This window comes from Nocardia sichangensis (assembly GCF_047200615.1).
In the GTDB taxonomy this organism is placed as follows: domain Bacteria; phylum Actinomycetota; class Actinomycetes; order Mycobacteriales; family Mycobacteriaceae; genus Nocardia; species Nocardia sichangensis.
This window is the reverse complement of record NZ_JBJZOK010000014.1, coordinates 1-57,671: the sequence shown is the minus strand read 5'-3', so window position 1 is coordinate 57,671 and position 57,671 is coordinate 1. Positions and strand designations below refer to the sequence as shown.

19 protein-coding genes, 1 tRNA gene and 1 pseudogene (1 of these 21 running past the window's edge) are annotated in these 57,671 nt (G+C 66.8%); 13 read left to right on the top strand and 8 right to left on the bottom strand.

The features are described 5' to 3' along the window. The 3 genes from ACL03I_RS20295 to ACL03I_RS20285 all read right to left on the bottom strand — a co-directional run. Positions 1 to 3,725, bottom strand: the start of a protein-coding gene (locus ACL03I_RS20295) for a thioester reductase domain-containing protein (RefSeq protein ID WP_412806694.1). The gene continues 8,188 nt to the left of window position 1, outside the view; the window shows 3,725 of its 11,913 coding nt (coding positions 1–3,725); its start codon is at positions 3,723 to 3,725; its stop codon lies off the left edge, out of view. Continuing rightward, positions 3,722 to 25,474, bottom strand: a complete 21,753-nt coding sequence (locus ACL03I_RS20290; RefSeq protein ID WP_412806693.1) for an SDR family NAD(P)-dependent oxidoreductase — start codon at positions 25,472 to 25,474, stop codon at positions 3,722 to 3,724. The genes ACL03I_RS20295 and ACL03I_RS20290 overlap by 4 nt, the downstream gene beginning before the upstream one ends. Positions 25,475 to 25,652: 178 nt before the next feature. Continuing rightward, a complete protein-coding gene (locus ACL03I_RS20285; protein WP_355077950.1) occupies positions 25,653 to 26,003 on the bottom strand; it encodes a winged helix-turn-helix transcriptional regulator in 351 nt (116 codons plus the stop codon). Between the two features lie 144 nt (positions 26,004 to 26,147). On the opposite strand from ACL03I_RS20285, the gene ACL03I_RS20280 reads away from it, so the two are divergent. Both ACL03I_RS20280 and ACL03I_RS20275 read left to right on the top strand, forming a co-directional pair. Continuing rightward, positions 26,148 to 27,017: an NAD(P)-dependent oxidoreductase gene (locus tag ACL03I_RS20280; protein WP_412806692.1), complete on the top strand. Its 870-nt coding sequence runs from the start codon at positions 26,148 to 26,150 to the stop codon at positions 27,015 to 27,017. Positions 27,018 to 27,150: 133 nt separating this feature from the next. After that, positions 27,151 to 27,235, top strand: a tRNA-Leu gene (locus ACL03I_RS20275). Between the two features lie 694 nt (positions 27,236 to 27,929). Here the strand turns inward: ACL03I_RS20275 and ACL03I_RS20270 are convergent. Beyond that, positions 27,930 to 28,877, bottom strand: a pseudogene (locus ACL03I_RS20270) (recombinase family protein); the annotation flags it as partial. Between the two features lie 733 nt (positions 28,878 to 29,610). Further along, positions 29,611 to 31,023, bottom strand: a complete 1,413-nt coding sequence (locus tag ACL03I_RS20265) for a hypothetical protein (protein ID WP_412806691.1) — start codon at positions 31,021 to 31,023, stop codon at positions 29,611 to 29,613. A 442-nt stretch (positions 31,024 to 31,465) separates the two neighbouring features. On the opposite strand from ACL03I_RS20265, the gene mobF reads away from it, so the two are divergent. Beyond that, positions 31,466 to 36,223, top strand: coding sequence for a MobF family relaxase (mobF, locus tag ACL03I_RS20260; RefSeq protein ID WP_412806774.1), 4,758 nt, complete (start codon positions 31,466 to 31,468; stop codon positions 36,221 to 36,223). Between the two features lie 84 nt (positions 36,224 to 36,307). Here mobF and ACL03I_RS20255 read toward each other — a convergent pair whose 3' ends face one another. Both ACL03I_RS20255 and ACL03I_RS20250 read right to left on the bottom strand, forming a co-directional pair. Next, complete coding sequence (locus ACL03I_RS20255; protein ID WP_412806690.1) at positions 36,308 to 37,204, bottom strand: aminoglycoside phosphotransferase family protein; 897 nt, start codon at positions 37,202 to 37,204, stop codon at positions 36,308 to 36,310. Beyond that, positions 37,201 to 38,661 carry a helix-turn-helix domain-containing protein gene (locus ACL03I_RS20250; protein ID WP_412806689.1) on the bottom strand — a complete coding sequence of 487 codons (1,461 nt, stop codon included), beginning with the start codon at positions 38,659 to 38,661 and terminating at the stop codon, positions 37,201 to 37,203. Before ACL03I_RS20250 ends, ACL03I_RS20255 begins: the two co-directional genes overlap by 4 nt. 315 nt (positions 38,662 to 38,976) lie before the next feature. Here ACL03I_RS20250 and ACL03I_RS20245 point away from each other — a divergent pair, with 315 nt between their 5' ends. From ACL03I_RS20245 to drmC, 10 genes are all read left to right on the top strand, one after another. Continuing rightward, positions 38,977 to 39,156, top strand: a complete 180-nt coding sequence (locus ACL03I_RS20245) for a hypothetical protein (RefSeq protein ID WP_195140879.1) — start codon at positions 38,977 to 38,979, stop codon at positions 39,154 to 39,156. Between the two features lie 151 nt (positions 39,157 to 39,307). Next, positions 39,308 to 39,706, top strand: a complete 399-nt coding sequence (locus ACL03I_RS20240; RefSeq protein ID WP_412806688.1) for a hypothetical protein — start codon at positions 39,308 to 39,310, stop codon at positions 39,704 to 39,706. Between the two features lie 16 nt (positions 39,707 to 39,722). Then, positions 39,723 to 41,051: a phosphomethylpyrimidine synthase ThiC gene (locus tag ACL03I_RS20235; RefSeq protein ID WP_412806687.1), complete on the top strand. Its 1,329-nt coding sequence runs from the start codon at positions 39,723 to 39,725 to the stop codon at positions 41,049 to 41,051. Between the two features lies 1 nt (position 41,052). Further along, positions 41,053 to 42,081, top strand: a complete 1,029-nt coding sequence (locus ACL03I_RS20230) for a nucleotidyltransferase family protein (RefSeq protein WP_412806686.1) — start codon at positions 41,053 to 41,055, stop codon at positions 42,079 to 42,081. Continuing rightward, on the top strand, positions 42,078 to 43,058 hold the full coding sequence (gene galE, locus ACL03I_RS20225) for a UDP-glucose 4-epimerase GalE (protein ID WP_412806685.1): 981 nt from the start codon (positions 42,078 to 42,080) through the stop codon (positions 43,056 to 43,058). Before ACL03I_RS20230 ends, galE begins: the two co-directional genes overlap by 4 nt. Positions 43,059 to 43,607: 549 nt before the next feature. Further along, complete coding sequence (gene drmD, locus ACL03I_RS20220) at positions 43,608 to 46,718, top strand: DISARM system SNF2-like helicase DrmD (protein ID WP_412806684.1); 3,111 nt, start codon at positions 43,608 to 43,610, stop codon at positions 46,716 to 46,718. Next, positions 46,715 to 50,701: an Eco57I restriction-modification methylase domain-containing protein gene (locus tag ACL03I_RS20215; RefSeq protein ID WP_412806683.1), complete on the top strand. Its 3,987-nt coding sequence runs from the start codon at positions 46,715 to 46,717 to the stop codon at positions 50,699 to 50,701. The genes drmD and ACL03I_RS20215 overlap by 4 nt, the downstream gene beginning before the upstream one ends. A gap of 126 nt (positions 50,702 to 50,827) precedes the next feature. Then, a complete protein-coding gene (drmA, locus tag ACL03I_RS20210) occupies positions 50,828 to 54,418 on the top strand; it encodes a DISARM system helicase DrmA (RefSeq protein WP_412806682.1) in 3,591 nt (1,196 codons plus the stop codon). Then, positions 54,415 to 56,265, top strand: a complete 1,851-nt coding sequence (gene drmB / locus ACL03I_RS20205) for a DrmB family protein (protein WP_412806681.1) — start codon at positions 54,415 to 54,417, stop codon at positions 56,263 to 56,265. Before drmA ends, drmB begins: the two co-directional genes overlap by 4 nt. Continuing rightward, positions 56,262 to 56,999 carry a DISARM system phospholipase D-like protein DrmC gene (gene drmC, locus ACL03I_RS20200; protein WP_412806680.1) on the top strand — a complete coding sequence of 246 codons (738 nt, stop codon included), beginning with the start codon at positions 56,262 to 56,264 and terminating at the stop codon, positions 56,997 to 56,999. The genes drmB and drmC overlap by 4 nt, the downstream gene beginning before the upstream one ends. A gap of 203 nt (positions 57,000 to 57,202) precedes the next feature. On the opposite strand, the gene ACL03I_RS20195 is transcribed toward drmC, so the two are convergent. Further along, positions 57,203 to 57,490 (bottom strand): RNaseH domain-containing protein, encoded by a 288-nt coding sequence (locus ACL03I_RS20195; protein WP_412806773.1) that lies wholly within the window; start codon positions 57,488 to 57,490, stop codon positions 57,203 to 57,205. Positions 57,491 to 57,671: the final 181 nt, after the last annotated feature.

Genomic DNA, 57,671 nt, shown 5'->3' with positions numbered 1-57,671 from the left:
GACCCGAGTGCGCGGGAGCGGCCGCCGCCCGCCTTGCCGAAAGCGGCGGCCAGCCCGGCTATTTCGATCGGATCACCGAGCGGTGTCCCGGTTCCGTGCGCCTCGAGGTAGTCGATCGCGGCGGGGTCGACCCCGGCGGCGCGCAGGGCCTCGCCGATCACGTCGGCTTGCGCCCCTGGATGCGGCACGCTGTACCCGGAGGTCTGCCCGCCGTGATTCACCGCGCTGCCGAGGATCAGGCCGTGGATGGTGTCGCCGTCGGCGCGGGCGGCCGACAGCGGCTTCAGATACAGCGCCCCGACGCCTTCGCCGGGCACATAGCCGTCGGCGCTCGCGGCGAAGGGCCTGCACCGGCCACTCTCGGACATCATGCCCAGGCTGTGCAGCAGCAGGAATTTGTCCTCGTGCAGCAACAGGTTCACCCCGCCGACGAGCGCCGCGTCGCATTCGCCGTCGAGCAGGCTGCGCCGCGCCAGATGCAGTGCGGTCAGCGACGCCGAACACGCGGTGTCCACGGTGAGGCTCGGTCCACGCAGACCGAGGGTGTAGGAGGTGCGGTTCGCGATCGACGACGGGATCGAGGCCACCGCGACCGGATCGCCGTCGCGGCTGGCCGCCACTCCGAGCAGCCGGTAGTCGCTCCAGGTGGCGCCTACGAACACACCCACCCGGCGGTCGCGCACGGCCGGGTCGGTGTGGTGGTAGCCGGCGTGCTCGAGCGCCGCGTACGCCTGCTGCAGGAACAATCGCTCCTGCGGGTCAAGCAGCGGCGCCTGAACCGGCGGGATGCGGAAGAACTGGGGGTCGAAACCACCCACGTCACGCAGGAATCCGCCGGTCATCGGTGGCGCGCCGGGCGTGCCTCGGACGGAGGTGAGCCACCAGCGTTCGGCGGGGACCGGGCCGACCGCGTCGTGTCCGTCGCGCAGATTGCGCCAGAACTCCTCGATGTCCTCCGCGTCGGGGTAGCGGCCGCTGATTCCGACGATCGCGATGGGCTCCTCGACGGACTTGCGATGCTCGTCGACCGGCACGGTCGCGTGAGGCGCATCGCCCTGCGCGGATGGCGCGGCAGACGGTGCGGTTGCCGGTTGTAGTCGTGCTCGCAGGATGTCGCTGTGGCCCCATACCGCGGCCAGTTGTGCGCGGTGGAGCGTCGCGCAGGACAGCAGCAGGTCCAGTCCGGTCGCGGTGGGCAGCAGTCCCACACCGGCGCGCCGCAGCGCGGCGATCTGCTCGGCGGGCGGACGCATGCCGCCTTCGGCCCACAGCGGCCAGCCGATGCTGATCGTCCTGCTTCCGGCTCGGTCGCGTTGTTCGGCGAAGACGTCGAGATAGCGGTTGGCCGCCGCGTAATCGGCTTGCCCCGGGTTGCCCAGCACCGCGGAGACCGAGGAGAACAACACGGTCAGGCGGGTCTCCGGCAGCGCCCGCGTCAAGTGCTCGACGCCGTAGATCTTCGGTGCGAGAACGGTTCTCGCGTCGTCGCGGCTGCTGCCGGACAGCAGTCCGTCGCGCAACTGACCCGCACCGTGGTAGAGCACGTCGACCGGCCCGAAGGTGGCGTGGGCGATCGCGGCGACGCGTTCGGCGTCGGCCGCGACCGACACGTCGGCGCGCACGTGTACGGCTTCCGCGCCGAGTTCGCCGAGCTCGGCCAGCAGTCCCGCGGCCGACGCGTCGAGCGGACGGCGCGATACCAGCACCAGCCGTGCGCTGTACTCGGCGGCGAGGCGGCGGGCCAGGTGACGGGCGATCCCACCGAATCCGCCGGTGACGACGACCACCGATCCCGTGCGCAGCACCGCGTCGCCGGAACTCGGCGTGGCATCGGTGAGCGGGCGGGTCCGGCGGATCCGGCGTTCTGCGCCGTGGTAGCGGATCTCGGTGGCGGGGTCGCGTTCGTCGATGCCCAGCTCCGTGGCCACGATGTCGTCGATCGGACGGGCGGGGTCGCGTTGGATGGCCCGCAGCAACGGTTGCGGCTGCTCGAGCCGCAGTGTGCGGGCCGCACCGCCCAGGAGGGCGCAACTCGATTCACCCGCGGGTGTCGCCGGTGTGAGAGCCAGCACCAGGCGCACCGGCGGTTCGGACACTCCCGCGACCGCGCGCAGCAGATCGCGCAGCGGCAGGTACACCCGTTCGATCAGCGCCTGCGGGTCACTGTCTGTCGTCGTTTCGGGCCACAGGTACACCGCGGCGTCGAAGCGCAGCCGCCGGGCCGTCAGCTGGTCGACCAGCAACTCCATGTGCCGTGCGTCCGCCGGGTCGACGACGAAAGCGTCTGTACCGGAGACGAACTCGCCACCGGGACGGACCCGGATGACAGTCGCGGCCGCGCCGTGCGGGTAAGGGTGCTCGGCGGTATCGAAGACGAGCAGGCTGGTGGGTTCCCGACGCGTATGCGCGGTGGTGTCGGGCTCCCAGTCGAACCCGAAAACGACGAGGTCGTCTGCCACTACGGATTCCGGCGACGCGACCTGGTCAACTGTCGGCGGGCCCGCCACCTCGGCGACCACGGTGGATTCAACGGGCACGGTGTCCGGGGCCGACGTGGCGGGGCGATACTTCGCGCCGACGGTGTCGGCGAGATGTCCGGCGAGCGCGTCGATGGTCTGGTACTCGAACAGCAGCGTCGGATACAGCGGCTCGCCGACCCTCGCCTCCAACTCGGCGGTCAGCCGCAGTAGACGACCGGAATCCAATCCGAGCTCGTAGAACCCGACGTCGGTGGCGATCCCCGCGGCGTCGGCGCCGAGTTCACCGGCCACGAGAGCGGCCAGATCGGCGGTGATCACCGCACGCGGATCACCTGAGGCCACCGGCACAGTCGTCGGTCGCGGCGTGGCTTGTCCCGTGGGTGCTGCCTGCGGCCGCGTCAGCAACCGCTGGATATCAGCGCTGCCACGCACACGCTTGGACGTCAGCCGATACCGCGCCACCGGCGCTCCGTCTTGGTCGTAGAGCGCCACATCGGCTTCGAGCAGGTCCCCGCCGTGCCCGCCACCGCGGACCGCCGCTCGCACGAGCACCTCCTCGGGCGTCGCGCGCCAGGCGCGGACGTCGCCGAAGAAGATGGGGATGAACGCGCTGTCGTCGTCCACGCCGAGCCGCTGCGGATCGATGAACGGCACGATCGTGGAGGCGTCGAGGAACGTGGGGTGCAGCAGGAAGCCGGGCAGATGCGCCGCGGCCTCCGCACCGAGACCAAGCGTCGCGGTGACCACATCGTCGCGGCGGGCGAAATGTCCGGTGGCGCGCATGAATTCGCGATGATCGATACCGCGGCCGCCGGTCTGGGCGTACAGCTCCGCCATGCCGCGCGCACGCGACGCCGCCCGGAACTCGGCCGCATCGATCCCCGGCGGCTGATCGGAGGAAGCAGACCGCACCACAACGCATTCCGCGACAGGCTCGATCGCGCCGACCGGCACGCCTTTCGCGTCCAGGCTCTGGACGTCGATGGCGATCCGGCCGGTCGGACGATCCACGCGGAACGCGATGCGCACCGCGCCGTCGTCGGCGAGGGCGACCGGACGCTGGAACAACGCCTCTCGGATCGTCAGCTCGCCGGGCCGGTACCCCGCCGCCATCGCCGCGCGCAGGATCATGTCGAGATACACCACGCCCGGCAGGATCCGCACACCGTGCACGCGATGGTCGCGCACCACCGGGTCCTCGGCGCGCAGGGTGGTGGCGAAGCTGTCCAATTCGATCCCGCTCATCGCAGCGGCTCCACCTGGAGGAACGACGGTGCGGGCGCGCTGATCGGCACCACGATCCGCGGCGCGGGCTCCGTCGATGTGCTGGGAACCGTTTTCGGCAGCATGAAGCTCCTCTTGCGGAAGGCGGGTGGATCCAGGGGGTGGCGTGTCGGACGGTGCCCATCGGGCGCCTGCTCGACGAGGAGGTGGGCATTGGTGCCGCCGAAGCCGAACGAGCTGACGCCCGCCGCGCGGGGCCTGCCGTCGGCCGGCTGCCACGGGCGCAGTTCTCGGTTGACCTGCAGCGGCGATCCGGCGAACTGGAATCGCGGATTGAGGTTGTCGCAGTGCAGCGACGGCGGCAGCGCCGCGTGGTGCACGGCCAGGATCGTCTTGACCGCCCCGGCGATGCCCGCCGCGGACAGCAGGTGCCCGATATTGGTTTTCACGCTGCCGACCGCGCACGGCTCCGGGCCGCGCGACCGGTCGCCCAGCACGGTCGCCAACCCCTTCAGTTCGATGGGGTCGCCGATCATGGTGCCGGTGCCGTGCGCCTCCAGATACGACAGCGCGTCCGGGGACATGCCCGCCACTTCGAGCGCCGCGGTGACCACCTCGATCTGCGCCCGCATGTTGGGTGTGGTGATGCCCATCGTGTGCCCGTCGTTGCCGATCGCCGAGCCGCGCAGCACCGCGTAGACCCGATCGCCGTCGGCGAGCGCGTCGTCCAGCCGCTTGAGCATCAGCAGCGCCGCGCCCTCGCCCGGCACGAAACCGTCGGCGTCCTCGGAGAACGTCGCGCACCGCCCGTTCGGCGAGAGCACACCCGCCGCCGACAACGTGACGAACAGCATCTCGTCGAGCAGCACTTCCACCCCACCGGCCAGCGCCGCGTCGACCTCGCCCGCCCGCAACGCCTGGCAGGCCAGATGCACCGACAGCAACGACGACGAGCACGCGCTGTCGAGCACGACATTGCCCGCGTGCCAGTCGAAGAAGTCCGAGATGCGCGCGGCGATGAAGTTCTGCCCGATGCCGATGATGGTGTGCCGGTCGGCGACCGGGATGCGGTTGAAGTAATTCGCCGCCCTGCTGCCGGCGTAGACGCCGACTCGCTTGCCCGCCAACTCTTCGCGCCGGTATCCGGCGTCGGTGGTGGCCAGCACCGACGTCTCGAGCAGCAGCCGCTGCAACGGGTCCATCTGCCAAGCGAGCTCGTCGGTGACCCCGAAATACTGCGGATCGAACAGATCGACACCGTCGACGAACCCGCCCCATTTGCTGTTGGTCAGACCGGGCCCGCCGCCAGGGCGGTAGAACCGGGCGGGATCCCAGCGAGCCGGGTCCACCTCCCGGATGCCGGAGGCGCCCGTGGCGAGCAAGCGCCAGAACGCGTCCGGAGTGTCGCCGCCCGGAAGGCGGCAACCGATGCCGACCACGGCGATGGGCTCGGCTGCCCGGCCACGGCGGGCGTCGGCCGCCCAGGTGGCCGCACCGGGACGGTATGTCCCGCTGTCGGGTGTGCGTTGATGATCAGCCGATGGCCGCTGCGGATCGGCCGGTGGATCCGGCGGCGCTTCGGGCGCGAAACGTTCCGGGAACTGCTCGGTCAACAGGCCCGCCAAGTCGTTCAGGGTCGGGAACTCCAGTACCAGCGCCGGGTCGAAGGGCGCGTCGACGACCTGCTCGATCCGGCGCACCGCCGAGGCGATCAAGACCGAATCCGCGCCGTACTCCTCGAACCGTTTGTCGCCCTCGAAGCGGGCGGGGGCCAATTTCAGTTCGTCGGAGAAGATGCGCAGCAATTCCTGATACGCCGCCGCGGAGCCGTTCGCCGCCGTGGGCCGCGCGGTCGGCACGGGCGCCGACTCTGCTGCAGGTCGATTCGTCTGTGTCGAAAGATGAAGTGCCGCACCGTGGTAGGGCAAGACTACCGGGGCGGATAGACCCAGTGCCGCGTCGAGTAGTTCGAATCCTTCTGCGGCGCTGAGGGTGGGCAGGCCGGTGGCGCGGTAGGCCGCGCTGGTCACCTCGCCGAACCCGGTGTCACGGAACGACGGCCAATTGATCGACCGGAACCAGTGTCGTCCCAGGGCGTGCTGGGCCTCGGCGAAGCGGTCGAGGTGCGCGTTGGCCATCGCGTAGTCCGACAGGCCCACCGACAAGCCGGGCAGCACGGCCGACACCGAGGAGAACAAGACGAAGAAGTCGGGACGGTCGGCGGCCAAGACGTCGGCGAGGACCGCGGTGCCCGCCAATTTGGGCGCGAGCACGGTCGCGACGGCGTCGCCGGTCTTGCGCACGAACGCCGGGCTCTCCGCGGATACGCTTCCCGCGCAGTGCAGCACGCCCCCGATCGGGCCCAGCTCGTTGCGCACTCGATCGAAGAAGCCGGACAACCCCGCCTCGTCGGTGAGGCTGCCGAAGTAGGTGCGCACGGCGACGCCGCGGTCACGCAACTGCACCAGCCGCCGAACCTTCTCCGCCTCGGGGCCGGTTCCGGCAGCGACCCGGTCCCATTCCGTCTGCGGCGGTAGCGGTTCCCGGCCGAGGACGGCCAAGCGGCGCGCTCCGCGTTCGACCAATGCCGCCGCGAACGCCGCACCCAGTCCGCGCGTGCCGCCGGTCACCACATAGGTGCGGGCGGGATCCACCACCAGACCGTCGCGTGCTGTCGCGTCGGTGAGTTCGACGGCTTCGCGTATTCCACCGCGATACCGCACCCGCGGCGCGCTGTCCTCGGTGGCCGCGCTCTCCGCGCCCAGTATCGCCAGCAATCGCGCGGGATCGGCGCACACCGCGTCGCGCTCGTCACCTATATGGACGCTCCGTGTGCGCACGTCGCGGATCTCCTCGGCGAGCGCGGCGACCAGGCCGCCCAGCGGCGCGGACTCCGGGCCGTCCGCGCCGGGGTGTCCGGCGGCGATGTGCAGCAGCGCGAGCGAACCGGCGCGCGCCTCGATCACGCCTTGGTAGAACCCCATTCGGCCGAGGTCGCCGGTGGGTCGTCCGGTCGCCGCGGGTACGAGATCGCACACATCGAGGACGCAGTCGGTGTCGGGGTAGCGGGCCGCGAGCGCCCGGCCGAGCGCAGCGCCCGCGTCGAAGTCGTCGCGGTGCAGGTCGCCCGGTAGTTCGGAGAGCCGCACCAGGCGGCCCGGATCACCGGTAGCGGCGGTCAGCGCCTCCACCAGGTGGTGCGGGGTTCGCGCGTCGTATACCAGCAGGGCGCGGCGGGAACGCAGGTCACCGCCGGGCAGCGCGGCTTCTCGCCAGACCGGGACCAGCAACCGTTGCGCTGCTGCCCGGCGGGTCGGCGCGGACTCCCGCATCCCGGCCTCCGTCTCGAATCCGCCCGTCGAAAGCTCCGACAACGGCTCGAGTGCGAGCCATTGCGCTGATACGGGTTGCGGTGCTCCCGCTTGGAGCGTGGCCTGCCCATTCAGCGCGGGTTGCGCGACCGGAACAGGTCCCGAAGTCGACGTGGGCTGCGGCAGCGAGGTGTTGTCCGGCGTGAATGTGGACTGGTCACTGTGCCCGGCACCCGGTTCGACGCTGGACGCGACGTCCGGAATCCAGTACCGCTCACGGGCGAACGGGTACGTGGGCGCGGGAATCCGGCGTCGTGGTCCCGGATCACGGACGGTGGCCCAATCGAGGTCCTTACCGCCGAGCCAACGCGCGATCCGGGAATCCTCCGCCGCGTCCCGGCACGACCTGGCGCCCGGCACGTCCTCGACCCAGGCGCGGACCGCGGCGCGCAACTGGCCGATGTCGCGCGCGACGAACGCGGCGCGCGCGCTGCCCGCCTGCCGACCCACCTGCATGGTGAAGGCCAGATCGGCGAGGTTCGGCTGCTGCCCGGAGAGGAAACGGTCCAGCGCGGTGACGTACTCCGTGAGCCGCTCGCCGTCGCGCGCGGAGACCGGGACGACCTGACCGCCGCTGAATCGCGTCTGCGGCCTGCGATCCACGTACTCCTCGATCACCACGTTTGCGTTGGCCCCGCCTGCCCCGAACGAACTCACCGTCGCCCGGCGCGGCCGCGCCGGATCTCCGCCGGGCCATGGCAGCGGGCGGGACGGGATTCGGAACGGTGTGGCCGCGAAGTCGATGTTCGGGTTGGGCGGCGTGGCGTGCAGCGACGGCACGATGGTCCGGTGGCGCAACTGTAGGAGCACCTTCGTCAGCGCCGCGACACCGGCCGCGGCCTCGAGGTGGCCGACATTGGACTTCACCGAACCGATCGGCAGCTCGGTCACGCCGGACGTGCCGAACACCTTTGCCAGACCGGCGATTTCGATCGGGTCGCCCAGCGCGGTGCCGGTGCCGTGCGCTTCGACGTAGGAGACCGACGCCGGGTCCACGCCACCGCTGCGCAGCGCCGAGCGGATCACCGCCGCCTGCACATCGGGATTGGGCACCGTGAACCCGTTGACCCGGCCGCCGTGGTTGATCGCGGTGCCCTTGATGACGCCGTAGATGGTGTCGCCGTCGGCTTCGGCGTCGGCCAGCGGCCGCAGCACCAGCGCCCCCACACCCTCACTGGCCACATACCCGTCGCCCCCTGCGCCGAAGGAACGGCAGCGGCCGTCGGTGGAGGCGAACTGCCCCTGGCTGAGCGCGACGAATTTGTACGGGTGCAGTGACAGATTGACGCCGCCGACCAGCGCCAGCCTGCATTCGCCGGCCCGGATGCTCTGGCAGGCCAGGTGCAGTGCGGTGAGCGAGGACGAGCACGCCGTGTCCACCGCCATGCTCGGCCCCTGGAAGTCCAGGGCGTGCGAGACACGATTCGGGATGCTCCAGAACGTCGACCCGGGCAGCGTGCCGCGCCCGAGCCGGGACTCCTCGGCACCGAACATCTGATAGGTGCCCCACATGACACCGACGAACACACCAGCCTGCTCCGGACGCAGGCCGCCACGGGCCAGGTCGGCCCGGGAGTGTCCGGCGTCTTCCAATGCGGCCCAGGCGGTTTGCAGGAACAGCCGCTCTTGCGGGTCCAGGATCTCCGCCTCGCGCGGGGAGATGGCGAAGAACAGCGGATCGAAGCAGTCGACGTCGTCGAGGAACCCGCCCCACTTGGTGTATGCGGTGAAAGGGTTGTGGCGGTCGGGGACGAAATAGCGGCTGTGATCCCACCGCTGCTGCGGGATCTCGGTGACGCAGTCGCGTCCCTCGACCAGAACCCGCCAATACTCGTCGAGCCCGTCCGCGCCCGGGTAGCGTCCGCTCACGCCCACGATCGCGATGTCCCCCACCGCGTCGATGTGGCGATCGGTATTCGAGATGGCGTCCGCGGTCGGTGTCTCGCGCGATGCGAACGACTCGGCCGACGCATGTCGAACCTCCTGGTGACCGACGCTGGGCGCGGTCGGCGCGGACGAGTCAGCCGATGCGCGCGCGGTCACGGGCCGCCGGTCGCGCGCGGCCGAGCGGTCGGCAGCGGCCGCCGCGTCGTTTGTGCCGGTCCGGTGAGTGCGCGGGGCAGTATCCGTTGCCCGCGGCGGCACGGCCGCGACGCCGTTCGACATGGGCACGGTGACGTCCACGGCCATTTCCGGGTTCAGCCCGGGAGCGGGCGTCCGTGCCGCCGTCTGATCGGAGGAATCGCCATTGCTGTCGATCGACGGCGGCACGGACGGCACTTCCGCGGAGCCCAGCCGCACCAGCAGGCCGACCACCGCGCGCGGGGTGGGGTACTCGAAAGCCAGGGTGGCGGGCAGGCGGTGACCGCTGGAGCGCGACAGTTCGTCACGGATCTCGAGGGCCGCGACCGAGTCCAGCCCGAGTTCGTGCAGCGGTCGATCGAGATCATCGCCGGGCGCCAACCCGAGACAGCGGCGCACCAGCGCCTCGATCCTCGCGGACAGGTCGGCGGCCGAATCGGTTGTCGTAGACACGTTCTCGATCGGAGCGACGAAGTCCAGCAGCACGTCCGGCACGTCGGCGGCGGTCACACCCGGCATCGTCAACGGCATAGTGGTGACCGCCGGAGCCGCGGAACCGAGCAGTTCGGCGAGCGTGTCGAAAGCCCGCTCGGGCCGCAGCAAGCCGTAACCACGGCGGGCCAGCCGTTGCACCGCGCTACTGCTGAGCCGCTCGACCATTCCCGTGTCCGCCCACGGGCCCCACGCGATCGACAGCGCGGGCGAACCCGCCGCGCCGCGCGACTCGGCCATGCCGTCGAGGAAGGCGTTGGCGGCGGCGTAGCCGGCCTGACCGGGCAGACCGACCACCGCCGCGGCCGAGGAGAACAGCAAGAAGAAACGCAAGGACCGGCCCTCGGTCAGTTCGTGCAGGTGCCACGCACCGAACGTCTTCGGTGCGAGCACCCGCCCGACCCGTGCGGCCGTCTGCTCGGCGATCACGCCGTCATCGAGCACTCCGGCCAGATGCACAACGCCCGCCAGCGGCGGCAGCTCACGGTCGATCCAAGTCAGCGTGGCCGCCACGGCCGTGCGGTCGGCGACGTCGAGCGACCGCACCTCGATCCGAGCTCCACGCGCCCGCAATTCGGCGATGACGGACTCCGCTCGAGCATCGGGCGCGGACCTTCCGGCAAGCACCACGTCCGGCCAACCGCGGTCGACGAACCAGCGAGCCAGCCGCACACCGACCCCACCGAGACCACCGGTGATCAGCACCGTCCCACCCGCGCCGGAGGCGGCCGTCGGCGCGCTGGGCACTGTCAACGGCACGAGCCGCGGCACCCGGCGACGCCCCTGACGCAGCGCGAGCTGCCGCGGCGACGAGGCTGTCACGAACGTGTCGACCACGGAACGAACGTCGGCATCCTTATCGAGATCGATTACATGACAGCCCATTTCGCGGTGTTCGAGCTGCGCGCTGCGGGCGAATCCCCACAGCGCCGACTGCTGCGGCGCCACCCGATCGGAAGGCTCCACGCGCTGACCGTGACGGGTGAGCAGCCACACCGCCGGTTCCCCGGCCAGCGCCGCGGCCTGCACGAGATGCAGCGCACCCACCACCAGACGTTCCGCCGCCACAGGTGCGGGCGCGTCCTCGTCCGACAGCGCGACCGCGGAGACGATCCCGCGCAGCGGTGCGCGACCGTCGTCCACCGCCCCGAGCAACGCCCGCACGGCCGCGGGCACGCCGAGGTCGATCTCGAACTCGTCTTCCCCGCGGAACCTGAACCCGTCACCGGGCCTGGCGACTACACACTCCCCGCCACGCGCCCGCAAGTCGTCCGCGACATCGTCGGCGAAGCTTCCGGGCGCACCGATGACGAGCCAGCGCCCGGCCGCGGAGGCCGGCGCCGCCGGGCCGGTCTCCCGCCAGTCGATACGGTAGGTGTCCGCGACCGACCGATCGTGGGACGCCGGGGCGGACGACTGCCCGGCCGAGTTCGGCGTGGGCATCACGCGCAATCCGTTCGCGACCAGCACCGGAGAGCCCTCCTCATCGAGCAGTCGAACATCGGCGACACACAACTGCGGCGTCTGCTCGAGGACGCGCACATGGCCGAATCGAACGGTGCCCGCCGCGGCGGAGACGAGTACCTGGTCCATCGCGAACGGCACCCACGTCTGCTCGTCGGCCCGCGGCGACATCGCCGCATAGGTGGCTTGGAACGCCGCGTCCAGCAGAACCGGGTGCACCGTCCCAGGGCTGGTATCGGTATCGAAATCCGACAACGTGGCCAAGGCTTCGCGCCGACCCAGCCGCAGGCCGACGACACGGCGGAACGCCGGTCCGTAAGGCAGGCCCGCGTGGGTCAGCCGTTGGTAGAACTCCGCTGCCGCAAGGTGTTCTGGGCAGGCGCCGAGAATCTCCCCGAGAGAGGCAGCGGCCGGGATCCGGTGCGTTCCGGTGCGGACATGGGCGCGGGCGTGTGTGCCCGAGCTTTCCGTCTGCACGTGCACCGTGAATCCGTCGGCGGTCGGGTCGAAGACGATTCGTACCTGCTGGGGGCCGGTCAGCGCGAGTCCGCTGGTGATCACGAGGTCATCGATCGCGACGACGTCACCGGCGACGAGTCCGCGCGCGATGTCGGCGATGGTGGCGACGAACCAGGCGCCCGGCACGACGACAGTCCGATCCACGACATGTTCGGCCAGATATGACGGAGACTCCGGCCCGAGCGTCAGATCGAAATTCGTCGCGGTGCTGCTCGATATCGAATGATCTGCCTGCCGGGCCGCAGCCGCGGCGATCTCTTGCCGCGTCCGAAGACCCGCATAAGGGACGGCATCCATCTCGGCCGACGGAGGCGCGGCCCCGAGGTGCGTCAGAGGATTCGGCTCGGCTGCGATGCCTGATCCTGGGACCGTCTCGTGACCGCGAGTTGGATGGGTCGTGACGCTGCGATCCGATAGCTCGGCATGCAGATGCATCGAAACCTTCGAGTGTCCTGCGCCGGCGGCCTCAGAGTGCGAAAGGACTGCGTCGACCGGACGCGTCGAGTAGCCCACGGCGGGTGTCGGTGCGGTTCCGGGCTCCTCCGAGACGCTGCCCGACCGCGTGGAGATAAGCGTGTGCCCGTCGCCAGCGCTGCTCGGTGCCGCCACAGCGGCGTAGGACCGGGATTCGACCCAATAGCGTTGCCGCTGGAAGGGATACGTCGGTGCGAGCACGCGCCGACGATCGTGCGGACGGTGCACCTGCTCCCAGTCCACCGCCACGCCCCCGACATACAGGCGTCCCAGCGCCGTCATCATCGTCTCGCGATCACCACGACCGCGACGCAACGACGCGACGAACCGCGCCGAGTCACCCAGCACGCGCCCGCCGAGCGCGGACAACGTCGGATGCGGCCCGATTTCGAGGAACTCGTCGATCCCCAGCTCGGCCAGCGCCCGCAAGCCCTGTGCGAACCGGACCGGCTGACGCGCATGCCGCGCCCAGTACCGCGGGTCGAGTTCGCCCGGGCGCAGCACCGCACCGGTGAGGTTGGAGATCAGCGGAATCACGGGATCGGACATCCTCGCCCGGGACGCCGCCGCGGCGAGGTCGTCGAGAATCGGGTCCATCGCCGCGGAGTGGAAGGCGTGCGAGACGGTGAGATCGGCGGACCGTATACCGTCGGCCGACAACTGCTCGCGCAGCGGATCGAGTGCGGCTCCCGGTCCGGCGACCACCACCTGAGCCGGTCCGTTGTATCCCGCGATCGACACCGCGGGCGCATACCGTGCGACGAGCGGCGAGATCTGCTCGGCGGGGGCGTCGACGGCCACCATCGCGCCTCCGTCCGGCAGGCGCTGCATCAGGCGACCGCGCACGGCCACGAGCCGCAGGGCGTCCTCCACGCTCATCGCCCCGGCGGCGCAGGCCGCGACGTATTCCCCGACGCTGTGCCCGAGCACCGCCGCCGGGGCGATCCCCCACGACCGCCACAGCTCCCACAGCGCCCACTCGACCGCGAACAACACCGGCTGGGTGAACACCGTGCGACGCAACAGCTCCGGACCGTGATCGCCGTAGAGGGCCTCGATCAGCCCGATACCGTCCGCGATCGGCCCCAGCACCGCGTCACAGTGCCGCAGCGCGTCACGGAAGACCGGTTCGGAGTCGAACAACTCGCGTGCCATGCCCGGGTACTGCGATCCCTGCCCGGTGAACAGCAGCGCCACCTTCGTGCGCGCGGTTCGCTCCACCCGGCCACGGATCGGAATCGGCCCACGCAGCTCTCGCGCCGCGACGGCGCTGGTGTCGGCGACCACCGCGAGCCGTTCTTCGAAGTGTGTCCGCGCGGTCGCGGCGGTGTAGGCCAGATCGCTGAGTGTCGCCTGCGCCGAGTCGATTCGGTCTGCCCAGCGCCGCGCGCTGTCGGCGAGGGCGGTCTCGTCGCGCGCGGAGAGGACGAGTACCTGCGCGGTCGGCGATTCCGGTCGCGGCGCGAGTACCGGATCACCCTGCGCCAGGATGACGTGCGCATTGGTGCCGCTCATCCCGAAAGAGCTGACCCCGATCGCCGGTTCGTGCCCGGTGCGCGGCCAGTCCCGCGCCTCGCGCACCACTTCCAACGGCAGCCCGGCCCAGTCGATCAGCGGGTTCGGAGTGTGCAAGTGCAAGCTCGGCGGGATCCGGCGGTGCTGCAACATGAGCACGGCTTTGATGACGCCCGCGACACCTGCCGCCGCCTCGGTGTGCCCGATATTGGTTTTCACCGACCCGATGAGCAGAGGCTGCGTGCGGCCCGATCCGTACACCTCGGCCAGGGCGGTGGCCTCGATCGGATCGCCGAGCGGGGTGCCGGTGCCGTGGGCCTCGACGTAGTCCACCGTGTCCGGCCGCAGGCCCGCCCGTTCCAGCGCGTCGGTGATGACGCGCTGCTGGGCCGGGCCGTTGGGTGCGGTGAGACCGTTGGACCGTCCATCGTGATTCACCGCGACGCCGCGCACGATCGCCAGCACCCGATCGCCGTTGCGCCGGGCCTGCGACAGCCGGGTCAGCACCAGCACGCCGCAGCCGTCGGCGCGGACGTAGCCGTTGGCGTCGGCGTCGAACGCTCGCGAGCGTCCATCGGGCGACAGCGAGGCCAGGCGGCAGAAACCGATGGTGGTCTCCGGAGCCAGCTGGAGGTTCACCCCGCCCACCAGTGCCAGATCGCAACGGCCCGCTCGCAGCCCGTCTTCCGCCGCTTGCAGCGCCACCAGCGAGGAGGAGCATGCCGTGTCCAGCGTCATCGCCGGGCCTTGCAGCCCGAGAACGTAGGCCAAGCGCCCCGCCGCGACGCTCGGCGCCGAACCGATTACCGAGTAGGCGCCGATCGCGGTCGGATGGTCGGCTCGGGTCGGCGTGGCCGGATATTCGCTGAAGCACAGTCCGACGAACACGCCGGTGCGGCTGCCCGCCAACGCGCCGGGTGCGCGGCCCGAGCGCTCCAGCGCCTCCCACGTGGTTTCGAGCAGCAGGCGTTGCTGCGGGTCCATCGCGCGTGCCTCCGCCGCGCCGATACCGAAGAACGCGGGGTCGAACTCGTCGGCGTCGTCGACGAAACCGCCCCAGCGGGTGTACATCGTGCCCAGGGACGCCGGGTCCGGGTCGTAGTAGGCGTCGATGTCCCAGCGCTGCGGCGGCACCTCGGTGATCGCGTCGCGTCCGTGCCACAGCAGGTCCCAGAAGTCCTCCGGTGTGCGCACCCCGCCGGGGAAACGACAGCTCATGCCGACGATGACGATCGGGTCGTCGTCGGTCCGGTCGGTCTCGAAGTCGATGCCCGGCGAAACATCCTGTCTCGCAGACTGTTTCGGTGGAGTCGCGATCGGGTACCGCGGCGTGGGTGCGACCGGGTTCACCTCGTCAGCGACCGGGGGCACATCAGCCGCGACCAAGGGCGCGTCAGCGGGCACCGGGGACACGTCGGCCGCGACAGCGGACACGTCCGTCGCAGGCAAGAGCACGTCAGCCGCGACCAGAGGCACGTCGGCGACGACCGGGGGCACCTCAGCCCCGGCGGGGGGCAAATCGTCAGCCCCGGCCAGAGGCAAATCGGCCGCGTACGAGGGCACATCAGCGGCGATCACGTTCGCGCCGCCGGCGGGAGCGGCTGTGCCTCCGCTGGGAGCGGCTGCGCCCTTGCGGTGCAGGAACCGCGCCATCTCACGCACAGTCGGATAGTCGAAGACGAGCCCGGCAGGCAGCGGCATTCCGACCTCGACGGCGAGTGCGGCCCGCAGTTCCATTCCGGTCAGGGAGTCGACGCCCGTGTCGTGCAGTGGCAGATCAGGATCGAGTTCGCCCGCGCGATCGAGTACCCGCATCGCGACGCGCTGGACGAGCGCCTCCCACGGAGCGAGATCGTCGGACGCCGACTGCGTTCGCGGTACCCCGGTGGTCTCCGGCCGAATCGTCGGCGGTACGGCCGGCGCGATCTGCGGCATGCGCTGCGCATACCACCGCTCCGGCACGAATTCGAAGACGCCAGGGGCAGCACTGTCGTGCCGGACGAGGTGCTCCAGCGCCGCGGCCGCGTCGCCCGCGGACAGCGGAGGCAGCCCGCGCCGCACGAGACGTGCGGTGACGTCGGGCCGATCGGCGGCCATGCCCACGTCGGCGAACGGCCCCCATCCGATGCTCAGCGCGGGCAGTCCCTCGGCACGCCGCCGCCAGGCCAGCGCATCCAATGCCGCGTTGGCCGCGGCGTAATTCGCCTGGCCAGGGGTGCCGAGTACGCCCGCAACGGAGGAGTAGGTGATGAAGAGTTCGATCGGTTGATCGCGGGTGAGCTCATCGAGGTGGCGCGCCGCATGGTATTTGGGTCCGAGCACGGTCTCGAACCGCGACCAGGTCTGCTCGCTGATCACGCCGTCGTCGAGCACTCCCGCGCAGTGGACCACGCCGCGCAGTGGCGGGAATCCGGATTCCGAAATGCTCTGCAGCAGTTCCGCGACGGCCGCGCGGTCGCCGACATCCGCCTGCCGCGCCGTCACTCGAGCGCCGGTGCCGCGCAGCGATTCCAGCAGCCGTTCCCCTGCGGGATCCGGCGCGCGTCTGCCTACCAGCACCAAATGCCGTGCTCCGCGGTCGGCCAGCCAGTGCGCGGCCGCGGCGCCGCGGCCGCCGAACCCTCCCGTCACAAGATAGGTGCCATCGGGCAACCGGTCGCCGCCCGCGGCAACCGGGACGTCTTTGCCGAGCAGGACGACGCGACCGGGATGATCTCGTTGCGACATGGCGCGGAACGCCTCGGCGGCACGATCGATGCCGTAGGCAGCGTGCGGCAGCGTGGTCAAAGCGCGCTGCTCGAACAGTGCCAGCACACTGCGCAAGGCAGCGCCCAGTCGCCGCGGGTCGACAGCGACCGGATCGAAGGTCCGGTGGTCGACATCCGCATGCCGATGCACCGTTCCGGTCTGCACCGGGTCGACGATCTCGACGAATCGTCCTCCCGCGTGCAGTACTTCGGATGCGTGTGCGGCGAAGCCGTCCCCCGAGGTGTGCACGACGACGTCCAGTCCGTGCCCGGCGGTCGCCGCCCGAACCCGTTCGCCCAACTCGTGGCTGCGCCAGGTATGGATCTGTGTGACCGGCAGACCCGTGCTCCGCGCCCAGCGACACAGCGCGGCGGTCGCGCACACCTGCGCTCCGGCGTGCACGGCGAGCTGCACCGCGGCCATGCCGATGCCATCGGCGGGGCCGTGGACGAGCACCCGGTCCCCGGCGCGCAGACCGCCGAGGTCGAACAGCGCGTGCCAGGCGGTGGTGAAGGCGTAGGGCACGGTCGCGCCGTCGGCGAAGGGCAGGTCGTCCGGCAGCCGGGCCACCATGGCCTGGTCCACCGTCACGTGGCGGGCGAAACTGTCGGCCGCCAAGGCGACGACGCGGTCACCGACCGCGAATTGCTCGACCCCGGCACCAATCGCGGTGATCCGGCCCGCGCACTCGGAACCCAGCGGTCCCGCCCCATCCGGATGGATGCCCGAGGCCACCCAGAGGTCGTGGGCGTTGAGGCCGGTGGCGGCGACGACGATTTCGACTTCCCCTGCTGCCGGTGCGCGTCGGATACCGGGCTCCAACCGCATCCGTTCGAACTCGCCGGAACGGTGCGCCACCAACCGGTAGTCAGTGGACGCGAGGCCTTCGGCGACGCGCGCGGTCAGCCAACGGCCGTCGCGGAGGGCGAATTCGCCTGCGGCGCGGCCGCTGAGCAAACCATCGACGATCGGGGCGCTGTCCACGATGGTTTCCGCGGGCAGGTCCAGCAATCGGCATCCGAACTCGGGGTGCTCGGTGGCCAGCGTGCGTCCGAAACCCCACAGCAAAGCTTGATCAGGGTCCGGCAGGTCGGCCGGGGTGACGCGCTGAGCGTTCACGGTCAGCAACCAGAGCGCGGCAGGCCGGTGTGCTGCCGAGTCCAGAGCGCGCGTCAACCGCAGGGCGGCTTCGATGCGAACCTGGGCAGGAGCCGCCGTCCACGCGAAGGCTATGCCTTGAAACGAATTCGCGGCCTCGGAAGACAGGATCTCGTCGGCTGCGTGCCCGTCCTCGGGGCGAATCATCACGATTTCAGCGCCCCGCGCGCTCAATCCGGCGGCGACAGCGTCCCCGACCGCTCCGTCACCGAAGATCAGCCATCGACCCGCAGGTTCCTCGCGCACGCCACCCTCGACAGGAGCCCATTCCACGTGATGCAGCAGACGTGCGAGTCTTGTCGAGTCCGACTCCGCGGCAAACGATTCCGGCAGAGTATCGAACTTCGCGGCCAGCAGGCTCACACCCTGAACGCTGGCGAGCGGCCGCCCGGACTCCGAGTACAGGGTGGCGTCACCGACGATGATCCGCCTCCCTCGTTCGGTCACCCGCACCCGGCACCGCACGGTCGCATCCCCCGCCGTCGGGTTGCCGAAGAATCGGACACGATCGATCTCCGACGGCAAGAACAACTCCTCGCCCCCGGTAGCCGTCACCACGATGCTGTGCAGACAGGCATCGAGCAGGATCGGATCGAGCGCCGTGCCGTCACCGGCCAACCGGAACACCGTCTCGGCCTCGGTGGCGCTGATCCGCCGGAACTCCAGGGCGCAGCGGTAGTCAGGACCCAGGTCCAGGCCCAGCCGGGCGAGAGCGTCGTAGTAGGCGGTCCAGATGCGCGCATCGGAATGAGCGGAGTCTGCCGCATACGGTTTCACCGGCTCAGGCTGCGCCGCAGTGAGTGTCGCTTGCGCATAACCGGCTCGGGCGTCGTCGGAGCCGAGGAAGCGCACATCATGGCCGTCCGGGCCGGGTTCGACCACGACCCGCACCACTGCTTCGGCGGTGACCTCCAACGGCGTGATCAGCCGCAGCTTCCTGACTTCCCATGCCCCGGGCAGTCGAGTGGCGATCTCGTTCAGCTGAACGCTCAGCCACGCCGCGGGCACTGTCGGCAGACCACGCAGCCGATGTCCTGCGAACATCTCCGGGGTGAGCCGCAGGGCGCGTGGTGCGTGTGCGTCGTCCCGGCGCGGCGTCAGCTCCAACCAATGCCGTTTGCGCTGGAACGGGTAGGCCGGTACATCGACATGTCGCCAATGGTGACCGGAATAGACGGCACCCCAATCGATCTCGGCGCCATCGACATACCGTCGAGCCAGTTCGAGCGACCCGCTCGACACCTCAGCGACCGACCCGCTCACTGTGACCCCGGAGGCGACGTTCTCGAGCGCGGCACGCAGCTGCGCGGCAGTGTCGAAACCGATCGCCACGCGCTCACCGAAGTGTGTTCGGCCCAGCGCGGCGCGCGCACAAAGATCCACCAATGCGATCTCAGGGTGGGCGACGAGTAGATCCCGGTAGCGAGCCCCCAGTTCGCGCAGGGCATCGGCGCTTTTCGCCGACAGGACCAGCAAATGAGGCCCGGCATCGTCGGGGGCATCGGCCTCCGAGACCTGCGGCGGTTCTTCGATCACCACGTGCGCGTTCGTCCCGCTGATCCCGAAGGCGCTCACCCCCGCCCGCCGGGGCCGTCGAGAACGCCGCCACGGTCGCTCTTCGGCGACCACCCGGATAGCGACCGAATCCCAGTCGATATGCGGATTGCCCGAACGGAAATGCAGCGAGGCGGGAATGCGCTCGTGGCGCATCGACTCGATCACCTTGATGATGTTCGCGATGCCCGCCGCCGCCTGGGTGTGCCCGAGATTCGACTTCACCGACCCGATCCACAGCGGCGTGGTTTCCGTGCGACCCTCCCCTAGGGCTGCGGCCAGGGCGTTCACTTCGATCGGATCACCGAGTGCCGTGCCGGTGCCGTGTGTCTCGACGTAATCGATGTCCCCCGCCTCGACGGCCGCGTCCGCCAGCGCCGCGCGGATGACCCGTTCCTGCGCCGGACCGTTGGGTGCGCTCAATCCCTGGCTGCGGCCGTCGGAATTGACCGCGGAGCCGCGCACCAGCCCCAGCACCCGATCGCCGTCCCGCCGCGCGTCCGCCAGCCGCTTGAGCACCAGCATTCCCGCGCCGTCACTCCAGACGACGCCGTCAGCGCGTGCGTCGAAGCTCTTGCACCGGCCATCGGCGGCCAGGCCGCGCGCCCGCGCGAAGTAGATGTCGAGCGAAGGCGTCAGCACCACGGTGGCGCCGCCCGCCAGCGCCAGATCGCATTCGCCGCTGCGCAGACTGCGCACCGCCGTGTGGACGGTCACCAGCGACGAGGAGCACGCGGTATCGATGGTGAGGCTCGGCCCCTGCGCGCCGAGGAAATACGACAGTCGGCCGGAGGCGACGCTGGAGAGGTTTCCGGTGCCGAACCAGGCATCGGGCGCGAGGTCGGCCCGCGCCATCCGTTCGGCGTAGTCGTTGGACATCACACCGACGAAGACGCCGGTCCGGCTGCCCTCCAGGCGGCTCGCCGGGTAACCGGCGTGTTCGAGCGCCTCCCACGCAGTTTCGAGCAGCAGCCGCTGCTGCGGGTCCAGCATCCGGGCCTCGCCGACGGAGATGTCGAAGAATCCGGCATCGAAATCCTCGACACCGTCGACGAAACCGCCCCAGCGGGTGTAAGTCTTGCCGTCGGCATCCGGGTCCGGATCGAAGACGGCGTCCACGTCCCAGCGGTGCGCGGGTACCTCGGTCACCGCGTCGGTTTCGGTGGTCAGCAGGCGCCACAGATCGGCGGGCCCGCGCACGCCGCCGGGATAACGGCAGCCGACGCCGACGATCGCGATCGCGTCGGCGTAATCGTCCGGGGCAAGCTCGGCTTCGCGTGCTGTGAGCTGAGACACGTTCGGTGTACTAGGTGTAACCGGAAGTTTCGTTGGGTATACCGGGGCTGTGAGCTGCTCGGAGATGCGCGTGGTCGGTCGCTGTTCGGCCTGCTGCCCTGCCGTGCGGCCGGGGGCGGACGTGGCGCCGAGCCGGGCGATCTCCTCCGAGACCGCGGCGACCGTCGGATGATCGAACAGCAGCGTCGCCGGAAGTCGCATCCCCAGATCCGCGGACAGCGCGTTGCGCAGCTCGACCGCCATCATCGAATCGAGCCCGAGTTCTCGCAGCGGCGTGCGGTCGGAAACCGCTGTCGTGCGGCCGAGTGCCGTCATGGCGTGGGTGCGCACCAGTTCCCGCAGTTCCGCCGGATCGCGCGAATCCTGGGCTTCGACCGCGGCGACCGGTTCCGGCTCCGCCGGAACCTCCGTGACGGCGGGAAAGACCGACACGACTCCCTCCGCCGACAGCAGCCAACGCAATGCTCGGACACCGTCTTCGGCGGCCAGTTCGCCGACACCGTGGCGCGCCCACGCGCGGCGGGCGGCTTCGCTCAGCCCTTCGGCCATGCCGGTGCCCGCCCACGGCCCCCACGCGATGCTCAGGGCAGGCAGTCCTCGAGCCAGCCGCAGGCGGGCGAGGGCATCGAGATACGCGTTCGCCGCGGCGTAATTGCCCTGCCCGGCGGTGCCCACCACGGCGCTGACCGAGGAGAACAGCACGAACAGATCGAGCGGCTGTCCCGCGGTCAGCTCGTGCAGGTGCCACGCGCCCGCGACCTTTCCCGCAAACACCCGGTCGATGTGCCCGGCGGACTGCTCGAACAACAGGGCGTCGTCCAGAACTCCCGCACAGTGCACGACCCCGGCCAGCCTCGGCAACTCCACGCCGAAGCGGCTGATCAGGCGGGACAACGCATTCCGGTCTTCGACATCGACCACCGCGGTCTCGACTCGCGCCCCCGAAGCCGCGATCCGCGCCATCCCCCGCTCGTCTCGCGAGGTCGGGCCGTTGCGCCCGGCCAGCACGATCGTGCCCGCGCCGGCCTCGGCCAGCGTCCGCGCGGCAGTCAACCCCAGCGCGCCACGTCCGCCGGTGATCAGATACGCACCGCCACGTTTCACCTCGGGCGCCCCGCCCGGTTCGTCGGAGGGCTGCATCCGCGTCGTGTAACGGTGACGCCCGCGCAGCGCGATCGCGAAATCAGTGGCGCCGGAGCGAATCTCGTCCACCAAGCGGTGGTCGTCGCAGCGCGCGTCCGCGGGCAGGTCGATCAGGCGGCACCGCAACTCGGGCAGTTCGGTGCGCGTCACCGCACCCAATCCCCACAGGGTCGCGGCGGCCGGACGCACGGGTTCCCCGGCGAGCGCTCCGGTCGCCCCCATTGTCACCAGGTACAACGGTGCGTCGGAAACCAGCCGAGCCATCCGTTGCACCACCGCGAGCGCGAATCGCGTTTCCACCCGCGCCGATTCGGCGCTGTCGTCCGCTTCGGCATCGGCGAGGTAGATCACCGCACGGTCGTCGCCGGGCCACACGTCCGGATCGGTCGTACGCTCCACGGATACCGCATCGGTACCCGCGGCGCGCAGCGCTGCGGCGAGCCGGTCCGCCTGCTGCCGGACGCCGACCACCAACGCGGCGGCGGGCGCCCGTCCGCTCGGCGACGCCACGACGCGCTCCCAGGTCGGACGGTGGGTGAAGCCGGACATGCTATCCCGATCCTGCGGCTGCCCGGCAGTGCCGGACTCGGCGAACCATACGTCTTCGATATCGCAGACAACCGCGCCCGCGGTATCGAAGACCGTCAGACGAACGGTGCGGCCGGTGCGCTCGGTCAGCGCCCACGCCGTTGCCCCCGCACCCTGGCCGGACAGACGCAGACGGCCGATACCCACCGGCAGACGCGCCGCGTCGCCATCTGCGGACACCAACGCGAGACCGGTCTGGATCGCGGCGTCGAGCAGACACGGCAGCCAGGCGTCCGGTTCGTCGGCGAGTTCCGCCGGGCGCGTCAGTTCGGCGAGCACGCGGCCCTCGCCGGACCACAATCGCGTGATCCAGCGGAATCGCGGGCCGAAAGTCAATCCGGCATCGGCACACCGGCGGTAGAAAGCCGCGACATTCTCTTCGGTGGACAGCGCGAGCCGAGCCGCGGACAGTTCGTCGGAATCGCGGGGTCGATTCGTGGCGGCTCGAACCGTCGCGGACACCGCGGTGACCGCGCCCTCGTCGACGTGGAACCGCACCTCGGCGCGACCGCCCACATCGGAGACCAGCGGCTCGGACAACTCCTCCAGCGGCACCGGTCGCGCGGCGACGAAGTCGATCAGCTCGTGGCCTGCGCCTCCGGCCGCATGCAACGCGCGCAACGCGAGCTCTGCCGCGGGCACCACCGCATGGTCGCGAAAGCGATGCTCGGCGAGATACCCCGTGCTCGGCGACGCGCTCTCGATCGGCACAAAGACCCGCTCTCGTTCGAAGGGGTAGGTGGGCAGGCCGTTGCGCCTGCGCGCGTCCAGCGGAACCACTGCGCTCCAGTCGATTTCAGCGCCCAGGCGATACAGCTCGCCGAGCCCGGTCAACAGCACCTCGTCGTCGGTGGACGTCCGGCGCATGCTCGGCACCCACACAGCGGCGGGGTCGGTGTGCCGCCCGAATTCCGACAGCACCGGATGCGGTCCCACCTCGAGGTAGACATCCACGCCCGACTCGGCGGCCGAGCGCACACCCTCGGCGAAACGGACGGTGCCACGGGCATGCGCGCGCCAGTACGCCGCATCCATGAGGCCCTCGATCCGCGTGCCGGTCACGTTCGACACCAGCGGAATCGTCGCCGCGCGCGGGACGGGAACCAACTCGGCGACCCTGGCTTCGAAGTCGTCGAGCATCGGATCCAGCAGGGGCGAGTGGAACGCCGCCGTCCCGGGCAGCCGCACGGCACGGATCGACCGTTCCTCAGCAGCCCGCACAACCCGCTGCACCCCGTCCACCGATCCCGACACGACGAATTGCCCAGGGCTGTTGACCGCCGCGACCGACACACTCGCCGAGAGCTCGTCCAACAGTGTTTCGAACTCCACGGGCGCGGCGAAGACCGCCGCCATCGCCCCTTGCTGCGCCACTGCCTGCATCAACCGGCCCCGTTCGGCAGCCAGACGCAAACCGGTGGCGAGATCGAACACGCCCGCGACGGTCGCCGCGACCAGTTCACCGAGGCTGTGCCCCAACACGACGTCGGGGCGGACGCCGAACGCCGACCACAGCTCGGCGCAGGCCCATTCGAGCGCGAACAAGGCCGGTTGCGCGTACTCGGTACGGGCCAGCACATCGTCGTCCGCCTCGAACAGCACCGACCGCAGACGCAGGCCGCCGCGAAGCGGTCCCAACAACTCGTCGCACCGGTCGAGCGCCGTGCGGAAAGCCGGGTACCTGCGGTCGAGCGCCGCGCCCATCCCGGCGTACTGTGCGCCCTGCCCGGTGAACAGCATCGCGACCCGCGGCTTGCCCGGATCCGGATCGATGGACCGATCTGACGGTGCCGCGAGATCGCGCGCCGCTTCCTCGGCTGTCCTGGCCACGACCGCTCGCCGGTACGCGAAATGCGTGCGTCCCAGCGCCGCGGTGGCGGCGACGTCGGCGAGCGGCATCTCCTGCCGGTCCAACTGCTCCGCATAGCGGTGGGCCAGCGCATCGAGGGCCGACCGGGTGCGCGCCGAAATGACCAAAAGCGCAGGCTCATTCGGATCGGCACGCGCCAGGGGCTCGGGTGCCTGCTCCAGCACCACATGTGCGTTGGTGCCCGCGAATCCGAACGAACTCACCCCTGCCAATCGCGGCTGTCGCGTCTGCGGCCAGGCGACGTCGTCGGTCGGCACCGCCAGCGCCGTGCCGTCGAGCCTGATCTTCGGATTCATTGTGGCGAAATCGTGCTGACGTGGAATTCGTTCGTGCTGCATCTGCAGCACCACCTTGATCAGCCCGGCGACGCCCGCGGCCGCCTCGAGGTGCCCGATCTGCGACTTCACCGAACCGAGCAGGCACACCGACCCATCCGCACGTGGCACGCCGACCACCTGCGACAACGCCTCGATCTCGATCGGATCGCCCAGCGGCGTGCCCGTGCCGTGCGTCTCGACGTAGCCGATCCGATCGGCGGCGCACCCGGCGTCGGTCAACGCGTCGCGCAGCAACTCGCGTTGTGCCGTCGGATTCGGTGCGGTCAGCCCCATGGAACGACCGTCGTGGTTCACGCTCGAGCCTCGGACGAGCGCCCTGATCTCGTCACCATCGGCGAGCGCTCGCGAAAGCGTTTTGAGCACAACGACACCCGCGCCCTCGCCACGCACATACCCGTTCGCGCGCGCGTCGAAGGGGCGACAGCGCCCATCCGGAGAGAGCGCGCCCATGCGGGCCAGCGCCTCCGAAGTCAGCTCGGATTGCAGCAGATTCACTCCGCCCGCCAACGCGACGTCGCACTCCCCAGCCCGCAGACTGCGGCACGCCTGATGCACCGCCACCAGCGACGACGAGCACGCGGTGTCGATCGCCACCGCCGGACCACGCAATCCGAGCACGTAGGACACCCGCCCCGCCACGATGCTCGACATCGTCCCGGTGAGCGTGTGCGCGTCCACCGAACTCACCCAGTCCGGTGTGATCGTGCGCTGGTATTCCTGCCAGCTGACACCGAGGAACACCCCCGTGCGGGCCGCGGCCGGACCACCCGGCACCAGTGCGGCGTCTTCCATTGCCGCCCAAGCCACTTCGAGGGCCAGCCGCTGTTGCGGATCCATCGACGCCGCCTCGCGCGGCGCGATCCCGAAGAACTCCGCGTCCATCGCATCGATCGGACCCGCGAGCAGCCCGGCTCGCCGCCGCGCCCGTCGAGGCGCCGAATCCGTTACCACCCAACGGTTCTCCGGCGCCTCGACGATCGCGTCGCGGCCCGAGGACAGCAGTTCCCAGTACTGCTGCGGGGATTCCGCGCCGCCGGGAAAGCGACAGCCGACTCCCACGATGGCAATCGGCTCGCGTTGCGGCCGCGCCTCCAACTCCTGAATCCGGCGGAGCGCCCGCGTCAGCAAGACCCGTAGGTCGTACCCATCATCCGACATCTGCGAAGCCACCCACATCTTGCAAAAGTTGTGACGTGGAACATACGACGCGCCCGGTTACGCGTCAATTACCTTCGGTGTGCACAAAATTAACTCAAGTTACCAACTAGTAGCTTGATCTTCCGCTGAACCATGTTGCCCAAGTGAAACATTCACTTTTGAAGGATTCACTTCCGAGCTACTCATGCACCCGCCGCGCGCCGATCCGATCGATCCGCTCCCGCCCCCACGCACCCAGCGGCTCCAGCGCGGCGTTCAGCGCGACACCGATCTCGGTCAACCGGTACTCCACCCGTGGCGGCACTTCCCGATAGACGGTCCTGTCGACGATGCCATCCTCCTCCAGCTCCCGCAGCTGCTGGATGAGCATCTTCTCCGAGACGCCGGGCAGCCCCTTGCGGAGCTCGCCGAAGCGCCGAACCCGGTGGTTGTCCAACTCCCAGAGAATCAGCGCCTTCCACTTGCCACCGACGACATCCATCGCCGCATCGATCCCGCAGAAGTACGGCCCCGACCGCTTCGAGCCCATCGTCCACCCTCTCCACCTGTTAACAAACCAATCGGTAAGTACCCCACAAAATAGTAGGTACTTGCCCGCCCGCCGGTCGTCGAGCACTCTTGATTTCAGCGCGCTGACCAGGATTTTCTCGACCTCAAAGGAGCTGAACCCGCAATGGCGGAGACCACGAAGACCCCGGTGACCATCCTGGGACTCGGCGCGATGGGGCAGGCGCTCGCCGCGACCTTCCTGAAGGCGGGGCTGCCGACCACCGTGTGGAACCGCACCCCCGGCAAGGACGCCGACCTCCGCGCCGCCGGAGCCACGAGCGTCGCCACCATCGCCGAGGCGATCGACACCGACGGCCCGATCATCGCCGTACTGCTCGACCACGCTTCGGTGCACGCCACCCTCGACCCGGTAGCCCACCGACTGGCCGGACGGCAACTGATCAACCTCACCAGCACCGCCCCCAACGAGGCCCGCGAACTCGCCGCCTGGGCGGCCCGCCACGACTGCGACTACCTCGACGGCGGCATCATGGCGATACCACCCATGATCGGACAGCCGGGTGCGTCCATCCTCTACAGCGGCTCACGGACGGTCTTCGACGCACACCACGAATCCCTCGAATTACTCGCTGCCGCAGAATACTTGGGCGACGACGCGGGCCTCGCCTCGACCTACGACTTCGCCCTGCTGGCGGCCATGTACGCCATGTTCGGCGGCTTCCTGCACGGCGCGGCCATGATGCGGTCGGTCGGCGTCCCCGCCGCCGAATTCGGCCGGCGAGCCGCCACATGGCTCAGCGCGATGACCCAATCCTTGCCGCACCAAGGCGCCGTCATCGACACCGCCACCTACACCGACCCCATCCAGTCCATCGCCTTCCACAAAGCCGCACTCGACGCGATCAACCGCGCCAGCCGCGACGCCCACGTCACCCTCGACTTCGTCGCCCCCTTGAAAACCCTCCTCGACCGCCAAGTGGCCGACGGTCGAGGAGCCCTCGGCTTCGAACGCACTTTCGAAGAACTTCTCTGATCCCCCGCGTGGGCCGCACTCCTTCCACCGGTGCGGCCCACACGCCCTTCGCCCGCAAACGCTCAAGAATCCGCAGGTCAAGCCGCGATTTGGTCCACACGGAGATGATCCGATAATCTTGCTGGGCACACCGGTCCGGGTGGCGGAATGGCAGACGCGCTAGCTTGAGGTGCTAGTGCCCTTTATCGGGCGTGGGGGTTCAAGTCCCCCTCCGGACACAGACACTACGCACACGGGTGGTTGTGGAGCAGTTTCTGCCACGACCACCCGTTTTTCGTGGTCGTAGGTGAGCTTCAGGCCGAGTTGCCGGTAGACCTCGAGTTTGTCGGTGGGGTCAGCTGCCTTCAGTATGTGAACCAGGCCGCCCAGTGAGGTCACAAGCTGGTGGATCTCCTCCTTGTTCAAGTGGTGATCCGACCGTTGCTCGGCTTCCAGCGCGGTGAGCTGTGCAGCGGTGGCCTGGCGTTCGCGCTGAACTTGTTGGGTCCAGCTCGCCACAAGGGCCGGGTCGGTGCCCGCTTCCAGTGCTGCTCGGTACCGGGACAGTTTGCGGTCGTGTTCGGCAAGCGATCGTCGTGCACTCTCGATGGCCGGTGTCTTGTCGGTCTGGGCGTCTTCGAGCATGGTCAGCGAATGCTCGATCCGGTCGGGGTGGAAGATGTCGGCCATCCATGAATCGATCGGGGCGCTGAGCTGGTCTTCGCGCAGGTAGACGGTCGTCGGGTGGTCGATCTTGTTGGCGAGGGCGTACTCGGAGGGATACCGGCAGCGGTAGTGCGGCAGCCCGTGGTTCCAGTTGCCTTGCATGCGGCGTCCGCAGGCGTCGTGGAACAACAGTCCCTTGAAGGCGTACGGGTGCTGGCGGCGGGTAGTGGTCCTGCCCGTCGACTGCGGGCCTCGGGCGGCGAGCCGAAGTTGTGTCTGCTCGAAGACGTCCTTGCTGATGAGCGCGCCATGGGCAGGTTGGTCGGAGTAGACCCACTCCGTCTTCGCGTTCCACGCCAAGCGGGTGTGATGGCCCAAGGCGACGTCATCGACGTCGATAAGGGACTCCTGCTTGCGCTGTTTGTTCCACACCTCGTAGCCGGTGTAGCGCGGATTGCCCAGGATCGCGCGCACCGCGCTCTTGGACCACGCGGCGCCGGAGCGATGGCTGTTGCGCCTGCGGTCGTAGGCCGACGGGCACAAGATGTTCTCGGCGGTCAGGCGTTGCGCGATAGCGAAAATCCCTATGCCGGACAAGTACTCGCTGAAGATCCGCTGCACCACCGGCGCGGTGACAGGGTCGGGTTCAAGGGTATGTAGCCGTTTACCGTCGGCGGCTTTGCCCGGATTCGGATGAGGCCCGGCGTCTGCGAGACGATACCCGTAGGGTGGTCGGCCGCCGAGGTAGCGGCCCTCGACCTGCGCTTGCGCGGCCATGGCGGCGCGGACGCGGATCTTGATGCGGTTGCGTTCGCCTTTGGACATGCCGCCGAACACCGACATGATCAGATCGTGTGCTTCGGAGTCCGGGTCGATCGGGCCGCCGACCTCCGGCACCCACAGTTGCACGCCGTAGTGGACGAAGACCGGAAACGTCAGCCTGAACTGGTTGCCGTAGAACGCGCGCTGCGGTTCCCCGATCACGACCGCGTCGAACCCTCGCTCGGGCTCTTTGAGCAGCTCGAGCAACCGCCCGGCTGCGGGGCGGCGCTTCCACGGAATCGACCGCGACTGCCCGATGTCGAAGAACTCCGCGACGATCTGCCCGTGCTGACCGACCAGAGCGTTCGCTCGTCCGAGCTGCCAGTTGCGAGACGCTTCCGGATCTTGCTGGTCTTCGGTGGAGACCCGCCCGGCGAAAGCGAACCTGATCATTGCTGCGATTCCTCCTGCTGGTTGAGAAAGACATCGGTGTTCGGTGACGACCGCGCCGCACCGCCCCATCCTCGGGAGTTGTGGCGGAGGAAGTCGGCCGTGGATTCGATGCTGGAATCGGTCGGGGACTATCGACAGTCTCGCCACGAGTCTCGCGGACATGTCGGAGGATAATCTCCAGCAACACTTTAGGGCTACGGCGTTCAGCTCAGGCGGGCCGCCCGGGGCGAAGACTGTGAGGTCCTTCGTGCAGCTTCGGGCAGCGTCATCATGAGCGTTGCCGCGATCAGAGCGCACGGCGCACGTCCTCGACTATGGTCGCCAACTGGCGGCTGTCCGTTGATGATCCGCATCTCGTTCTGCACCGATCGCGAGCCCCGTGCGTTCGGGCGTGGCTATCCCTCCGCCGAGAACCAAAGACCGATGCGCTGGGGCGAGTAGTCGTGAACGATAGCGGCGCGGGCGGCAAAGGCCCAGGAACAGCTCGGGCGCCAAGAGGGTCAGTAGAGAGCTGACCGTGGAGATCGAAGGGCATGGTTCCTCCAGGCCTGCCGATTCTCCCGCCTTCTATGAAAGCCGACTCCCGGTGATTTCGCTACCACCTGTGGGCGAAGGTGCGCCTGAGCATCGGCAGACTTGAATTCGCGACAGCCAGCCGGACGTTTCGCTCTCTGCTCGCATCAACGGAAGAAGTAGTTGCTGCGCAATAGAATTCGCTGCACCTGACGCTCAGCTATTTCGCCGCATCCGTTGGAAATTCGGCGGGTTCCACTGGAACCTCAATCTGAGAAGAGTGCGGCTGGCTGAGCTTAGTTACCACCGGTCGATCCACCAGCTCGCCGTCGCTCCCGCGCTCGGCGTAGTGCTCGGAGATCCAGATTGTTCGATGCTTCCCCAACGATGGATACCATTGACGCCGGTAGTGGCCCCGAACACGCCATTTCAGCGCCTCCAGATTTACCGCTGCCCGAGGTTCACTGTCATGGTGACCGACGGGTTTCGCGGTGTACCGCACCACCACAGCAGGACGAGGCCGACGCGCACCGCCGAGGGACGGCACACGCCGTGTCCGTGGCCCCGTCGGTGCTGCCGCCAACAGCCGCGTCAAACGCCCCAGCTCCTCCACGCCCTTCGTGGTCCCATAGGAGTCCGCCACTCCGGTTTCCCGGTCGATCCTCACCATCGACCACATACTCTTGTTCAGGTTCGGATTACGTAGACGTCGACACAGCGTAGCTATCGGAATCCGTACGATATCCACGTATGTGCCGGTATCCCGCCACGCCAGCAGCACCCCATGCGTTGTCTCCACATCCCCTACCGCGAGCAGCACGCCGCACGTCGACGGCAGCGCCATGTCCCATCCGGCGCACCGCGCGGCGTCAGACAGGATCGCCTGTCCTGCAAGCCCATCTGCGAAGTACAAATCATGGTCGCCATCCGGGTCGACCAATACCCGACCGGCGGTGGCGACTGCCTGCGCCCAGTAAAGCATCGACCAGTTCTGGGCCAACAACGTCATGTACGGACCTGGTGCGACCACCCCGTAGCTGCGCGCCGCATCCGACAGCAATCTGCCGATCCGAGCCCCATCCGAGTCCAGGTAGATACGGCTCTGCTTTTCCAACAACAGCGCAGGAGCGAGCACATCCAACTCATTCCGCGCCCGCCGCGTTATTACCTCCACCACTTGCGGCATCGACTCGGCGGTGAGCATCGCGGAGGTGATGCTATCGACAGGAACCGTCAACAGCTTGGCGTTGACCACCGCCTTCACCGGCCACGGCGTCCGGTCCTCGACACCGTGGCGCCTGGCCAAGGTATACGCCACACGGGCAACCGGCTTTCCGGCGGCGAACTCGTCCCGCACAGTCTGCCGTTTGACCAACTGCGGCGCTCCTCGACCTCGAACACCGCGCTCCCTACTTGGGAGTGCCTGCTCCGACACCGCTGTATCCAACGACAACGACGGCAACCTCGGCAACGCCTTCCGCAGTTCTGCCAGCATGTCCAACCAATGCGGTTGGTCGAACAGATCCTGGCGCCCATCCACGACGTCCGCCCTCTGATGCTCCGAGCCGCCCCGGATGATCACCTCGGCGAACACGGCTGCCCGAGCCGACTCCGCCTGACCGACACTCACCATCGTTCGTTACCCAGTCCTTCGACGTTCCCCCCACATAAAACCATCTACCGTCACCTCGGACCTGCCTGAGCGCGAAACTACCTTGCGGCTCATACCAGCTGAAAATTTCACTGCCTACCAGTGCACAGACCGAACTTCGCTGGATTTTCGGCGATCGCTGCCGGAACCCTCTGACGGTGTCGGGCGCGTCCCCGTGCACCCGCCTCAGCCTTCCCACGGGCACGGAGTCCATCTCACCACCCAGACTGCATCCTCAGAACCCGCAAACTACATCCAAACTCTGCAACACCCGAAGCTATCCCCGCACACCGCAAACAATCTGCGAACAAGACGACCAAACTTAAGGTGAGCCCTACTATCACAATCCGTCACACCTCATGCTCTCTGGTCGCGGAAACATCACGGCCACTTCGCAGTCGGGGCGCGTACGGTGGGTTGTGTGATGTCACTGGCGAAGCTCGGCAGTGGCGACGGCTACACCTATTATCTCCGCTCGATCGCCACGCAGGACGTGAACGATCGCGGTCCGCAGGACCTTTCGACCTACTACAGCGAACGCGGCGAATCCCCCGGTCGCTGGCTGGGTTCCGGCCTGCCGAACGTCGGTATCGAGGCCGGTGAGGCGGTGACCGAAGCGCAGATGCGGGCGTTGTTCGGTCACGGCCTGCATCCGAACGCCGAGGTGATGATCGCCGCCGAAGTAGAAGCCCGCGCCGCAGAAGGCATCTCGCGACGCACGGCGCGGGCGCACGCGGTACACCTGGTAAGGCTGGGTGCTCCATTCACGAAACACGTGGCCGCGGAGTACTCCTACCGCTACGAGCGGGCCCACGCATATGCCGCCTACAACGCCGAGCACGGCCGCGTCCACTACGCCCCGATCCCCGCTGAGGAGCGCAGCCGCATCACCACCGACGTTGCTGGGCGCATGTTCGCCGAGGAATATGGCCGCCCACCCCGCGATGACGGGGAATTGTCGGGCTGGGTGGCTCGCGCCAGCCGGACGCCGTCGAAGCGGGTCGCCGGGTTCGACCTCACGTTCTCGCCGGTCAAGTCGGTGTCGACGTTGTGGGCGCTGGCGCCTCGCGAGGTGTCGGAGAAGATCGAGGCCGCCGTCGATGCCGCCCTGCGCGATGTCCTGGCCTATCTGGAGGAGCACGCGGTGTTCACCCGGGTCGGTCGGCACAGCCGCCGCCAAGTCGACGTCGTCGGTGGCCTGATCGCCACCGCTTTCCAGCACCGCGATAGTCGCGCGGGTGACCCGAATCTGCACGTCCACGTGGTGATCTCGAACGCGGTCAAACGCCACGACGGGCAGTGGGGTGCACTCGACGGCAGGATGATCTACCAGCACAACGTCGCCGCCTCCGAGCTGTTCAACACCCGGCTGGAGCACTACCTCGAGCAGTCCCTCAACGTGCAGTTCGCCGAACGCCACAGCAGCAGCCGACGCCGGCGCGGGAAGCGGCCGGTGCGGGAGATCGTCGGCGTCCAGGAGCGCCTGGCCGAGGAATGGTCGAAGCGGTCAGCCGCCGTGGACGCCGAGCTGACCACCCGCACCACGCGGTTTCAAGCCGAGCGTGGCCGCGAGCCAACACCGGCTGAACTGCACGACCTCGCCCAAGAAGCCACCTTGAAAACCCGCGGCCACAAGGTGGCGGCCCGTTCGCGTGCTGAGCAACGCGCTGAATGGCGACGTGATGCCGTGCAACTGCTCGGCGGTGAGAGCGCGGTCGATGCGATGGTCGCGACCGCACTGGGACAGCCGATCCCGCAGCGGGAGGTCACCGACGCCGCGTGGGTGGCCGCGACCGCCGCACGGGTCGTGGAGGTGGTCTCCGATTCCCGGGCGACCTGGCAATTCCGCCACATTCGCGCCGAAGCCACCCGCCAGCTGCGCGGCAGCATCAGTCCGGCCGACTGGCACACTCTCATCACCCAGGTCACCGACGCCGCCTTGAGCGAGCCGCGGTCGATCGCCCGCGGCACACCAGAGGCCGAAGACATCGCACCGACCGTCGAGGCATTGACCCGCCGCGACGGAACCAGCCAGTTCACCACCTCCGGCTCCCAGCTCTACACCAGCCCACAGATCCTCGCGGCCGAGGAACGCCTGATCGCGGCGAGCCTGCTCCAAGGAGGGCGCACCACCCCGGCGGCCGCGGTGGATGCCGCGATCATCGAGCACGCCGCCAACAACAACGGCCAGATGCTCAACGACGGCCAAGTCCAGTTGCTGCGCGAGTTCGCCACCTCCGGACGCCGGTTACACGTCGCGATCGCCCCAGCCGGGACCGGAAAGACCACCGCCATGGCCGCGCTGGTGCGCGCCTGGACCACCGAAGGCGGCACCGCGCTCGGGCTGGCACCGGAAGGACCAGCCGCCGGTGTCCTCGGCAGCGAGATCGGCGCGGACTCCAAGACCGTAGACATGCTCGTCACCGTGATCAACGACATCCAGTCGGGCGAGCGGGCCCTCGACGACGCACCGGACTGGGTGCGGGCGATCGGACCCCGCACCCTCGTAGTACTGGACGAGGCCGCGAAAACACCCACTCTGAAACTGGATTCGACCGTGTCCTGGCTGATCGAACGCGGGGCCAGCGTGCGCGCGGTCGGTGATGACCGACAACTGTCCTCCGTGCAGGCCGGAGGAGTGATCCGCGACATCGTCCACCACGCCGGCGCCGCCACCCTCACCAGCGTCGTCCGCTTCGACAACCCGAGCGAGCGCGCCACCAGCCTCGCCCTACGCCACGGCGATACGGCCGCGATCGCGTTCTACACCGACCACGGCCGCGTCCACGTCGGCACCCTCGGCGCCGTAGTGCACGCCGCGTACCGGGCCTGGCGGGTCGACTACACCCAAGGCCTCGACGTCGCGCTGCTGGCGCCGACCAACGAGCTGGTGCGCCAGCTCAACGCCCTCGCCCGCGACGAACGCCTCCGCCGCGAAGGCCTGCAGGGACCGGAAACGCTGCTGTCGGATGGGCTTTCGGCCTCGATCGGGGACATCATCACGACCAGGGAGAACAACTATCGGCTGCGGATCTCGCAAACCGATCACGTCCGCAACGGCTACCGCTGGAAGGTCCGTGCCGTCTACCCGGACGGTCGGATCACCGTTACCCACATCGGATCCGGCCGCAAAGTCACCCTGCCCACCGCTTACGTGCGTGAATGCGTCGAGCTCGGCTACGCCCGCACGATCAACTCCGCGCAAGGGCTGACCACCGACACCTGCCATGGCGTGCTGACCGGCAGCGAGGACTGCTTCCAGCTGTATGTACTGGCCACCCGCGCCCGTGCCTGCGGACACCTCTACCTCGCCACGGCAGGCGACGGCCAGGACGCTCCCGCCGAAACGTGGAACGCGCTGCACCCACCGACCGCGATCGACATGCTCACCCAGATCATCGGCCGCGACGGCGGCCAAGTCTCCGCGACCACCCAGGCCCGCCAAACCTCCGACCCGCGGCGGCAGTTCGCCGGAGTCGTCGACGCCTACCTCGAGGCACTCGCCACGGCCGCCGACGCGCGCCTCGGCAACGAGCACCACGCCGTCGTCACCGCGGCCGCTGAACGACTCATGCCTGGCCTCACCGACGAGGCGGCGTGGCCGGTGCTGCGCCAGCACCTGGCCATGATCGCCCTCACCGGGCGCGACCCTATCACCGCGCTCACAGACGCCGTCACCGCGCGGGAACTCGACACTGCCGACGACAAAGCCGCCGTACTCGTGTGGCGCATCGGCAATCGAACTATCGACGGCGGCCCGCTGGGATGGATACCGGTGATCCCGCCGGTGCTGCGCGACGACTGCGACTTCGGCGAACACCTGCGGGTACGCGCGGCGCAGATCAAGGACCTTGCCGCCCAAATCGGCGCTACGACCCACACCTGGAGACCCGAAACTGCACCAGTGTGGGCGCGACTGCTCGTCGAACGCGATCCGAACCTCACCGCCTTACTCGCCATCTGGCGGGCAGCACACGCGGTCCCTGACCACGACCGCCGCCTGACCGGACCGGTGCAATACCCAGTTGACGAACGCCGCACCCAGCTCCATCTGGATGCGGCAGTGCGGTCGCGTCTCAGAGACCTCGACACCAACACCCGCCGCTGGGCAACGCTCGCCCAAGAAGTCGACAAACGGATAACGACTGACCCGTATTGGCCACAACTGGCCGAGGAGCTGTCCCATGCCGCCGACACCGGCCTGGACGTAGCGACTGCCGTCCGCACCGCCGCCGCGCAGCGCCCGTTACCGGATGAACAGCCCGCCGCCGCGCTGCGCTGGCGACTGGTCGAAACGCTCGACGACCCGCAGCGCCGCCGCGCCGACCAACTCGCCCGCGCGGTCTCTGAATTCCGGGTCGATCAGTGGCGCCGCATGAGCGATCGGGAACTGGAAGACGAGATCCATTCTGCTCGGCGCGATTTCGATCTCGACCCGATCCTGGACATGGGTCTCATCATCGAACGTAGCCAGCGATCTGAGCGCGGCAGCGACGCCGACGCTGTACGCCGCGCTCACGCCGAACTCGATCAACACGCGGCAGCGATCCGCACCGCCCGCACCGCACAGGCCGCAGTCGCGGCCGCCGAACACGCCCTCACCCTCGCTCACTGGCAACAGGCGACCGCGCGGAACAACCCACCAAAGATGCCCTGGTGGCGAACCAACACAGCGTCCGCACGCACCGCCCGCGCGGAGCACGCTTCCCACCTCGACTACCTGCGCCGAGTCCTCAACGACGCTGAACAAGATCTGCTTGCCGTCCGCGAGACCGCCCGGCGCGCCCGAGCCGCCGTGCCCCTCGCGCACGATGACTGGAATTCCACCGTCCACCGTGCCGACAACCACGCCGCTCGCGCCGCCGAACTGGCCGCCGCATTCCACAGCGACAGCGCCTTCGCATGCAAGCTGGCGCAGGCAGAACAACGCGCGCTTCGCGAGAAGCGCCAACTCGACGACGCGTTCATCGAACACCAACGCCGCGCACAGCTGACACCGCAGCAACGCGACCTCGAAGACAGGGCTCGCCGCCATCTCGACCTCAATACGCACCACGGACCGGCATTTGCGCAGCCAACAGCCCCTACCGGGACCGGGGCGAGCCGTGAAGAGCCATTCGACACTCCGGAAATAGGCACTGACTACGAATACAGCCACTACGACTACGACTACGGACCGTAGTACTGCTGCTTCAGCGCCGAGCACACCGAGCTGGTAGTCGCTCGGCCTGACCACCGCGATGGTCGCCGAGTACGACACACGAGATTACGACACCCCCTGCCAGACTGCGGCTTTGTCCCCGGTTTGCAACGATCGGATCCGATGTCGCAGTTCTTCGGCCGCCGCGGGCTTGGTCGGCGCGAGACGGATGTAGGCACCGAGGGAATGCAGTTCGGTGATGTTGCGCAGCAGGGCCCATCCGGGCCAGTCGAGAAGGTCGTAGCCGTAAGCCGCTGCGAAGCGTGCCCGCTCATGTTGTGGTTGGTGGAAGTGATCGGGCAACCCGTTCACCAGGTCGAGTTCGCGTGGTCCGATGCTGCATTGGTCCCAGTCGATCAGTACCCAGTCACCGTGATCGCAGACGGCGTTCTCGCTGTGGACGTCGACATGCACCAGGCCCTCCCCGAGCGGGAATTCGGTCTGGGTGAACTGGCCGACCAGTGCCTCGGCGCGGGCGCGCAGCCACGCGCGGTCAGAGTCGGTGAGTGCGGGTGTCGTCCGCTCGTCTTCAAGGGCCAGGGCTTCGAACAGCCGCCGCAGCGGCTGGTATCGCGGCACGGGGAACGGCGGCCGCGCCACCGAGTGCAGGCGCCGCACAAGTGTGCCGAGGTCGGCCGGGCCCGGCCGACCTGGTGAGGGGCGGTAGGGCCAGAACGTGGCGATCGCGCCGCTGACGGTGACTGGCTGGATTCCCGACGCTGGAGTGAGGGCGATGCGTTGGGCTTCGGCTGCCAGCCACCGGGTGACGGCGACGGTGGTGTGAGCGCGCTCGCGCCGGTATGCGGTGTCGGGTGCCAGGCGCACGACGAGGTCAGCGTGCGGTAGCAACCACACTGCGTTCGACCGATGATGCAGCAGTTGCGCGTCGCGGTCGTCGACGCCGAACTCCTGACAGGCGGCGCGCACGGCCGCGCGGCCGGGAAGCTGGCTGTCGGTGGTCATGAGGCGGCAGAGGCGAGGACTGCCCGCAGATCGCTGCGCAATTCAGCGACGATCGGATTGCTGTCGTGCTGGGTGGCGATGGTGTCCAGGTCGCGGAGGCGGACGTAGCAGCGGGGTGACGACAGCTCCGTGATCGCCGTGATCGCCTCGCGCCCGTGTCGGATGGCTGATTCGAAATCACCCGCTTGCAGACAAGCGCCGGCAAGGGTGGGCAAGGCCACGGCGCGGCTGCGCGCATGTTCGCTGGAGTGTCCACGGATCGCGGTCGACAGACGCTCGACCGCCGATAGCGCGAATCCGGGGTCGGAGAGCGACAGCAAATACATCGCATGGCCGTGTTGAGCGGCGATTTCCGCGGGCGTCACGAACCATGCCCAGAAGGGTGCGGTGTCGGGTTCAGCTGCGGCGTAGCGGTCTTCGGACAGTCCCAGGGCGCGCTGGGTGGCTGCGGAGTCGTTCAGGGATGCCCAGCCCCACCCCATTACCGTGGCGATGTACCCGGCGGTGATGGTGCTGACCGGATGGCGCCTATTGGCGGCAGTTGATGAGGCGAGCTGCACGAATTTCAGTGCTTCATCAGGCCGTTTCAGGTGCAGGGACTGGTGGGCGATGTCGAGCAGAATGCTGACCGTCAGGTCGGTGCTGCGCGGATGGTCTTCTCCACGGTGCGCGGTTTGCAAGGCGTATGTCCACAGTTTGCGGGCAGAGTCGTGTTCTTCGATGTCGTAGGCCAGCCAGCCGGCCATGCTCGCCAGGTCGGCCGTAGCGATCCACAGACGTGTTCGAACGTCCGAGGCGCATGCGGCGCCTTCCAGGGCGCGGACTTGGTGCAATTGGGTAAGTGCCGCGGTCCGGCAGAGTCCGCCGCCGTGCGCGAGGTCCCATCGCCGGAATCCTTCGGTGATGGCTTCGATCGCGTCGATGTCAGCGGATCCGATGTGTGGTCGGGTGACTGGCTCGAGCCGGTCAGGGAGGATGCTGCCCAGCCGGTCGAGCTGCGGGTGAAGATGGGAACCGAGTGCGGCTGCGGTTGCCAGGGTGATGAAGTCTCTACGTTCCACCCACGTCACCTCCTCGCGGGCCAGATTACTCGCAGTCCCGGAGCCGAACCCGAGCAGCGAAGCGGGAATCGCGAAGGTATCGGCGATTCTGGCGACCAGCTTGGCGCTGGTCAGACGGCGTTCTCCGCGTTCGACGGCCGACACTCTGGACTGTGTGAGGTCGAGCAACGCGGCCAGCTGAAGTTGAGAGAGGCCGGTTGCTTCGCGAATCGAGATGAACACGACGCTGAAGTCGTGGTCCGCCAGCGCCGCGCGGACCGTGGGATCGTCGAAGAAGTCAGCGGTGAGCGCGTGCTTGAACCCGGCAGCGCAGGCGCAGTCGGCGCAGAGGTTTCCGGCGTGTTTTGTGGGCAGCGCCGTGCAGCATGTGCGGCAGATACGTCCCCCAGTATTCATATCTCACCTCAGTCAGTTGACCGCAGTTTGTCTCACAGTATGCGGTGGATTGGCTGTCAACGTGCACAAATAACCCCGTCGCCTGATCCCAGCCAGTTGTGTGCGATGCGCAAGCCCCAGTGGGGCTAGTCCCGTCGGGCGTTGGGACGGCAAACCGCGGCCGCGAATCTGGGACCAGCACCCGATGCCGGGGCATGCGGTCGACTCCCTTCCGCCCTTGCAAGTAATCAGCAACGGGCGGAGCCGGATTCGGGCGCGTACGACTGGGCCCGGCATCGGCGTGCCCACCCACCCACCGACTGTCAGGGAGCTGTCGTGAGAATTTCGCAGGACACACGAGATTTGTGGGCCGTGCAGTATCGCGACTGCGCGGTGGAGCCCATTGATTTGGATCTGGACCGCGCCCGCTTCATTCTCCACGCTCATGCCGCCCATGGCGGCGGATGTCTGCCCTATCTCGCGGCGATGGCCTACTCGTTCGGAACCGAGGTGTAGCCCGAGCATGTCCACCGAACGCCACACATCCATACTCACGCGTTCATCGCAGATGACAGCAGCTGTGCGACAGAATGTCTCGCTCTCCGGGCCGGATTCTCGGCTTCCTCGGATTCCGGACTGGCGCCAGCTCTGCGCGGCGTTCCGCCGCGTGACGGGCCACAACCCGGGCGACCATCTGATCACGCGGTGGGCGCAGGCGCTGGCGCATCTGCACCGCACACGCCGCGTAATCCCCGAACGCACGGCCGAAGTCGACCGCCGCCGAGACGATGTCGTCACGCTGATCGACAACTGGGTCAGCACCCACATTCAGCCACGACGCGGCACCGAACGCATAGGACCGGCAGTGGATGCTCTGGCCGCCGCGTACGTCGATGCCGAACTGACGTTGGCGGCTGTCGAGCACGCCTCCGAACCCGCCGTGCATGAGGCATGGATCCACGTCAGCGCCCTGGCTGTCGACTGGGCTGACCTGATTACCGAAGTCGTCGACGGCCAACCGCCCGCACCGCGGCCTACCGGGTCCACCACTCCGATACATCCCTAATCGAAAGGACACGCCAATGTTCACCCTCGCAAGAGATCCTCAGTTCATCGCCACCTGTCAGGCCGAAGACCTCGACCCTGACACCGCCGCCCGCCGGATCGAAAGCGGCACCCTGGTGTTCCTGCGGTCGCACGCGAGTCGGCACATGACGGCCTTCAAACCGCTGCTCGTCGGTGAGGACACCCGCCGCAAAGTCGCCGCTCTCGTCGGACTGGGGCCGCGTGACCGCGACCGGCAGACCATCGTGGAAAGCATGGCGGTCATCCTCGCCGCCGGTCCCGACGCTGTCATGGATCTGACCACCAATCCCGAAGGGGTGGCGCTGCGCGCGGATCTGAAGGAAGTCATGGGCGTACCGCTCGGCGCATGCCTGACATACGACCTGTTCGCTGATCCCCGGAAGAAGTTGAGTCGCAATGAATTCCTGGACCGATTCGAGCTCGGGTTGGCCGCCGGCGTCGACTTCGTCCTCATCCACGCAGGCATCAACCCTGCCCTCGTGCAGATGAGCGAGAAATCCGGCCGGATCATGCCCACGACCTCACGAGGCGGTGGGTTGCTGGCCCGCTACATGCGCATCCACCACTGCGACAACCCTCTGATCGAGTACTTCGACGGAATCCTCGACATCTGCCGCCGCCACGAAGTCGTCCTCGACCTCGGCGACATCTTCCGCCCCGGCGCCACCGCCGATGCGGGCGACGACCTGAAATGGCATGAGATCCACCTGCTGGCCGAACTCCGCAAAGACGCGTTGAACGCCGGAGTGCAGGTGGTGTGCGAAAGCGGCGGGCACATGCCGCTGCACCGGATTCCCGAACTGATCCCCGCCTACAAGGAAGCGCTCGGAGGTGCGCCGCTGTGGCTGGCCGGACCGATGGTCATCGACAACGGCGTCACCCTCGACGACACCGTCAACGCCCTCGGCGTCGCCGCGGCCGGACAGTGCGGCGGCGACATGTTCGCCTCCATCACCCACAACGAGCACTACGCCATGCCCACCGCGCCCGACACCGCAGCCTCCCTCCGCATGGTCCGTGTCGCCATCACAGCGCTCGACCTCGTGCGCGGCTGGAAACCCGAAATCGCACGGCAGCGCGCGATCAGCGTGGCCCGCCGCGCCAACGACTGGGACATCCAGCAAGGTCACGCCCTCTACCCCGGCCTGGCGGGCAACGCGTTCATCACCCACGGCCTGCGCAAAGGCGCGCCCTGCACCATCTGCGGATCACTGTGCCCCCACATCACCGCGAAAAAAGCGCACGAGGAAACACCCGTCCCCGCCCACCAGCCCGGACCCGTTCTGCTGCCCATGCCCACGCATTCCATCGAACCGGAGGCATGAAGTGGACACCACCGCCTTGGCCCAACGCATCATCTCCCGACTCCCCCACGCCACCGCCGTCGCCCGGGAAGCCCTCGATATCGCCGAAGACCTCCGCACGCTCGGGCACTGCGTACCCGCCGACGACTGGCTTATCGTCGGCGGCTCCCTCGCCCGCGGCGAACCCACCTTCATCCGCCATGACGGTAAGCCGCTGCTGATCAGCGACGTCGACCTCCTCTACGTCCACTACGGAGACCATCCCTCAACCCAGATCCACGAACTCGTGTCCCTCGCCGAGAAAAACTTCACCACAGTGGATTTGATGACCTTGCCGCTCAGCGACTACCGCGCCATCCAAACCTCCCTCGGGCACGACTTCAAAAATCTCGGCCTGCCCGTCACCGACCGCGGTCTACCTGAGCACCACCCCGTCCCACTCGACGTCCGCGACGCTTACGAAATACTGCTCTACTACACGCAGGCCTACTTCTGGCTCGGCCTCCACGACCAATGGTCTGCCGGAACGGCTTCCACGCACTTCCACCTGCTCATCAGCCGCCTGTGCGTAAAGATCCTGCGAGCCACCGGCATGCTCGACGGCGCCTACGCCCACCACGACTTCGGTCACATGGCACCGCACCTCGCCGAACAGATGCGCGCCGAGCTGCGCTGGCGCGCTGACCCCACCCAGCCGCCGATGGACCCAGGACGATTCTGGACCTACCTCCACCACGCCTTCACCCGTTTCGACACCGAGTTCGGACAACCACGCCCCGACGCGGTCAACTACACCCGCTACGCCGTGACCAGCAGCGGCCGAATCGTCGCCCGACACCACCAAACCGTCCACGCCCTCGCACGCGTCATGGCCGACGCATGGCACACCACACCCGACCCGACCGCATTGACTACGGTGAAGCAGCGCGCCTGGGAACGCATCACCGGCTGGACCGGCACCGCACACCGAGAAAGCCCCGAAGACCACTTCCGCGCGCACAAACAGACCATCCACGACCACCTACTCGCCATGAAAGTGCAGGTCAGATGAAAATCCTGGTCACCGGGGGTGCAGGATTCGTCGGAGCCACCGTCACACGACTGCTCCTCGACGCCGGACACAAGGTCACCGTCATCGATGACCTCTCCCGCAACGACGACCGTCAAATCCCGACCGACGCCGAATTCATCAAACTGCGCGTCCACGACATCGCCCAAATCCTCACCCCTAACGCTGGCTACGACGCCGTCCTGCACTTCGCCGGCCTCATCGCCGCAGGCGAATCCATGCACCACCCCGAATGGCACTGGGACAACAACACCCGCGCCTCCCTCGCCCTGCTCGACGCTATGCACACCGCCCACGTCAGCCGACTCGTCTTCTCCTCCACCGCCGCCGTCTACGGCGAACCGACCCATCTGCCCCTGCTCGAAACCTCACCCACCAACCCGGTCAACACCTACGGCGACACCAAACTTGCCATCGACAAAGCCATCACCACCTACACCCGCGCCTCCACGCTTGGCGCGATCTCCCTGCGCTACTTCAATGTCGCAGGCGCACACGACTGCGGCGACGGCACCATGATCGGCGAACGCCACAACCCCGAAACCCACCTCATCCCCCTCGCCCTCGACACCGCCCTCGGCCACCGCGACAAACTCACCCTCTACGGCGACGACTACCCCACCCCTGACGGCACCTGCATCCGCGACTACATCCACGTCACCGACCTCGCCCACGCCCACCTCCTCGCCCTCAACAACATCCACCCCGGCGAACACAAGATCTACAACCTCGGCAACGGCATCGGCTACTCCAACCACCACGTCATCCATGCAATCCGCGACGTCACAGGGATACCGTTCGATATCGAGACCGCACCACGACGACCCGGCGACCCCGCCACCCTTTACGCCTCCTCCCAACTCGCACAGAAGGAACTCGGATGGACACCGCAAAAGCCGGACATTATGGATATCGTGCTTGATGCGTGGAAGTTCCACAGTCAGCATTCCGCCTCCTGACTACCGAGAGGGACTGTGGATCTAAGGGTGTTTGCGGCCTGGCGCCGTCCAGCCTCGCCACGGCATCGTGGTAGGCGCGGCGGAACCCTTGACGGGGGTGGCTGCGCGCCCGGTCACCTCGAAGTGTTGCCGTGGCCGAAGCGACCTCGGGAGACGATGGGGCCGCTCTACTCCTATGCAGGCGTCAGCGCTAGTAGCGCTCCCTCGGCGGGAACGGCACGGCAAGAATAATCGCGGTGGCCAGCTTCCCAACTGACAGCATGCCGGCCGACCCCACGGCAACGCGACAAGACATTATCGCTACCTTCGCCGAGGTGACGACGTATTGCGACCAGACGAGCTACGGCCAACTCCACGTCCCAGTCGATGTAACGAACTTCGTACCGCTGCTCAACGACGCGGCCTACTCCCACCGGCGAACGGAGCCACCGGCTACCTGAACGTCGACAACGCCGTGCTCGACTACCGGGTGGTCGCAATATTGGGGACTGGCCACTCTGGCAGAATCGAATTTCGGAACCGGGCAACCTCGACGGAAACAGGAGCGTCTTGACTGCGGCACTCGAAGACCCAGAAGTCGGTCACTTGGTCCGTGTTCGCGGACAACAGTGGATCGTATCAGACGTCGATCGCAGCAGGCAACCGTGCGACGAGCTTTCCCCGACCGCGTTGCCTGGTCGCACGCTTGTATCGCTGAGCAGTGTCAGCGACGAGGATCTCGGCCGGGAGTTGACCGTGGTCTGGGAGATCGAACCCGGTCGTGAAATCCTGCCAGTTACTAAACTTCCCGCTGTCACGCTCGACGGGTTCGACGATCCGCAGCGCCTCGGCGCCTTCTTGGACGCCGTGCGCTGGGGAACGATCGCGAGCGCCGACACCAAGACCCTGCAGGCGCCATTCAGGTCGGGAATCACCATCGAGACCTACCAGTTGGCGCCGGTTGCGCGGGCGTTGGCGATGCCGCGGGTGAATCTGCTGATCGCCGACGATGTCGGTCTCGGTAAGACTATTGAGGCGGGACTTGTCGCACAGGAGCTACTGCTGCGTCACCGCGCAAAGCGGATGATGGTGGTCTGCCCAGCTTCGTTGACAGGCAAGTGGAAAGACGAAATGGCCGACAAGTTCGGTCTCGGTTTCACTATCCTCGACGCAAATGCCCTTCGTGAGCTCCGCCGGTCTCACGGTCTGCTGGCGAACCCCTTCACCGTGTTTCCTCGCACGATCATCAGCCTGCAGTGGTTGCGTACACCTCGAGTGCAACGGCTACTCGACGAGGTCCTTACCGATGAGACCCGCCATTCCGGCTTCATCGACCTGTTGATCGTCGATGAGGCCCACCATTGCGCGCCACCCGCGCCGCGAAAGACCACGGGGTATGCGGTCGACAGTCTCCAGACTGGTGCTGTTCGCCGACTTGGCAAGTACAGCCAGCACCGGATATTCCTGTCGGCGACACCGCATAACGGCTACCGCGAATCCTGGCAGGCCCTGTTGGCGATGCTGGATCCGCAGCGGTTCATGCGAGGAGTTAGCCCCGACCCCAAGGCACTGAGTGAGGTGATGATCCGCCGACTGAAGGACGACTTGTCCGACGAGAACGGTCGCCCGCTGTTCCATGGCCGGAAGACTCATGCGATTGAGATCGACTACGCGGCTTCCGAACGCGAGGGCCACGAGCTGCTGGAGCGTTACCTGCGCGCACGGCGGTCGAAGGTTACCGGTGACCGGGTGCGCGCGAACGACCTAGTGGCGCTGCTGTTGAAGAAGCGATTGTTTTCCTCTCCGCTTGCTTTCGCTCGAACGCTGGAGGCGCATCGGCAGACCATTGAGCATGGAACTACGGCTGACAACGAGTTGCCCGACTACCTACAGGAGGCCATGGGTTGGGACGATTATCTCGTTGATGACGAGTCCAGCGCCCAAGCTGAGCTGGAATTCCTCCTGGCTACCGGGAATGGCACACCGGCCGACGGCGATGTCGCAGCGGAACTCGGTGCTCTGGCGATATGGGCTGAACGCAACGTTGGACCGGCTGACAGCAAGGCGCGGGGGCTGCTCGATGAGCTAGAGGTGCTCGCCGAAAAAGATGAGCGCGTGATCGTATTCACCGAGTACGTGGACACCCAGCGATGGCTGGCTGAACTCATCGAGGCGAATGGTCTCGGCGGAGACCGACTCGGCTTGCTGTACGGCGGCATGGACGACCGCAAGCGCGAACACCTGAAGGCTGCCTTCCAAGCACCTCCGGACCGCCACCCGATCCGGGTCTTGTTAGCGACGGATTCGGCGAGCGAGGGTATCGACCTCCAGCGGCATTGTCACCGCCTAATTCACTACGACATCCCGTTCAACCCGAATCGACTCGAGCAGCGGATCGGTCGTGTTGATAGGCACGGCCAGTCGCACGAGGTCCTTGTTAGTCACTTCGTCGGCGCGGACTGGAAACACGCGGCCCCCAACTCCTACGAAGCCGATCTCGAATTCCTCAGTCGAGTGGCCACGAAAGTTGCGGTTGAGCGAGAGGATCTTGGCAGCGTAAACCCGGTACTCGCAGAAGCTGTCGAATCAAAGATGCTTGGACGGCCTCTGCTTGTCGATCCGACCACTGTCAAAGCCCATCCGAGTGCCCACCTTCTCCGAGCCGAGCGAGACTTGCGCGCTCAAATTGCCAGCCTGCGCGCACAACTCGACCATAGCGTGACTGACCTTCACGTTGGCCCCGCCAACATCCGCCGAGTGGTCGACACAGCGCTGGCATTGGCACAGCAACCCGCTCTGCACGATCGCGAGCCCGGCATCATCGAGCCGCCCCCGCTGCGTAGCGGCTGGGAACGCACTCTTGAGGGCATTGAGGACTCGCTCACCGGTAAGCTCCGGCCGCTGACCTTCGACGCGACTCTCGCCAGTCCAGATATTGTCTACGCCCACCTTGAGCATCCCTTGGTTGCCCACTCGACGCGCCTGCTCCGCAGTGCGATCTGGGGGGACGCATCGAACCTGAACCGGGTTGCGGCAGTTCGCGCCACACTCCCTGTGGAAGCGGGTATTGAGGATGTGCTCCTGACGGTGTTCGCGCGCCTAGTGGTCGTGGGCAGTGATGGCGCACGGTTGCATGAAGAGATCATGTTGACCGGCAGGGCGCTCGCCCTTACCGGTCGTGGTAAGCGGCTGGAACTCGAGAAGCCGCGATACGCGCAGCTTCGTGCAGCCATCGAGAATGCGTTGGAACCGGATCAATGCCGACTTGCCCCTCAACACGTCTGCGAGCAGGTGGCGGCCGATTGGGCTCGCCTGGAACCTCTGCTCGCAGAGGACGTGCAGGTACGTGCGAACGAACGGCTGTCGAGCCTCGAGCGGGCGCTTGATCGCCGTCGCACCGACGAACTGGACAGGACCCGTGGGCTGTTCGTCCAGCTGAGGCAGACACTTCAGAAGGCCGTGGACAGTGATGGCAGCGTGCAACTGAGCTTCGATGATCTCAACACGACCGAACGTCACCAGGTCGTCCGTGACCGGGAGGCATGGCAGACGCGGCTGGACGGTCTCGATGAGGAAACCGAGCGGGAACTTTCGGCGGTTTCCGCGCGATATGAGAACGTGCGCGAGCTGGTGTTTCCCTTTGCTGTGGCAGTCATCCTGCCGGACGGAGTTGGCGCGTGAGCTTGCAGGTGCGTAAGAGCCGCGGCGGGGGCGGCAAACCTCATTCGTGGCTGGAACTGTTGCAAACATCGGGACCGTTCCTCACGCTGCCGGTACTCAAGCGGGTGTTCGGCGACTCGATGCCCGCCCTACCGACGCCGGTCCGGGCTCGCATCCGTGTCGCTGCCGAGGTCATGATGCGTTCCGGTGGCGATACTCGGCGGGAGTTTATCGACGCCGTACTCGACGACGTGTTGGACTGGGGCGCGCGACGCGCTGTCGAGTTACCCGAATCGATGACAGCCCAGGTGCATGAGCATAACCAGCTGGTGCGCGCCGACTTCGCTTTTCACGTGCCCACAGCTGAGGATGACGGGGACGCAACTGATTCAGAATACCGACTACTCGGTGTGGCGTTGCCGTGGGGTATACATCCGTTGTCGCGGAGCACGATTGGTTCATGGACCGCGAGTCCTGTGGAGCGACTCGCGGTCTTGCTGAGGGCGCGCAATGTGCCGATCGGACTGGTGACCGACGGTCGCTGGTGGGCCATCGTCTGGGCACCCCGCGGCGGCGCCATGGGGGCTGCGGTCTGGGATGCGAGTGTATTCAGCGAGGAGCCCGATAGCCTGGCTGCGCTGGCCGCGTTGCTCGAACGTCGACGCTTCCTAGGGGTTCCCGGCAAGGACCGTTTGCCCGAGTTGCTCATGGAAAGCGCAGAGCGACAGGAGGACATCACTGATCAGCTCGGTGTTCAGGTGCGCGACGCGGTCGAGTTGCTCTTGGCAACTCTCGATCGGCTTGACGCGCACTCCGAAGGACGGCTGCTCGACGGTGTCGATGACGACGAGCTGTACTCCGGTGTCGTCACCATGATGATGCGAATTATCTTCATTCTCTTTGCCGAGGAGCGTCGCCTGCTGCCCAGTGACGACGACCTCTACAACGCCGGATACAGCATTGGCACGCTGGAGACCGAGCTGAGCGAACACGCAGCGCTGTATGGAGAACAGACGCTCGAGCATCGGACCGGCGCATGGCACCGGCTGCTGGCAACCTCGCGAGCCCTCCACGGTGGGGTCGCCCACGAGAACCTCCGATTGCCCGCCTACGGCGGCAGCCTCTTCGATCCAGATGCCCATCCGTGGCTCGAGGGACGTGCCGCTGGCCAACCATTCGCGACCGCGCGGCCACCAGCAATCGACGACCGGACCGTTCGGCGCATGCTCCGCGCGGTGCAGTACGTGGAACTGGGTACGGGGAAGCATAAGGAGCAGCGGCGCCTCACGTTCCGGGCACTCGGCGTAGAGCAGATCGGATACGTCTACGAAGGGTTGCTGGAACTCGAGGTGCGCACGGCGGCCGAGGTCGTCGTGCACCTGGAACGACACAAAGACTGGCCACGCTCGAAGCTGCAGTGCGAGGTGGGCATCACCGAAGTTGGCACCTGGGTCGACGTCGTGCCACCTGTGGTAGCCGAGCAGGTGAAAAAGCGCACCGGTTGGACCGAGGGCAAGGTCGAGGCGCTGCTGCGAGAGATGCTCGATGATACCGTCCTCTCCAAATGCCTCGGTGAGTCCAATTCAGCGCTCCCCGTCCTTCGAGCGATCGCGCCCGCTTTACGACGTGAACGCGAAGTCCCGGTACTGACGTTGCCCGGCAGGCGCTACGTCGCACCCAGCACACGCCGTGCGTCAACCGGAACCCACTACACACCGCCACAATTGGCCGAACGGATCGTGGCGGGCGCGCTGGAACCGCTCGTCTATCGGCCCGGACCGCTCGAAACTGCCGACCGCGACCGTTGGACGGCGCGACCGAGCGACGAGATACGGAACTTGCGCATCGCCGATATCGCGATGGGATCCGGAGCATTTCTGGTAGCCGCGTGCCGGTATCTGGCGGACCGGCTCCTCGAAGCACGCGGCGCTGAGGGTGAAGAACGGGCGCTACGCGAGCAGCGTCGGTCGGCGGCAGGATTCGCCGACGCGGAAGTTCCGCCGACATTGCTTGCCGCCCGGCGCGAGATCGCCGACCGCTGTCTTTACGGCGTGGATATCAATCCACTCGCGGTCGAGATGGCGAAGCTATCGCTGTGGCTGGTCACCATGGACCCGCAGCGGCCGTTTGGTTTTCTCGACGATCGGCTTGTCGTAGGTGACAGCCTGCTCGGAGTGGTGACCGCAGAGCAGTTGGACACACTGCATATCGACCCGGTCGCCGGTCGCCGGCTACACGAGACCGGTTTCGACTACTCCGACTCTTGGCACGCAACGTTAAGTGCCGCAGCAGACTTGCGGCGCAAGATTGCCGCGCACGACGTAGCCAGCCTCCGCGATCTTGAGTTCAAACAGCGGCTGCTCGCACAAGCTCGGCAGGCCACAGCGGAAGTGCAAGCGGTCGCGGACTACCTGACCGGAGTCGGGCTGACGAATGCGTCTGCGGCGGCACGGAAGGCGGACAGCGCGTTCATCGCGGCCGGAATCGAGATCGGCAACCGGCTCGATTCGGGAATTGGCGAGTTGCGTAAGGCGGCGGACGCGCTTATCCAGGTCGGGCGACCGGCAGACATCGCCGAGCGTGCACCTCTACATTGGCCGCTGATTTTTCCCGAAGTATTGGCCGACAACCACGACCCAGGTTTCGACGCTATCGTAGGCAATCCCCCCTTCATGAGTGGCAAACAGATATCCGGCGCTGCGGGGAAAGACTATCTCGCGTGGTTACAGCGGTATGACGGAGCTGGCAAGCGAGGCAGCGCCGATCTTGCCGCCAGGTTCGTGCTACGGGCGCAACGGCTTCTGAACTCGCGTGGACAACTCGGATTCATCTGCACGAATACCCTCGTTCAGGACGGCACCTTGGAGATCGGTCTCGCTCAGGCGGTTGAGCGGGGGATCACTATTCGGATGGGCCTGAGCAGCCACAAGTGGCCATCGAGCGCGAACGTGGAGATTGTGGAGGTGTGGGCAAGCGCCGCGCCGGTCGCGAAGGGTGGCGAGCGGTTGTTGGACGGTGAGCTGGTGCCAGAGATTGGCGCGGACCTACAACTGATCGGCAGGGTGAGCGGACCAAGGTATCGACTCGCCGAGAACGAGGACATAGCATTCATCGGCTCGCAAGTCCAGGGGCTGGGGTTCACGCTGAGTTCCGCCGAGGCGGCCGTGCTAATCGAGCGCGATCCGCGCAACGCCGAAGCGTTATCGCCGTATGTAATTGGCAATGACCTTACTCAACGACCTGATCACTCCGCTAGTCGTTGGGTTATCAATTTCCGAGACTGGCCGCTGGAACGTGCGGAGACGTACCCGGATCTGATCGAAATCCTGAGGCAAAAGGTTAAGCCTGAGCGCGACAGATCGAATCGAGATGCACATAGTAAGTATTGGTGGCGATACGGCGACCATCGCCCGGGCTTGTACGCGGCAATCGCCGATCTCGACCATGTGCTAGCTATCTCACTGCATAGCAGCGTGGTTATGCCGGTCCGTGTTCGCACGGGCCCAGTGTTCGCGCATGCAGCTGCGATATGGGCACTCAACGACTTTGCCTCCCTGGCTGTGCTGTCATCGAACATCCATCTCAGCTGGGTTATCCGCTATCGCTCCACGCTGGAAACACGAACACGGTACGCGCCGTCGAATATTTTCCTGACCCTCCCTCGTCCCGAACCGGGGCCGCTACTACACGAACTCGGCGAACGCCTTGACTCCGAACGCCGCGAGTTGATGCTGGGCCGCAGTTGGGGCCTGACTACTACGTACAACCATGTGCATGACCCGTCCGATAGTGACGCGGCGATTGCGAACTTGCGCGAGATCCACACTGCTATCGACTACGCCATGCTCGACGCGTACGGCTGGTCCGACCTGGAACCTGAGATCGGCCATCACCAGACCACAATCGGTACCCGGTGGACGTTCGGTGCGACCGCTCGCTTCGAGCTCCTCGACCGCCTGTTAGCAGAGAACCAGAAACGGCACGCGCTGGAGGACAACGATTAGCCCAAGTAAGACCACTCGCTATGGTCCAGATCGGCCCTCGTACAGGACCTCTTGACCATGTCTGCGGTCGTTGTCAGTGCGATGTCGTAGCGTTCACGCAGACCTCAAACCACATACGGGGAGCAGATGACCAGCAAACCGGGTAGCCACGACACCACGACATCGGTTGATGTCCGTGACGAGCTCGAAGATCGCCTTGAGCGTGACCTTCATGGACCGTGGGATGGCCCCGAGGAGGAGCTTCTACCGGGGGTTATGCCCGCGGAACGGTACTTGTTGGGCCGTTTGGTGCCGTACACAGCTGTTCCTGCGCAGCCGTACGATGGCGACAGGGAGGAGCCGGAACCCCCAGCACCCGGCGACCCGTCGATCACCGACATGAGCGAGCCTTCTGCCAACCACTCTGATGACGATGACACCCCGCCCGAGGCTACCGTCCGGTCGGGCAGCCGCGCGGCCTCATCGATGGGCATGTCATTTTCCGTGCCCCATGATGTGGATACCGTCACCGTAACGGCGAATTGGGGTCGGTACAGCCGTGTGGCCTCAGAGATCCACGAGACCGAACAGGGCAGGCCGCGCCGGGTGTGGAAACGCGAACCCTGCGGGGGTTCGGTCGACATCGACGTGAGCGTCAGCAATGACGGATCCGGCATCCCAGACCCCGGGTTCGAGCGAGTGGTGCTCAAGTGGACGGTTCGGCACCGAGGTGAGCGGCGCATCGTCGACGTCGCGGTAGTCAATGACCAGCAGATACCGGACAGCGGAATCGATTCCGCACGAATGTACCAGGTTTCACTCACCGTGACCGCGCTCGATTCCCACACGTCGGTATTTCTCGGTCATAACGACCCAAACCTGCCGGAGAACACCGCCGATCAGTTCGATCACGAACGCCGGGCACTCGAACTGCTTTACCGAGAACGCCGCGAATACGCGCATGGTCGCCAATGTGCCGTAACAGCCGAGGTTCGCTCCGGAGAACCTCGCGCATGGCGGCTGACGACGACATGCTTCCCGCAAGCCGAGGTTCCGCTGGTGGTTCCGGGTGCGGCGGATTCGATGCCGGGACTCATTCTCGACATGGCCCGGCTAGGCAGCCCGGACCTCGCACGTGATGACCTGATTCGAGCGCTCAAGCCACTGGTGCGCGGCTATCGCAAGTGGCTCAATGAACAGGAGGGAAGGCTCGGCGAGCCTGAGATCTCCCGTTACGCACCTGCAGGCGAGAACGCTCTTGCCGATGCTCGCCAAGTGGGCGACCGGCTTGAGCGGGCCATCAAACTGCTCGCGGACAATGGGCCCGCGCGTGAGGCGTTTCGATTCGCGAACCAAGCGATGGCACTGCAACGCGTCCGCGGTGAGGTATCCCGGCGCCGTGCCGTTGAACCTGAATTGGAACTCGATACGCTCCTTCGCCAGTACGAGGTTCCGAAACAACGCAGCTGGAGGCCATTTCAGCTCGCATTCGTCTTGCTCTGTCTGCCGGGTTTGACGGACCCCACCCACGAGGATGCACAGCGTGGGGAAGATGACGGACAGGTCCAGCTGCTGTTCTTCCCCACCGGTGGCGGCAAGACTGAGGCATATCTCGGATTAACTGCATACACACTGGCGATCAGGCGTCTGCAGGGCGTCGTCGGGTATGGTGGCGAGGCCCGAGACGGTACCGATGGCGTTGCTGTGTTGATGCGATACACACTCCGGCTGCTGACAGCCCAGCAGTTCCAGCGAGCAGCCGCTCTCATCTGTGCGTGCGAGTGGCTGCGGCGGGAGCGAATCGCTGGCGGCGACGGAAGATGGGGGCTCACTCCGTTCAGGTTGGGGCTTTGGGTCGGAGTTTCTGTCACACCGAACACGTTCGAGAACGCTAGGGACGAGATCGAGGGCAAGAAGGGGTACGACGCCGAAGTCGGGGGCGTGTTGCAGTTGGTTGCATGCCCTTGGTGCGGCTTGCGGCTGTCTCCGGGTAGAGACGTCAGCGCCGACGAGCGGCGGCGCCGCATTCTCACCCACTGCTCCGACCCAGAGGGCGCATGCCCGTTCAGCCGCCGACAATCGCCCGGGGAGGGTCTCCCTGTTCTTACCGTCGATGAAGAGGTGTACCGGCTGACACCGTCACTGATCATCGGAACGGTGGACAAGTTCGCGCAGCTGCCCTGGCGGTCCGCGACGGCGACATTATTCGGTCAAGTGGACATGCGATGCTCGCGCCACGGGTGGCAGAACCCAGACTTCGGCAGCTTTTGCAAGTCCAAACACCCGGCTGTGGGCGACTATCCCGCTGTGAGCCCGACACCGGCAACACGTTTGCGCCCACCGGATCTCGTGATCCAAGACGAGTTGCACCTGATCAGTGATGCATTGGGGTCGATGGTTGGACTCTACGAGACGGTCATCGACGACCTCTGCAGCTGGCCTCAGGCCGGAAGGAGAATTCGGCCTGTTCTGGTTGCGTCGACGGCGACCGTGCGCCGTGCCGCCGATCAAGCCGAGCAGGTATTCGCCAGAGGTCTGACGATTTTTCCTCCTCAAGTCTTGGACGCCGGTGAGACATTCTTTTCGACCACCACGACGCCCTCACCGGAGAATCCAGCTCGAAGGTATCGAGGCATCTGCGCTCCGGGCGAAAGCCTCAAGGCAGTCGAGATCCGGGTTATGTCTGCGGTTCTCGAGCACGGACAGTATTTGTACGACAAGTATCGCGAGCTGGCCGACCCGTATATGACCGCCGTGGACTACTTCACATCGACTCGTGAATTGGCGGGCATGCACCGACTTGTCGATGACGACGTTGCCGAGCGCCTCGGCAGCCTCAAGGTCCTCACGCGTCGCCGTCGCCCGATGCAACAGGAATTGACCAGCCGAATGCCGAGTGCACGGATCACCAGCACATTGGCGGCGTTGGACCGTTCATTCGACTACCGTTTCGATTCCACCGACGCACTGGACAGGCTCCGGGCCGACAAGACCCTGGCAGCCGAGTTCCGGGAACGAAACCGACCGATCGACGTACTGCTGGCAACCAGTATGCTCCAAGTGGGAGTCGACGTTCCACGGCTTGGTCTGATGCTGGTAACGGGCCAGCCGAAGAACACCGCCGAGTACATCCAGGCGACCTCCCGCGTCGGCCGCGACAAGGCCAAGCCCGGACTTGTGCTCACCATGTTGCAATGGTCGCGCCCACGCGACCTCGGACACTTTGAGACTTTCATCTATGGGCACCAGACGTTCGGCGCCCGGGTGGAAGGAGTGACCACAACACCGTTCAGCGACAGGGCGTTGGACCGGGCATTGGCGGCGATTGTTGTCTCCGCAGTGCGACAGTCGAGCATGTCGGCCCTAGAAAATGATGCGGCGAACTGGGTTTCGCTCGACAGCTCAACCGCGAAACGCCTGATCGGCCTGCTCAGTGCACGGGCGGGCCGGGTTACCCATGATCAACCGACTGTTGATGAAGTCGGTAGGCGGGTTCAGAACCTACTGGACAAGTGGGCCAAGAAGCGGAAAGTTCTGCCCACCGGCATACTCGGGTACAAGGAGGCACCCGATGTCGCTGGTCTGCTGGTCGAGCCCGGAACCGGTGCATGGGAAAGCTTTACAGCGCCGATGAGCATGCGGGAAGTCGAGGCCGAGGTGCTACTCCAGTTGCAGAGCGTGGATTCCAGCGTGATGGATGCTCCGGCCTGGACATATGGTGGTGGGGAGCAGTCATGATGAATCGCAGCGCCAAGCCAACAACTGATCCGTCTCGGATCGGCAGTATCCGACCCAGCCATCTGGTGACGACCGCCGGAATCGGGGCAGTGGTAGATCTTCCGTCGATGAGCGTCGTCGTGCGCGGAGCCGATTCTTGGAGCGCGGTCAGGCAAGAGGTCCTTATTGAGCCTCGCTTGCTCGAAGAGGTTCGCCGTGTCCTCGGTGACCAAGTGAGCGCGCTGAAGAGCGCGCCATGGGATCCGCATGCAGACGATGATCCGTGGACCCGCGTCGGTGTGCCCGTCGCGCCATTCCCAGGATGGGTTCGTTGCCCGGCATGTTTCCGTCTTGGGCCGCTGCACGGGTCGGAACAGTTCACGGTGGTCCACCGCTGGGGCCGAAGGCCCGACCTGGCCAAGATCGTGCATTCCGGTTGCGTAAAACAGGGAAATCGTGCTGATGCCAAGAAGCGCGCATGCGTGCCAGCGCGATTCCTTGTGGTGTGCTCAGATGGTCACCTGGACGACTTCCCATACAGCGAGTTCGTCCATGCCAGTGGCACGAAGGGCCCGTGCGGCGTCACGAAGCTCCGGATGCACGACTCTGCAAGCACGCTGCAGCCGGTCGTGACCATAAGTTGCGAGAGTTGCGGTGCCAGCGCAAACATTCAGCGAGCTTCAGGCAAAGACGGCTCGGCGAACTTACCTGACTGCCGTGGCAGACACCCGCACCTACAAGCCTTCGAAGCCTGCGGAAATCCATTGCGGATGATCGTCCTCGGGGCGAGCAACCTGTGGTTCAGCGTGACAGCCAGCGCGCTCCACCTGCCCCAGGCCGACGGTATCGAGGAAATCATCGCCGCTCAATGGGATCTCCTCGCCGAACTACCGAAAAAGCTTGTATCTCAGATAGTTAACGGCATGGAGGAATTGCGGTCGCTACGTGACGTTCCGATCGACCAGCTCTGGGAGGCGATCGAGAAACGGAGAACGCTTGGCGACTCTCCTCAATCTCACGACGCAGACCTGCTCGATGCCGAGTGGAAGTTGCTGTCGCGTCCGACGACAGAAAAACAGGATGAAGACTTTCGCGCTGTCCCCAATAGTGATGTTCCACAAGGATACTCACGGATCATTGACCAGGTTGTCCGTGTCTCCCGACTACGGGAGATCCAAGCCTTGGTCGGATTCACTCGGCTGAACGCACCCGAACGCCGGAATTTGCAACCCGAGAACCTGGTGAAGCTACGCAACGGTCCAGCGAAATGGGTACCGGCCGTGGAAAAGCGCGGAGAAGGAATCTTCCTTGAGTTCAACGAGTCTCGAATCAGGCAATGGGAATCACAGGCGGAGGAGCATCCACGCATAGTCGCGCTGCGCGGCGCATACCACGCGTGGAAGTCCGCAGTCGGAGAGCAGCCACAACCCGCTCCTCCAATCGCTCGGATGGTCCTGCTACATACGCTGAGCCATTTGTTGATCCGACAGGTCTCCCTCGAATGCGGCTATTCTTCGGCGAGCATCCAGGAGCGCCTCTATCTAGGACGACCGGGCGCGCCGACAGCAGGTCTCCTGCTGTCGACAGCGGCAAGCGATAGCGAGGGAACCCTGGGCGGTCTGGTCTCCCTCGGTGAAACAAAGCACCTCAAGCGCTTGCTTGACGGCGCCATGCACGACGCCATGCGTTGCTCATCGGACCCCTTGTGCAGCGAACACGTGCCGACTTCGGAGTCGCCGACATTGCACCTGGCCGCGTGCCACGCCTGTTTGTTCATTTCGGAGACGAGTTGCGAGACCAACAACCGGTGGCTCGACCGGGGTGTGCTTGTTGACATAAGTAGAGATGGGCTGGTCTTTCCGCTGTGATTCCCGAGGATCTCCGGGCGCTCGTCGAAGTTGGGACGAGCCTGCCTCCGTCGGAGGTCGAGATGATTGCCACCGCGGCCCACAGTGGATTCGATTCACTTCGATCTCTCCGGAGGCGGTCAGCTGGGGCACTCCGTCACGCGTGCTCAGTCGTTTTGTCAACGATGGACAGGGCACAGGACGCCGAAGTAAGTGGGGTCCTTCGCGGTGCATGTGCCGGTATTGCCAATTCCGCGGCAACCGCCGACATCGTCTGGACTGGCCCCGACGTTCCAGGCAGCGTGTCCCGGCTCACCTCAAGTGTCATTGCCAGCCTGGTCGACGAGGCGCGGAGAGAAATTCTGCTGATCAGCTACGCGATGCACAGTGAGCCGACTCTCGCGGCAGCGATGGCCCGAGCCGCCACCCGGGGCGTGTTCATCCAACTCTTGTACGAGCGTCCGGTGGACAACCCGGGCTTCACCGGCTTCTCTGTTCCATTCCCCAACCTCCCAGCGCGCAGGCTGTGCTGGCCGGCAGAGAAACGTCCGCCAGGCGCTTCCATGCACGCGAAGGCACTCGTTATCGATCGGATGACCGCGCTGATCGGCAGCGCGAATATAACCGGCACCGCGATGCTACGAAACATCGAACTCGGCACCCTGCTGCGTGACCGATCGGCCGCGGCCCACATCGTGGAATCCGTCGAAAGTCTGATGGCGCAAGGGATTTTCACGCGTTGCGCGCCAATGTGACGGTTGGGCGGGCGTCGCTCACTTCAGAGAAGAGCACAACGCTCCTCGGCCAAGCTTGCTCAGAGGTGGCGGCACAGCCTGGGCTTGGATTCTTCCTAGTCCTCCTCATCGGTGCCTTCGGGCTGTTCGGCCCGCTGCGGGTCGTCGTCGTCAGGTCGTTCAGCGAGATGTAGTGGTGGTGTGGGACTCTGGGTTCGGTCGTCTCAGCAGGCGGCCTGTTGGCATAGGCGGGCGGTGAGTGCAGCGAGCTCTTGTTCAGGCCAGGTTCCGGCGTTGGCTGTCGCGATTCCGATAGCGGTCAGGCCGTGCCAGTCTTTGCCCACGGCAGTACTGGCGTGGGCGGGGACTGTCCAGCGCGTGTAGCGGGCGCCCACGCGGGCATGTATTTGTGTTGATCTGTATGTGCGGGACAGCCGGGCGAGAAGCCACTGCGGATGCCATTTCCGTCGTGTTCGTACAGGGTGGAGCGCGGGAGGTTGGGCTGATTGGATCGGCGGTTCTTGTGCCGTGCCCGCGAACTGAAGTCCCGGCGTTGTTGGACGAGTTGTCGTTTGATCACACCAGCAACTAGGACCCAGGCGCCGTTGGAAACTTGGACCTATGCGATCGCACGATGACCGAAGAAGGAGGACACCGATCTCCCGACAAGGCTGTCAATGCCGACCCAAACCT

Coding starts and splice junctions, on each gene's coding strand:
- ACL03I_RS20255 (WP_412806690.1), bottom strand. CDS start 37,204: ATGACCACCGACAGCCAGCTTCCCGGCCGCGCGGCCGTGCGCGCCGCC.
- drmB (WP_412806681.1), top strand. CDS start 54,415: ATGATGAATCGCAGCGCCAAGCCAACAACTGATCCGTCTCGGATCGGC.
- ACL03I_RS20285 (WP_355077950.1), bottom strand. CDS start 26,003: ATGGGCTCGAAGCGGTCGGGGCCGTACTTCTGCGGGATCGATGCGGCG.
- ACL03I_RS20250 (WP_412806689.1), bottom strand. CDS start 38,661: ATGAATACTGGGGGACGTATCTGCCGCACATGCTGCACGGCGCTGCCC.
- drmA (WP_412806682.1), top strand. CDS start 50,828: ATGACCAGCAAACCGGGTAGCCACGACACCACGACATCGGTTGATGTC.
- ACL03I_RS20265 (WP_412806691.1), bottom strand. CDS start 31,023: ATGGTGAGTGTCGGTCAGGCGGAGTCGGCTCGGGCAGCCGTGTTCGCC.
- mobF (WP_412806774.1), top strand. CDS start 31,466: ATGTCACTGGCGAAGCTCGGCAGTGGCGACGGCTACACCTATTATCTC.
- ACL03I_RS20235 (WP_412806687.1), top strand. CDS start 39,723: ATGTTCACCCTCGCAAGAGATCCTCAGTTCATCGCCACCTGTCAGGCC.
- ACL03I_RS20290 (WP_412806693.1), bottom strand. CDS start 25,474: ATGTCGGATGATGGGTACGACCTACGGGTCTTGCTGACGCGGGCGCTC.
- galE (WP_412806685.1), top strand. CDS start 42,078: ATGAAAATCCTGGTCACCGGGGGTGCAGGATTCGTCGGAGCCACCGTC.
- ACL03I_RS20280 (WP_412806692.1), top strand. CDS start 26,148: ATGGCGGAGACCACGAAGACCCCGGTGACCATCCTGGGACTCGGCGCG.